The organism is Desulfosalsimonas propionicica (assembly GCF_013761005.1).
Taxonomy (GTDB): domain Bacteria; phylum Desulfobacterota; class Desulfobacteria; order Desulfobacterales; family Desulfosalsimonadaceae; genus Desulfosalsimonas; species Desulfosalsimonas propionicica.
On the sequence record NZ_JACDUS010000008.1, the window covers coordinates 1 to 57,671 of the forward strand.

At 53.0% G+C, this 57,671-nt stretch carries 50 protein-coding genes, 2 pseudogenes and 2 riboswitches (1 of these 54 running past the window's edge); of the genes and pseudogenes, 24 read left to right on the forward strand and 28 right to left on the reverse strand.

Annotation, left to right across the window (positions count from 1 at the left end):
* The first annotated feature begins 320 nt into the window (after nucleotides 1-320).
* Entirely contained in the window at nucleotides 321-1,076 is a 756-nt protein-coding gene (locus HNR65_RS12610; RefSeq protein WP_181551877.1) for a class I SAM-dependent methyltransferase, read from the forward strand.
* A 78-nt stretch (nucleotides 1,077-1,154) separates the two neighbouring features.
* Nucleotides 1,155-1,625 carry a hypothetical protein gene (locus HNR65_RS12615; protein WP_181551878.1) on the forward strand — a complete coding sequence of 157 codons (471 nt, stop codon included), beginning with the start codon at nucleotides 1,155-1,157 and terminating at the stop codon, nucleotides 1,623-1,625.
* 156 nt (nucleotides 1,626-1,781) lie between these two features.
* A riboswitch (cyclic di-GMP riboswitch) is annotated at nucleotides 1,782-1,884 on the forward strand.
* A gap of 168 nt (nucleotides 1,885-2,052) precedes the next feature.
* Here HNR65_RS12615 and HNR65_RS12620 read toward each other — a convergent pair.
* From HNR65_RS12620 to HNR65_RS12645, 6 genes are all read right to left on the reverse strand, one after another.
* Nucleotides 2,053-2,523, reverse strand: a complete 471-nt coding sequence (locus HNR65_RS12620) for a universal stress protein (protein WP_181551879.1) — start codon at nucleotides 2,521-2,523, stop codon at nucleotides 2,053-2,055.
* Between the two features lie 46 nt (nucleotides 2,524-2,569).
* Complete coding sequence (locus HNR65_RS12625) at nucleotides 2,570-3,541, reverse strand: protein kinase family protein (RefSeq protein ID WP_181551880.1); 972 nt, start codon at nucleotides 3,539-3,541, stop codon at nucleotides 2,570-2,572.
* Nucleotides 3,542-3,825: 284 nt separating this feature from the next.
* Nucleotides 3,826-3,996 carry a hypothetical protein gene (locus tag HNR65_RS12630; RefSeq protein WP_181551881.1) on the reverse strand — a complete coding sequence of 57 codons (171 nt, stop codon included), beginning with the start codon at nucleotides 3,994-3,996 and terminating at the stop codon, nucleotides 3,826-3,828.
* A gap of 288 nt (nucleotides 3,997-4,284) precedes the next feature.
* A complete protein-coding gene (locus HNR65_RS12635; RefSeq protein ID WP_181551882.1) occupies nucleotides 4,285-4,755 on the reverse strand; it encodes a universal stress protein in 471 nt (156 codons plus the stop codon).
* A 44-nt stretch (nucleotides 4,756-4,799) separates the two neighbouring features.
* Nucleotides 4,800-5,270, reverse strand: coding sequence for a universal stress protein (locus HNR65_RS12640; protein WP_181551883.1), 471 nt, complete (start codon nucleotides 5,268-5,270; stop codon nucleotides 4,800-4,802).
* A 172-nt stretch (nucleotides 5,271-5,442) separates the two neighbouring features.
* Nucleotides 5,443-8,148 (reverse strand): bifunctional acetate--CoA ligase family protein/GNAT family N-acetyltransferase, encoded by a 2,706-nt coding sequence (locus HNR65_RS12645; RefSeq protein WP_181551884.1) that lies wholly within the window; start codon nucleotides 8,146-8,148, stop codon nucleotides 5,443-5,445.
* Nucleotides 8,149-8,196: 48 nt separating this feature from the next.
* Here HNR65_RS12645 and HNR65_RS12650 point away from each other — a divergent pair, with 48 nt between their 5' ends.
* The 3 genes and pseudogenes from HNR65_RS12650 to HNR65_RS18040 form a co-directional block, all read left to right on the forward strand.
* Nucleotides 8,197-8,439 carry a hypothetical protein gene (locus HNR65_RS12650; RefSeq protein WP_181551885.1) on the forward strand — a complete coding sequence of 81 codons (243 nt, stop codon included), beginning with the start codon at nucleotides 8,197-8,199 and terminating at the stop codon, nucleotides 8,437-8,439.
* A 281-nt stretch (nucleotides 8,440-8,720) separates the two neighbouring features.
* A complete protein-coding gene (locus HNR65_RS18035) occupies nucleotides 8,721-9,302 on the forward strand; it encodes a DUF4372 domain-containing protein (RefSeq protein ID WP_232364767.1) in 582 nt (193 codons plus the stop codon).
* Nucleotides 9,303-9,314: 12 nt separating this feature from the next.
* A pseudogene (locus HNR65_RS18040) lies at nucleotides 9,315-9,908 on the forward strand (IS4 family transposase); the annotation flags it as partial.
* A 499-nt stretch (nucleotides 9,909-10,407) separates the two neighbouring features.
* Here the strand turns inward: HNR65_RS18040 and HNR65_RS12660 are convergent.
* On the reverse strand, nucleotides 10,408-11,814 hold the full coding sequence (locus HNR65_RS12660) for a cytochrome B6 (RefSeq protein WP_181551886.1): 1,407 nt from the start codon (nucleotides 11,812-11,814) through the stop codon (nucleotides 10,408-10,410).
* Between the two features lie 35 nt (nucleotides 11,815-11,849).
* On the opposite strand from HNR65_RS12660, the gene HNR65_RS12665 reads away from it, so the two are divergent.
* Nucleotides 11,850-12,266: a hypothetical protein gene (locus HNR65_RS12665; protein WP_181551887.1), complete on the forward strand. Its 417-nt coding sequence runs from the start codon at nucleotides 11,850-11,852 to the stop codon at nucleotides 12,264-12,266.
* Nucleotides 12,267-12,587: 321 nt separating this feature from the next.
* On the opposite strand, the gene HNR65_RS12670 is transcribed toward HNR65_RS12665, so the two are convergent.
* Entirely contained in the window at nucleotides 12,588-13,538 is a 951-nt protein-coding gene (locus HNR65_RS12670; protein WP_181551888.1) for a sulfite exporter TauE/SafE family protein, read from the reverse strand.
* Between the two features lie 458 nt (nucleotides 13,539-13,996).
* Between HNR65_RS12670 and HNR65_RS12675 the strand changes: the two genes are divergently transcribed.
* From HNR65_RS12675 to HNR65_RS12685, 3 genes are all read left to right on the forward strand, one after another.
* Entirely contained in the window at nucleotides 13,997-14,746 is a 750-nt protein-coding gene (locus HNR65_RS12675; RefSeq protein WP_232364769.1) for a tyrosine-type recombinase/integrase, read from the forward strand.
* Between the two features lie 498 nt (nucleotides 14,747-15,244).
* Nucleotides 15,245-16,558, forward strand: coding sequence for a hypothetical protein (locus tag HNR65_RS12680; protein ID WP_181551889.1), 1,314 nt, complete (start codon nucleotides 15,245-15,247; stop codon nucleotides 16,556-16,558).
* A gap of 352 nt (nucleotides 16,559-16,910) precedes the next feature.
* Entirely contained in the window at nucleotides 16,911-17,192 is a 282-nt protein-coding gene (locus HNR65_RS12685; RefSeq protein ID WP_181551890.1) for a hypothetical protein, read from the forward strand.
* On the opposite strand, the gene HNR65_RS12690 is transcribed toward HNR65_RS12685, so the two are convergent.
* Nucleotides 17,189-18,892 carry a diguanylate cyclase domain-containing protein gene (locus tag HNR65_RS12690; RefSeq protein WP_181551891.1) on the reverse strand — a complete coding sequence of 568 codons (1,704 nt, stop codon included), beginning with the start codon at nucleotides 18,890-18,892 and terminating at the stop codon, nucleotides 17,189-17,191. The genes HNR65_RS12685 and HNR65_RS12690 overlap by 4 nt on opposite strands.
* Before the next feature lie 513 nt (nucleotides 18,893-19,405).
* Between HNR65_RS12690 and HNR65_RS12695 the strand changes: the two genes are divergently transcribed.
* Entirely contained in the window at nucleotides 19,406-19,822 is a 417-nt protein-coding gene (locus tag HNR65_RS12695) for a nuclear transport factor 2 family protein (RefSeq protein ID WP_181551892.1), read from the forward strand.
* Nucleotides 19,823-19,826: 4 nt separating this feature from the next.
* Here HNR65_RS12695 and HNR65_RS18270 read toward each other — a convergent pair.
* A pseudogene (locus tag HNR65_RS18270) lies at nucleotides 19,827-20,677 on the reverse strand (aldehyde dehydrogenase family protein).
* Between the two features lie 71 nt (nucleotides 20,678-20,748).
* On the opposite strand from HNR65_RS18270, the gene HNR65_RS12705 reads away from it, so the two are divergent.
* The gene (locus tag HNR65_RS12705; RefSeq protein WP_220128387.1) at nucleotides 20,749-21,951 is read left to right on the forward strand and encodes a lytic transglycosylase domain-containing protein; all 1,203 of its coding nucleotides are present in this window, start codon (nucleotides 20,749-20,751) and stop codon (nucleotides 21,949-21,951) included.
* Nucleotides 21,952-21,965: 14 nt separating this feature from the next.
* Here HNR65_RS12705 and HNR65_RS12710 read toward each other — a convergent pair whose 3' ends face one another.
* The 6 genes from HNR65_RS12710 to HNR65_RS12735 all read right to left on the reverse strand — a co-directional run bounded on the left by HNR65_RS12710 (nucleotide 21,966) and on the right by HNR65_RS12735 (nucleotide 28,365).
* On the reverse strand, nucleotides 21,966-23,123 hold the full coding sequence (locus HNR65_RS12710; protein WP_181551893.1) for an acyl-CoA dehydrogenase family protein: 1,158 nt from the start codon (nucleotides 23,121-23,123) through the stop codon (nucleotides 21,966-21,968).
* A gap of 252 nt (nucleotides 23,124-23,375) precedes the next feature.
* The gene (locus tag HNR65_RS12715) at nucleotides 23,376-24,602 is read right to left on the reverse strand and encodes a DUF2066 domain-containing protein (RefSeq protein WP_181551894.1); all 1,227 of its coding nucleotides are present in this window, start codon (nucleotides 24,600-24,602) and stop codon (nucleotides 23,376-23,378) included.
* A 74-nt stretch (nucleotides 24,603-24,676) separates the two neighbouring features.
* On the reverse strand, nucleotides 24,677-25,657 hold the full coding sequence (locus tag HNR65_RS12720; protein WP_181551895.1) for a polyprenyl synthetase family protein: 981 nt from the start codon (nucleotides 25,655-25,657) through the stop codon (nucleotides 24,677-24,679).
* Nucleotides 25,654-26,976, reverse strand: coding sequence for a 30S ribosomal protein S12 methylthiotransferase RimO (gene rimO, locus HNR65_RS12725; protein WP_181551896.1), 1,323 nt, complete (start codon nucleotides 26,974-26,976; stop codon nucleotides 25,654-25,656). Before rimO ends, HNR65_RS12720 begins: the two co-directional genes overlap by 4 nt.
* 15 nt (nucleotides 26,977-26,991) lie before the next feature.
* On the reverse strand, nucleotides 26,992-27,813 hold the full coding sequence (locus HNR65_RS12730) for a crotonase/enoyl-CoA hydratase family protein (RefSeq protein ID WP_181551897.1): 822 nt from the start codon (nucleotides 27,811-27,813) through the stop codon (nucleotides 26,992-26,994).
* 42 nt (nucleotides 27,814-27,855) lie between these two features.
* The gene (locus tag HNR65_RS12735; RefSeq protein ID WP_181551898.1) at nucleotides 27,856-28,365 is read right to left on the reverse strand and encodes a metal-dependent transcriptional regulator; all 510 of its coding nucleotides are present in this window, start codon (nucleotides 28,363-28,365) and stop codon (nucleotides 27,856-27,858) included.
* Nucleotides 28,366-28,675: 310 nt separating this feature from the next.
* Here HNR65_RS12735 and HNR65_RS12740 point away from each other — a divergent pair, with 310 nt between their 5' ends.
* The gene (locus HNR65_RS12740; RefSeq protein WP_220128388.1) at nucleotides 28,676-28,825 is read left to right on the forward strand and encodes a FeoB-associated Cys-rich membrane protein; all 150 of its coding nucleotides are present in this window, start codon (nucleotides 28,676-28,678) and stop codon (nucleotides 28,823-28,825) included.
* Nucleotides 28,826-28,863: 38 nt separating this feature from the next.
* On the opposite strand, the gene HNR65_RS12745 is transcribed toward HNR65_RS12740, so the two are convergent.
* The 8 genes from HNR65_RS12745 to HNR65_RS12780 are packed head-to-tail and all read right to left on the reverse strand — an operon-like array spanning nucleotide 28,864 to nucleotide 36,301.
* Nucleotides 28,864-29,475 (reverse strand): phosphorylase family protein, encoded by a 612-nt coding sequence (locus tag HNR65_RS12745; protein WP_181551900.1) that lies wholly within the window; start codon nucleotides 29,473-29,475, stop codon nucleotides 28,864-28,866.
* Nucleotides 29,448-30,257, reverse strand: a complete 810-nt coding sequence (locus HNR65_RS12750) for a 1,4-dihydroxy-6-naphtoate synthase (RefSeq protein WP_181551901.1) — start codon at nucleotides 30,255-30,257, stop codon at nucleotides 29,448-29,450. Before HNR65_RS12750 ends, HNR65_RS12745 begins: the two co-directional genes overlap by 28 nt.
* A 19-nt stretch (nucleotides 30,258-30,276) precedes the next feature.
* Nucleotides 30,277-31,353, reverse strand: a complete 1,077-nt coding sequence (locus HNR65_RS12755; RefSeq protein ID WP_181551902.1) for a CofH family radical SAM protein — start codon at nucleotides 31,351-31,353, stop codon at nucleotides 30,277-30,279.
* Complete coding sequence (locus tag HNR65_RS12760) at nucleotides 31,316-32,209, reverse strand: menaquinone biosynthetic enzyme MqnA/MqnD family protein (protein WP_181551903.1); 894 nt, start codon at nucleotides 32,207-32,209, stop codon at nucleotides 31,316-31,318. Before HNR65_RS12760 ends, HNR65_RS12755 begins: the two co-directional genes overlap by 38 nt.
* Nucleotides 32,210-32,220: 11 nt before the next feature.
* The gene (locus tag HNR65_RS12765; protein WP_220128389.1) at nucleotides 32,221-33,336 is read right to left on the reverse strand and encodes a radical SAM protein; all 1,116 of its coding nucleotides are present in this window, start codon (nucleotides 33,334-33,336) and stop codon (nucleotides 32,221-32,223) included.
* A gap of 17 nt (nucleotides 33,337-33,353) precedes the next feature.
* A complete protein-coding gene (locus HNR65_RS12770) occupies nucleotides 33,354-34,004 on the reverse strand; it encodes a UbiX family flavin prenyltransferase (RefSeq protein ID WP_181551904.1) in 651 nt (216 codons plus the stop codon).
* A 16-nt stretch (nucleotides 34,005-34,020) separates the two neighbouring features.
* Nucleotides 34,021-34,869 (reverse strand): UbiA-like polyprenyltransferase, encoded by an 849-nt coding sequence (locus HNR65_RS12775; RefSeq protein ID WP_181551905.1) that lies wholly within the window; start codon nucleotides 34,867-34,869, stop codon nucleotides 34,021-34,023.
* Nucleotides 34,859-36,301 (reverse strand): menaquinone biosynthesis decarboxylase, encoded by a 1,443-nt coding sequence (locus HNR65_RS12780; protein ID WP_181551906.1) that lies wholly within the window; start codon nucleotides 36,299-36,301, stop codon nucleotides 34,859-34,861. Before HNR65_RS12780 ends, HNR65_RS12775 begins: the two co-directional genes overlap by 11 nt.
* Nucleotides 36,302-36,678: 377 nt before the next feature.
* Here HNR65_RS12780 and scpC point away from each other — a divergent pair, with 377 nt between their 5' ends.
* From scpC to thiC, 7 genes are all read left to right on the forward strand, one after another.
* Nucleotides 36,679-38,157: a succinyl-CoA:acetate CoA-transferase ScpC gene (scpC, locus tag HNR65_RS12785; protein WP_181551907.1), complete on the forward strand. Its 1,479-nt coding sequence runs from the start codon at nucleotides 36,679-36,681 to the stop codon at nucleotides 38,155-38,157.
* A 129-nt stretch (nucleotides 38,158-38,286) separates the two neighbouring features.
* Nucleotides 38,287-39,339 (forward strand): [FeFe] hydrogenase H-cluster radical SAM maturase HydE, encoded by a 1,053-nt coding sequence (hydE, locus tag HNR65_RS12790; protein ID WP_181551908.1) that lies wholly within the window; start codon nucleotides 38,287-38,289, stop codon nucleotides 39,337-39,339.
* Nucleotides 39,336-40,745 (forward strand): [FeFe] hydrogenase H-cluster radical SAM maturase HydG, encoded by a 1,410-nt coding sequence (gene hydG, locus HNR65_RS12795; RefSeq protein ID WP_181551909.1) that lies wholly within the window; start codon nucleotides 39,336-39,338, stop codon nucleotides 40,743-40,745. The genes hydE and hydG overlap by 4 nt, the downstream gene beginning before the upstream one ends.
* A gap of 104 nt (nucleotides 40,746-40,849) precedes the next feature.
* Nucleotides 40,850-42,097 carry a [FeFe] hydrogenase H-cluster maturation GTPase HydF gene (gene hydF / locus HNR65_RS12800; protein ID WP_181551910.1) on the forward strand — a complete coding sequence of 416 codons (1,248 nt, stop codon included), beginning with the start codon at nucleotides 40,850-40,852 and terminating at the stop codon, nucleotides 42,095-42,097.
* A 216-nt stretch (nucleotides 42,098-42,313) separates the two neighbouring features.
* Nucleotides 42,314-44,296 (forward strand): FAD-dependent oxidoreductase, encoded by a 1,983-nt coding sequence (locus tag HNR65_RS12805; RefSeq protein WP_181551911.1) that lies wholly within the window; start codon nucleotides 42,314-42,316, stop codon nucleotides 44,294-44,296.
* A gap of 10 nt (nucleotides 44,297-44,306) precedes the next feature.
* Nucleotides 44,307-46,106, forward strand: a complete 1,800-nt coding sequence (locus HNR65_RS12810; RefSeq protein ID WP_181551912.1) for a 2Fe-2S iron-sulfur cluster binding domain-containing protein — start codon at nucleotides 44,307-44,309, stop codon at nucleotides 46,104-46,106.
* 126 nt (nucleotides 46,107-46,232) lie between these two features.
* Nucleotides 46,233-46,417, forward strand: a riboswitch (cobalamin riboswitch).
* 145 nt (nucleotides 46,418-46,562) lie between these two features.
* Nucleotides 46,563-47,909 (forward strand): phosphomethylpyrimidine synthase ThiC, encoded by a 1,347-nt coding sequence (gene thiC / locus HNR65_RS12815; RefSeq protein WP_181551913.1) that lies wholly within the window; start codon nucleotides 46,563-46,565, stop codon nucleotides 47,907-47,909.
* A 44-nt stretch (nucleotides 47,910-47,953) separates the two neighbouring features.
* On the opposite strand, the gene HNR65_RS12820 is transcribed toward thiC, so the two are convergent.
* Together HNR65_RS12820 and HNR65_RS12825 are read right to left on the reverse strand one after the other, a co-directional pair.
* Nucleotides 47,954-49,339 (reverse strand): sigma-54-dependent transcriptional regulator, encoded by a 1,386-nt coding sequence (locus HNR65_RS12820; RefSeq protein ID WP_181551914.1) that lies wholly within the window; start codon nucleotides 49,337-49,339, stop codon nucleotides 47,954-47,956.
* A gap of 3 nt (nucleotides 49,340-49,342) precedes the next feature.
* Entirely contained in the window at nucleotides 49,343-51,139 is a 1,797-nt protein-coding gene (locus HNR65_RS12825; RefSeq protein ID WP_181551915.1) for an ATP-binding protein, read from the reverse strand.
* A gap of 511 nt (nucleotides 51,140-51,650) precedes the next feature.
* Here HNR65_RS12825 and HNR65_RS12830 point away from each other — a divergent pair.
* The 5 genes from HNR65_RS12830 to HNR65_RS12850 all read left to right on the forward strand — a co-directional run bounded on the left by HNR65_RS12830 (nucleotide 51,651) and on the right by HNR65_RS12850 (nucleotide 56,005).
* Nucleotides 51,651-52,061: a periplasmic heavy metal sensor gene (locus HNR65_RS12830; RefSeq protein ID WP_181551916.1), complete on the forward strand. Its 411-nt coding sequence runs from the start codon at nucleotides 51,651-51,653 to the stop codon at nucleotides 52,059-52,061.
* 321 nt (nucleotides 52,062-52,382) lie between these two features.
* Entirely contained in the window at nucleotides 52,383-53,402 is a 1,020-nt protein-coding gene (locus HNR65_RS12835; RefSeq protein WP_181551917.1) for a tRNA dihydrouridine synthase, read from the forward strand.
* 143 nt (nucleotides 53,403-53,545) lie between these two features.
* Nucleotides 53,546-54,601: a deoxyguanosinetriphosphate triphosphohydrolase gene (locus HNR65_RS12840; RefSeq protein WP_181551918.1), complete on the forward strand. Its 1,056-nt coding sequence runs from the start codon at nucleotides 53,546-53,548 to the stop codon at nucleotides 54,599-54,601.
* A 5-nt stretch (nucleotides 54,602-54,606) separates the two neighbouring features.
* Nucleotides 54,607-55,242, forward strand: coding sequence for a hypothetical protein (locus HNR65_RS12845; protein WP_232364771.1), 636 nt, complete (start codon nucleotides 54,607-54,609; stop codon nucleotides 55,240-55,242).
* Complete coding sequence (locus tag HNR65_RS12850) at nucleotides 55,229-56,005, forward strand: YkgJ family cysteine cluster protein (RefSeq protein WP_181551919.1); 777 nt, start codon at nucleotides 55,229-55,231, stop codon at nucleotides 56,003-56,005. Before HNR65_RS12845 ends, HNR65_RS12850 begins: the two co-directional genes overlap by 14 nt.
* 55 nt (nucleotides 56,006-56,060) lie before the next feature.
* Here the strand turns inward: HNR65_RS12850 and HNR65_RS12855 are convergent, their stop codons facing one another.
* Nucleotides 56,061-57,428, reverse strand: a complete 1,368-nt coding sequence (locus HNR65_RS12855) for a replication-associated recombination protein A (protein ID WP_181551920.1) — start codon at nucleotides 57,426-57,428, stop codon at nucleotides 56,061-56,063.
* A 30-nt stretch (nucleotides 57,429-57,458) separates the two neighbouring features.
* On the reverse strand, nucleotides 57,459-57,671 hold the 3' end of the coding sequence (gene der / locus HNR65_RS12860; RefSeq protein WP_181551921.1) for a ribosome biogenesis GTPase Der. Its footprint extends 1,146 nt past the window's final position; the window shows 213 of its 1,359 coding nt (coding positions 1,147-1,359); the start codon falls outside the window, past its right edge; its stop codon occupies nucleotides 57,459-57,461.

Consider the following 57,671-nt stretch of genomic DNA (forward strand, 5'->3'; position numbering starts at 1 on the left):
GTTGTCCGCTACGAATACCATGCAGAGAATTTCCTTGCTATGGTTCAACTTGCATGCGCTTTAATTTTGTTTCGGTTTTTTTGAGATGGCTTCTAGTGTTCATCTGAGCCATTCACTATCATACCAAAGAGAAAGGCCCTTGCCGTATTATCCAGAAACCAGATAATATGCCTGAAGAAAGGCGTTTTCAATATAACACCATGTATTTAAAAGATTATATCCTATTTTTGCTCGATATTATCTGGACGAAAAATCAATGTTGTGATGTTATCTGGAAACCAGATAAACTTTAGTTCGCTTCACAAAGAAAGATCATCGCTATGGATGATGATTATAAGCTCTTGATCGACCTACACAAGCAAGGCTATCGGCAGGGACCGGGCAGGGATGCCGAGACGGAACAGGCGCTCAATCTGGCCATGATCGACCGGGCTGCACCGCTTAAGGTTGCGGATATCGGGTGCGGCACGGGGGCGTCCGCCCTCCTGCTTGCTCGGCTCTTGAATGCCCAAATCACGGCGGTGGACCTCCTTCAGGACTTCCTGGACGTGCTGAATGAAAGAGCCGAAAGCGCGGGGGTTGCAGACAGGATCTCGACGCTTGCATGCTCCATGGATAACCTACCATTCGCCAACGAGGAATTGGACATCATCTGGTCCGAGGGTGCCATCTACAACATCGGATTTGAAAAGGGTGTAGCTGAGTGGCGACGCTTCCTGAAAGCGGGTGGTCTGTTGGTTGCTACCGAGATCACATGGCTCACGGACTCTCGACCAGCGGAACTCCAGAAACACTGGGATAGCGAGTATTCCGAAATCGATGTAGCTTCGGCCAAGATCAGGATTCTCGAAAAGCACGGCTATTCGCCCGTCGGGTACTTCGCGTTGCCGGAACAATGTTGGCTGGGCCAGTATTACCGACCCATGCAGGCGAGATTCGAAGACTTCCTGAAACGGAATGGACACAGTGAAGAAGCACGCGCAATCGTGGCCGCGGAGCAACAGGAAATTGACCTCTACGAGATCTACAAGGCTCATATCAGCTATGGAGTATATATCGCGAAAAGGACGGAGTAAAAGGCGAGCGAGGCCATGCAGCCGACGCTCGTACCTCGTGCGGCTGATGGCTGGCGTTGGGCGTAAAAGGGCAACATATTGAAGAAGACGATCCTATATCGGCTATTCGGGTTTGGTTCTGTTCCCAAAAAACTGCGCCCAGTGCTTGAGCAAGAAGGAGTTGTTGTTTTGGATGAAGGAATTGGAGGCTGGTTCGTAACAAAGCATGTTAACGGGCCGGATAAGCGATATCGTCACCGCACAGAGGGATTTTCTGGTTTCCTTGCGGTAACAAAGGTGCGAGTGATCTGCTACACATACGGGAAGCGTCAGATCAATATCTCTGTTGAAGACCCCAAGATAGCGAACCTGTCTGTTGATATCCCTGAAGAACAAAAGTTGTGCCTTTCGTTTGAGTCATCAAACTTTCGAGAAGGGTGGGAGGGTGTGATTGATTTCCGATTCCACACAGACAAAGCGCTTCTATTTCGTGATGCCTTAATAGAAATCGGCGCCCAACGAACGAAGATAGATGGTGTGAGCAAAGCGAATCATGATCTTATTCGGTAGTTGAACAAACCCGGTCAGGTTATATGAAAATATCTTTTTTCAGAAATTTACATTACAGGATGGGCATAGCCGTATGGTGCAATTTGCCAAAACGGAAAATTTTAAAAAAATAGCCAAGGATATTTGACAACCGCATTTTTCGGATGAATATTAGTATGATGATAAAGCCGAACCAATTGTGAAATTGGGACGGAAACTCACGGGTCTTTTCTGTAACGGTTTTTCCCTGATTGGACTCAAAGATACCCGGACTGCCATATATTATTGGCGGTTCGGCTTTTTTGTCTGTATTAGATTTTGAAACCCTGCGATGGCGGCCGGTTATGTACGGAAAGATGTCCGATGGGTGCGATTAAACCGGCACAGGACACAGTACTAATCCACTGTGAACGATTCCTGACAAGGTGATTCCGGGATACTTCCTTTCTTATTCCACAACCCAGACAGTGCAGTTTCGTGCATGCTGAACGATCTTGCTGGAAATACTGCCGAAGAGGAACTCCTCGCTTTGGGAAATGCCCTGCCTCCCTACTACGAGCGTGCTGTAGGCGGTCTCATCCCGCTCGGAGAGGATACACTCAGCCATGGAAGGACAGTAGCGCCGGGTAGAACGCATTCTCACAGCCTCCGGGGCAAACCCTTGTTCAATCAGGTGCTGCCGGGACGAATCAAGGAGGGCATCGATTTTCTTCTGGTGCTGGAGGAGCCATTTTTCCTTTTCTGCGGATGAAGGGAAGTAATCTTCTTCGGGCTCGGGGACCACATGAAGAATGGTCGCCGTGAAACCCGGCAGTCCGCCGAGGAAGTAGCCGACATACGACACCGCCCGACGGGAATTTTCAGACTCATCAATGGCTATGAGGATATTTTTGTTATAAAGTTTTCCCTCTGGATTCATGCCTGCCTCCTTTTTCGATGGATTGTCCGGACGGTCGAAACCGGTCTCACGAATCCCATCGGACTTGTTCGAGATCGCACAGAATCTGTCTGGCATGATCGTAGAAACGGTTGGACCCCCTGGAAAAATGCAGCAGGATCCGGTTCAAGGATTCCGGGATGTAGGGATAGAGTTTCCGGAGATTGACCACGCGGTTGCGAAATACGATATTCAGATCGCTTTCGTCGATGATATCAAGCCACGGATGGGCATTCCCCCGCAGATCCGGAATCAGCACATCTCCTTTCCCCGCGAGGTAAACCAGTACATTGCCGAGGCCGAACAGATCGTAGCCATAGATATTTTCCCTGTGCCGGTAATTGAAGTCAAAATCGATCCAGCGGTATGTGGCTGTCTGGCGATCGATGAGAATATGATCTCTCCTGATGTCCCCGTGCCGTTCTCCGTGTTCGTGAAGAAACCGGATCGCTTCCACACACTCGATGAAGCGATTGAAAATGTCCGGAAACTGCTGATAGAAATAGGTTTCATGATCCATCGCAATGCTACCGATGTGATGGGCCAGTGTCTTTCCGGAAATAAAATCAAGTATACGGATGATATTGTCTTTTTCGTCTTTGATGGCATGTCCATGCATGAAATTTTTGTGCCCTGCAACCAGTTCAAGTATCCGGGCTTCTTTTTTCGGACTACGAAAGCACTCAAATTCAATATCCCCGATATGGGACATGAAGCGCTCGTAAAATACCAATTTGATAATCTTCCGATGACCGTTTGAAAGGTCGACGGCGCTTTTAACCCAGAACTTAACCTCATCCTCCAAACCGAATCGTCCCTCTTTGGCATTGTGCCGGATCAGATACGGCCGCTGGCCGAGAATCACCACATCGTTATAATCCACATTGTAGAAATCGCTGGTATCGGTATGGATATGCAGCCGGTGCGCCGGCACCGGGTAACTCGGCAACCATCTCTGTACCATGCGGCGAATGGCCTCCTGGGAGGTAAGGTCGTTCATTGTAATCAGGATTCTTCCGTTCAAATGTTGCGCGCGCCCCAAGCCGTTTTTCTCAAGGAACGGCACCTATATCACATACTGTAAATAAACAACTCAACTGTCAGGGATAAAATTTAGTGTCCGAACGAACGCCAGGATTTTTGTACAGAACCAAGCCGGACAAAATTTTAACCTTATGAACACTGAATGTGTTTTGAGAATTAAAATTTGAGCTGAACACAGATATTGACGAAAAAGCCGGCTTTCGTTCAGGCACTATTTCTTTTCTGGCAAACTGAAAATCTCTACTTTTTCTCCTCCATCTTTAACGGCTCCCTTTTCTTGCACTCTTCACATAATACCCCGTATTCAGGAGTGGTGTGACTGATAATGACTTCTTTTTCCTCTGGATAATCAGGACATTCTTTACACCAATGCCACCTGTCGCTGTCTTGTCTTCTGCGAAATTCTGTCATGGCGTCCTCCTTTCATTGGGATTTTCAAAGCGTTGTCGCCTGGCCTGTCAAAGAATCTCTTTGGCTGTCCTTTTTTTTGCTTTCGTTGAACGCTGATCCGCCTATCGGATTTTTCCGGGCGCATCTCTTATAGTTATAAGCATAAGCTTAAAATAAAATGATACAAATAAAATTTCCGCCGTTAATCGGCAGTCGCCGCATTTTAACGGCATACGCCACCACAGGTCGTTGTTCAGCCAGGGGATAGGTGCTCTTGAGCATCAGTTTTCCGGGAGGTATGGGTGCAGCTTAGCTCACAACGAATACGGACGCTTTTTTTGCCCCGCCCAGAACCTTTTGGGATACGCTTCCAAGCAAAAATGCCGAAGAGGCTGAAATTCCCCTTTTGCCCATCACCACGACGTCAAATCCGGAATCGGCGGTTTTTATGATATCGCGGGCAACGCCCTTTTCAAGTGTATGAACTTCGGTCTCGATCCGGTTGAGATCAAAACCTGCATCCAGCAATTCCCGCCGCCCTTCTTTTAATGCGGCCTCCAGGAGTGCTTTTTTCTGATTTTCCAGCGCGCAGAAAGCTGATCGCTCCCGCTGGAAGGTGGGAGTCAGTCCGGGACTGTTGTATTCGCATAGGCGGCTGTAATCCGGTGCAACACTGAAAAGCAGCACCCGGGCCGTTTTGTCAAATATTTCGGCAGCCAAAGACAGCGCCCGCCTCGCACCATCAGAATCATCCATGGCGATCAAAATATTGTTGTCCATGTTGTTTTCTCCTTGTTTCAATCAGTTGAAAGATCATGTCCGGTTCAGGATACCACTATCACCGATGCAGCATGAACGCCTTGCAAAACCTTATGGGAGACACTGCCGAACAGAAATACAGATGTGGCGGATATGCCGCGTTTGCCGATGACGATCGCATCAAACCCGGTGTCGGCCTTGTTGATGATCTCCTGGGCCACATTCTTTTTGACGGGCTGGATTTCCTGATACACACGGTCTTCGGCAAATCCGGCGGCCAGCAGTTCCAGGCGGCTTTCGTTCAGCGCTTTTTCCAGCAGGCCTTTTTTTTCATTTTCCAGGGCGCACAGGGCGTCCTGCTGTCGCTGCAGAGGAGGTGTCAGGCTTTGGCTGTCAAAGGAACAGATACTTTTGTGATCCGGCAATACACTAAACAGGGTGATCTCATCGTTTTTGTCAAACATTTTGGCGGCGAACGTTACCGATCTCCGCGCATTGGCGGACTCATCCATGGCAATCAAAATTTTTTTGCTCATGATTTTTCTCCTTTGCCGGTTTCGGGAAAGTGTTATGAAGCGTCTTTAATTATGAACATAAGCTCAAAACTTTGGCCTGTCCATTCGAATCGCTGATAAAAAGCATTCAGTATTGCCCCTTGTTTGTTTTCGTGGAAAGAAATTCCAGGCGGAAAAGTCGCGTTGGGAGCTTTTATGAGGGTATTTGCAGGGGCAGGGAAACTAGTACCAGTTCAGGTGCATCCCGGTGGTGCCTTTTGGAGAACCCAAGTGCATTGCAAATTTTCAGCATACCACGATTTTCAGCAAGAACCTCCCCGTAAAGTTCGCCGATTCCCTGCTGCCTGGCGTAATCAATAATACGGCGCATCATCAGGGTCCCCAACCCCCTCCCGGTCCAATCCCCATGAATGAGCACAGCATATTCTGCACGCTCGTTGTCCGGATCCGCTGCCAGTCGAACCGTGCCGTACAGGGGAGATGCACTCGGCAAGGCCGGGTCGCAGAGCACCAGGGCCATTTCCCGGTCATAATCGATCTGGGTCAGGCGTGCTGCAAACTCATGGGGCAATGTTTTCATGGCATGCAGAAATCGCAGGCGAATTGCTTCGCGGGAAAGACTCGAGAAAAGCGCGAGCAGTGCAGGCTCGTCTTCCGGGCGGATTGGACGAAGAAAAAACTTTTGGCCGTCGGCCAGCGTTATTTCTTCCTCAAGTTCCCGGGGATAGGGCCGGATGGCAAGGCGCTGCTGGGCAGGTATAGATGATGAAATTGCCCTGATGCGGGCATCTAGAGCGATAACCCCGTTTTCATCGACAAGAAGAGGATTGATGTCCAATTCCTGGATTTCAGCGATATCACAGATCAGCTGCGACACCTTGACCAACGTCATGGCGATGCTCTGCATATTTGCGGCCGGCTTTCCGCGGTAGCCTTTGAGAAGTCGGTAAACGCGTGTGCGGCTCATGGCTTCACGGGCAAGCTGCATATTGAGCGGTGGTATAGCAATCTCCATATCCCGAATGATTTCCACTGCGGTGCCTCCCTGGCCGAACAAAATCACCGGCCCGAACTGGATATCGTTGACAACCCCGATAATCAGTTCGTTTGCATTGGGGCGGTTGACCATGGGCTGTACCGAAAACCCGTATATTTTCGCATCCGGTCGTTTCCTGCTGATTTTTTCCATCATGTTCCGTGCGGCCTCTGCAACGCCTCTGCCCGGAACCAAATGCAGGGCAACGCCGCCTATATCGGATTTGTGGGGTATATCGGGCGAAAGGATCTTTAGGGCCAGAAAACCGCTCAGTCCATCGCTTATTGCTGCAGCCTCCTCCGGACTTGTAGCTTCAAATGTTTTCACTACGGGGATTTTATAAGCGGCCAGAACGGCCTTGGCTTCAATCTCGGTAAGCCATTGCCCGCCCATGGACAGCGCCTGCCGAATGATCCGACGGGCCGTTTCGGTATCCGGCTCAAAGGCCTCCGGGATATTTGGCGGGGTTTCCATCAGCAGGTTCTGGCCACGGCGGTATCGAACCATCTGCATGAAACCCCGCACGGCTTCTCCGGGCGTTTCATAACTTGGAATCTTGTTTTTAGAAAAAATTTTGCGGGCCTCCCCGGCGGAATCAATCCCCAGCCAACTGGTAAAGATGCCTGGGGGGCTGGAGCGAACAGGGCTTTTGGCCAACGTATCCACCACTGCCAAAGCAACCTCTGTGCCCGATACCATCGCAGTGGGGCAGTTTATAATAAGAATCGCATCGATATTTTTGTCTTCCAAAAGTATGCGAAGTGCATCCGCGTAGCGTCCCGACGGGGCATCACCGATGATATCCACGGGATTGCCATGGGACCATGTAGGCGGCAGGACTCTGCTCAGACGCTTTGTTGTTTCTTGCGAAAGTTCGGCGAGACGCCCCTTTTTGTCCATTAATACATCCGTGGCCAGCACGCCCATCCCTCCCCCGTTGGTCAGAATGACAAGCCCGTCACCATGAAAGGGACGGGACATGGCAAGGGTTTCCACCGCATCGAACAGCGCCAGCATATCCGTCACTCGCAGCACGCCGGCCCTTCGAAAGGCGGCATCGTATACCGGGTCTGTTCCAGCCAATGCGCCGGTGTGAGAGGCTGCGGCATGGGCGCTTTCCCGGTGGCGCCCGGATTTGACCACGATTACAGGCTTCATCCGGGCTGCCGCCCGGGCCGCAGACATGAACTTTCGCGCATGGGTTATATTTTCAATATACAGAAGGATCGCCCCGGCACGAAAGTCACCGGCCAGGTAATCGAGCACATCTCCGAAATCAACGTCCGACATGTTTCCCATGGATATGAAATGGGAAAATCCGATTGCCTTCGATGTGGCCCAGTCCAATATGGATGTCTGTACCGCACCGGACTGGCCTGCGAAAGCGATTTTCCCGCTTAGGGGATGGATATGGCCGAAGCTGGCATTCAGGCCATCGCCGGGCACCATGATCCCCAGGCAATTGGGGCCGACGATGCGAAGCAGTCTCGGGCGGGCGGCATCAAGCATCCGGGCGCAGATACGACTACCGTTTTCGTTTCCTCTTTCCCGGAATCCGGCAGATATGACCACGGCTGCCCGGGTTCCCCGTTTGCCCAATTTTTCAATCAACCGGGGAACCGTATCCGGAGGGGTGGCGATAACGGCAAGATCCGCGGCTTTTGGCATGCTGTCCACGTCCGGATACACGCAGCGCCCTTCGATTTCTTTGTATTTGGGGTTTACAAAGAAAATATCGCCTGTAAATCCACTTTCCACCAGATTGTGGGCAATGAGCGTTCCGATGGAGCCCGGTTTCTGACTGGCGCCTATCAAGGCGACTGAACCCGGATGAAACAGAGAGTCGAGATTCCGAATGGTCACTTGATTACCCTCCGATCACTTTCACATCCATTCCCGGTGAAACAACCAATGGGCTATGCATATACCGCGATGCAGGATCTGCAAACGCACTGGCTTACAGTGAAAAAGGCTTCTGTACTGACAATAATCCCGTTGCAGGATAAAACCAGTCAAAAGCTGATTGCAGATATCGAATGCGGCACGGAGGCTTCCTCCCTCTTGCTTGCTCGGCTTTTGAGTTCTTCCAAATCAGGGCTGTTGATTTCATTCAGGAATTTCTGGACGTGCTCAAAAAGAGAGATGAAAGAATAGGGGTGGCCGACCGGATCTCGACGCTTGCGTACACCATGGACAACTGCTTTTTGCTGACGAGGAATTGGATGTCATTTGGTCCGAGGGCGCAATCGTAGCGGCGGAGCAACGGGAAGTCGAACTTTTTGAAACATACAAGGATCCACTCTTGTCCAAAAACGGAATTTTGTAGAATGTAAAATTTGACCTAATTTTTGAAGGCTTGAAAAAAAATCCTCCTTGTGGGCAATGTTGAATTGTCAAGAAACAACAAACCCCAAAAAAACCAAGGAGGATGTCCAATGATAAAACATGCGAGCATGTTTAGTCAACTGATTGCTATGATCGACCGTAAAAATTTCCATGAGCTTGTATACCGCCATAAGTCTGAACGGTTCGCTAAAAAATTCAATTCATGGGAACATTTCGTATCCATGCTTTTCTGTCAACTCGCACAGGCTAAAATCCTCAGAGAGATCTGTGGCGGCATTGCCTGCTGCATGGGCAAAATGAAACATCCGGGAATGAAAGCTGCGCCGAACAAATCAACTCTGTCTTATGCCGACTCCCATAGGTCGTGGGAGTTATTCCGGGATTTGTTTTACCAGACCCTTGATACATGCAGAGCGGCAGCGCCCGGGAAGCATAAATTCCGGTTTAAAAACAAGCTGCTTTCCCTCGACAGCAGCACAATATCATTGTGTCTGTCCATGTTCCCCTGGGCAAAATTCAGGCAAACCAAGGGCGCTGTAAAATTGCACCTCTTGTTGGACCATGACGGGTACATGCCTTCTTACGCCTACATTTCCAATGGGAAGATGGCTGATATCCATGTTGCCAGACAAATTTCATTATCACCGGGCTCGATCATTACCATGGACTGAGGATATAACGATTATAAATTGTTTGCGTTCTGGACCGAAAGCGGCATTTATTTTGTCACCCGGTTGAAGGACAACGCCGATTATGAGGTGGTTGAAAAGTTCAAAATCCCTCAAAACAGGAATGTTTTATCAGATCAACGGATCCGTTTCACTGGTTACAAATCCCGTAAAGAATGCCCCCACCTGATGCGAAAAGTTGTGGTCTGGGATGTTATCAATAACCGGGAAATCGTATTATTGACCAATCATCGCGATTTCGGGGCCACTACCATCTCTTCGATATACAAGGACAGATGGCAGATTGAACTTTTTTTCAAGGCGCTCAAGCAGAACCTGAAAGTGAAAATCTTTGTGGGCACTTCCGAAAACGCCCTTTATATCCAGATTTGGACAGCACTGATTGCCATTCTCATGGTAAAGTTTCTGCAGTTCAAATCCAAATTTGGCTGGTCGCTGTCGAACCTCGTTACTTTGTTGCGCCTGAACCTTTTTACATACAGGAATTTATGGGAATGGATCGACAGCCCATATGAAGTTTTACCCTTGGAACCAAAACCTGTCCAATATTCGCTGCCACTACGAGGTCCTGGACAGCATCTGTACTAAAAAATGAAACCTTGGACCGGAAAAACTGATTTTTCCGCTTGAAACAGTTGATTTTATGGAGCTAGTACGTGAATTTTTAAATTGTTTTGGACAGCAGTGTTTAAAGACCATAAATGGCTGTGAATCTCTCAAAATTTACAAAACAACGCTAATCAGTAATGCCGAATGGCTAAAGCATGGCGCAGCAGCAACATAACCGTTCGCTTGGGGGACCGGGAAAAGCCATTGGTTTTTCACAAAGCATTGATTTATGAGGGTTTATAGATTTCAAAAACCGGACAGGTTTGCTACAACATTGCACATTGCCTCGACATTGGGATTCCAGGACTATGTTTGGGGGTCCGCAGCGGCGTGAGTGCCCGCATAACTGAAGTTTCATGGCTGCCGCATATGACTCGCCATTAATTCGGGCAGACTCAGGAAACACCTAAGCGCCATTTATTTTCAATACCTGAGTCTGCCCTTTTTACTGTGTCGAATTCTTATGCTTCATCAGATTTTATAGACATAGCATAAAAGCTATCAAGTCTTTCTTTTCTTGCTGAGTGAGATCCAGCCCCAAGGCCAGATTAAAAAATTCAACAGTATCCGCGAGGGTTAAAAGCCTGCCATCGTGATGATATGGCGGAGAATCCTTAATGCCCCGGAGGGTGAATGACTTTATTGGGCCGTCTGGGATGCTGTAATGATCATTGATCATCTCAGGGGTGTAAAATTTTTCCAGGTGTAAATCCTGCATTTCATGATTTGTATAAGCAGGCGCTGGATGGCATTCCGCACAGCGTCCCTTGCCAAAGAAAATTTCTTCTCCGCGAAGTTCCTTCTCGGTTGCTTTATCCTCGATAAGACGTCCAGCAGGGTCAAGTTTAGGTGCCGGCGGGAAATCGAACATATTCTGCATTTGAGCCATCATTGCAACCTGGCTGGCGCGATCAGGCAGATTGACACCTTTTTTGGCCGCAGTAACATGATCGCCATCAAAGTAAGCGGTTCGCTGTTCAAACTCGGTAAAGTCTTCCACCGACCGGAGAGACCGCTTTGACCCATGAATCTGCTGATTGTACATGCCCCTGAGACTAACCGTATCCAGCCGAAAACGGGCCGCCTGCGGCCGGGTGTCAGGATTCAAGTGGAATGCCGCATTTGTATGCCCGTTCACGTGGCAATCAAGGCAAGTCACGCCCAAACTCGGTTCCTTGACCTTTCGATCCTCCGTCTGGTTAAACTGCTGCTGCGGGAAAGGGGTGAGCAGCAGCCGCATTCCTTCCATTTGAACCGGAGTGAGAATTCCTTTAAACATTTCGTAATAGTTCTTGATTGAAAGCACCTTGCCCTGGGATACATCCCCCAGGTCGGGACGAGAGGTTAAATAGATCGGCGGCGGGAACTCAGGCGTGAAGTGTGCAGGGATATCAAACTCGATATCAAACCGCTCGAGATTTCTGTTTTCAAGTTTCTGCATCTCATCAATCTGGTTTTGCGGGAATACCTGCCCCCCCGTGCTGTGCTTCGAATGTGGCAGCGGCCGGAAACCCATTGGGAAAAGATCCTTTTCCTTGATCTCTGCCGGCGTCATATCAGACAATTCTTCCCACGTGACACCTCCGTGAAGTTTGACCCGCACGCCTTGTTGAACCGGTTTGCGGCCGGCCGACATCATTGTGTCGGAAGGCATATCACTTAAATCATAGCGTTTTTCCAAAAGCTTCTGCTGGCGTTGGTCATACTTCGATTTTGCTTCGGCGTCCATTTCCATGGTCTCTTGGAAGCTCTTCTCAATAACCACCGGCATGTAGGTGCCTCCCTCCAAGGGTGTCATTTTCTCGGCCATAACAAGTCCACTAAGCCCGGTCACGACACCAGCCAAACCCAGACAAACGGCCGCCGCAAGAATTTTTTTTCGCATTTTTCTCTTCCTTTCCCGAATCAATAGATTCGGTTTTGGGTTTAAAGCCTGGTTCAATCATTAAAACCAAGCAAGTTGACGCATATAATGTTCAAAAACCCAGAAGAAGTGTTATTCTTGTCCAGCCTGTCCCTATCGGATCCATACCGGCCGAAATATCGGCACAGTATCAGCAGGAGTTCTTTTTTTACATATTTCAGACCTTCTATTTTGATTTGGCTCCCGGCATGGGCATGGCCTTTGATGATGCGGTCGATGGGTGCAAGAGGGGGGCGATCAGAGCAAGATTGAAGATCTCGATGACCTTAGCGGAGTTGTCAACATTCAAAGGTATTTCGGCCAAGGATTGCACCATCAATTATAAAAATAATAATTTTAATTCATCAACTGTCAAACGAATTTCTCGCTCCGAATCTATGTTGCCGGGATGTTTATTACGTAAATTATCATAAGAGGTTGGCGATGCTCAGCTTTTATCTTATTTACTGATGCAAAGGCTCTAATGGACAGGAAGATTTAAAATTTTCCGGAAAAGTTAAAGAAGGGGTGTTAAAGACTACTTGGCAGTGCGATATTCTATGCCTTCCTGAATTTCCACCTTGAATCCGCCATTCTTTTGTTCCGCCGAATCCAAAATATTGATTGGCCATAGCCGCAGTGCTCGGGTTACCCGGGCCTATCCATGATCAAAAGTTCGGACCGAGCGCCCACATTATATTGTGCATTGCCTGAATCTGGGGATTTCAAGACTATGTTTGATAATACCGAATGGGTTAATAACCGAAAAAGTCAGCAATATATTTGAGAGCGGTAAAGGTGATAATGCCTGTCAGCATCCACTTGATCTTTGCAGCTGGAACATATTTCTGGCACCGGGCACCCAGGTACATGCCTGCCATTCCACCCAATCCGAACAAAAGACCCAGCGCCCAGTCCGGTGCCACGGTCACGGCTGGATAAAACGGGGCAATGGTTTGGTAGAAAAGAACTCCAGCCACAGAAGTGACAAAGGTGCCCATAAGCGCCGCTCCGGCCACGGTATAGACCGGCAGGCCGAAAAAGGTTACGAAGAAAGGGGCGATGATGGAGCCGCCGCCGATGCCGTAGATGCCTCCCACAATGCCCACCACAAAGCTGAGGCTGAAAAGACCCCAAAAGGAGATATCAAAGGATTCGTCATAAAAAGTATACCCCAGTCGTTTCAGGTTAAAATAGTCCACTCTGACCGGTTTCAAGGTCATTTCCATTCGGTCAGCCTTTGATTGGTGGCGACGAATCATCTCGTGAAATCGTCTTTCGCTTTCAGCTTTGCTGCTTTGGCTATAATTCTTACCCACAAGCTCCCGTCCCATTTTTGCACCGATATACAATAGCACGCATGCAGCAAAAAGTTTGAAGTGCTGCGGATCCGGTAGCCAGGCTACGCGTACGATGGCGCCGATCAGGACTCCAGGCAGCGTGCCTATGATTACGATCCACGTCAGTGGCCAGACCATCCGGCCTTCTCTGAAGTAACGATAAACACCGCTGGGAATGGCTACAACGTTGAAAAGTTGATTTGTGGCACTCACAGAAGGGTTGGTGTAACCCAGGAATGTCATCTGGAATGGTAAAAGGAGAAATGCTCCTGAAACGCCGCCCATAGAAGTAAAAAATGAAATTATAAAGGCAACAACAAAGGGAATGGCCGGATTTACCTCTACTCCTGAGATTGGAAACTGCATGCTGGGCTCCTTTCTTAAAGACCCGTTTTTTCAAATTGTAGAAGTAAGCAATTATGGTGCCAGCTTTAAAAATTTTCTATGTGAAATGTAAACGATTGAAATAAAGGTTCAATTTGCATAATCCGGCTTGTTGTTCAACAAGAAATAGCTTAATCCTGCATGCCCAATAAATTTGCGAAACGGAAAATAAGCTGACACAAAATATATTGGTTGAGATCAAGGGATTCAAACGAGATCAAAGCACTTCCTTGCCAGCGATAGCAGCATTCTTGGGATTACAAGAATTTGCAAATTGAATCCGCCATGTTATTTTTATTGTAACTGGCCGGATAGAGGCGAAAACCCAAGCTTTAAACAAAAAAAGGTCACCATGCTGCTTTCACAAGCGATAACCAATTTCATGGAGTACCAGAAAATGAACGCGGGAAAAAAATACGGTCAAGAATTACAGTCTGTTTTTGGCCCGGCTTGATACCCATTTTAAAGGCCGGGATGTTAACTTCATCACGTCCGACCAAATCCTGAAATTTCTGACCCAGGATACCGAGGGCCAGAAACAAACCACCAAGCGTTTCAAGTACACCCTTCTTAAAACCCTTTTCAATTTTATCAAAGACAACGAGGGCCCGGCTCTGGTTAATCCCTGCGATTCACCGGTACTGAAAAAGACGTTTCGCCTGGCCAAAGGCCGCCAGTGGAGCATTCTGGAAAAGGATGCCGTTGATGAGATCATATTCCGCACTGAGAATCTCCGGAATCGGCTAATGCTGGAACTAATGGCCAGAGGTGGAATGCGAATTGGAGAAGTCCTGAAGCTCAGGATGAAGGATGTTGAGGATTGTAAACTGTTTCTGGTCAGCCCGAAAAGCGGGCGGCAAAACGGGGTTGTTTTCATTCCCAAGAAAGTTGCTGCCAGACTCAGGGATTATATCCGGTCAAAGAATATGGAGCCCGGGGAGAGGATTTTCCCGATCGGCTACACCGGCGCCAGGCAAATTGTCAAAAAGGCCGGAAGAAAGATCGGAATCGAAATCAGCCCACATGATCTCCGACGACATGCGGCAACCTATGCAAGCAGGGCCGGTGCTCCCATTGAGATTGTCAGCAAGGTTATTCTCCGACATGCAAATCTTTCGACCACGCAACGGTATCTGGGCAAGGTGAGTGACACCGAAGCCAGCCGGTGGGTGGAAAATATTTTCAGCTAAAAGTGAAAACCGGGGTGTCATATTTGAATGCCCCGGTTTTTCCAGCATGAAATCGAGATTGCTCACTGGCCTCATCTCAGCACTTGTGCCATGCAATAGCCGAATGTGCAATGCCTTTGGTGGTCTGCGGAAAAGCTGAGCTTTCTCCATATTTTAGTTGGGGCAAATGGAAAGCTTGCATCAGATCATTGGCATATTATAATAGGTTCAACGGATTGTTGGAATCAGATATAAATCACGCACACAATGCCTGGTTATAAGAAACGGGGTCGCAATGTATTGCCTGTGAGGTCCATGGAGATTCATTAATGTGGCCTCAGCAACTATTGCGGTTATAAAGCCCAGAACATAAGTGATCTCCAATAGGGCCATCAATCTGATTCCAGATAAGCACGCAGCTATAAAAGAGGTTTTTCGCGTATTGACACCCGCCGTATAGCTCGGGCGACTGCTGAGCCGGATTTTTACTTTCAGGACGATATATGGTATGAGGGGCCTATGAAAGAGCAGCAATACTATCGGAAAGTTATCGATCAACTGAAAAATTGCTTCCAGTTCAGCCACCACTTTATCGCAACTGGCGAAGCGCTCGCAGCGGAAACCCGTGATCCGATATTCCCCTCTGTTGCAGCCGGTTTGGAGCAGTTGGAAGAATTCACCGTGACGCGTAGTCTTGAGGTTCACCTACCAGTGGTGGGGGAAATGTCGCAGGCTGTGCTGATGCCCTTGGATATCGAAATTTTTCTGGGAGCCGACCAGCACCGGCTCTACACACACAAAGAAGAACAGAAACAACTGTTTCAGCAGGTGCTTCCCTTGATGGATTTTGTGCAAGACATCTTCCGCTCCAGGGGAATGCCGTATCTCTTGGATTACACGCCGTCCGGGGGGCATTTCCTGTTCCAAAACGTCCTGGGGTACCGGGCTACGGAAGAGGTGCGGGCAATCGGCTTTGTGGAAGACGATATAGTCCGGGCGTGCAATTACATCGACCCTGGGGATATCCGGCGCTGGCACGGGGTTTCTATAGATGCGGCCCGGGTCTTCAGCGGACTGGGGAGGCTTGCGGAATATATGGCCCTGCTGGCCATGAAAGCCTTCCGGGATAATGAAGAGCGGGGGTTTTTGCCTGTGACCATCTCAGACAGTGTCGAGCACTGCGTCAATTTCGATAATACCTGGAGTGAAGGACCACCCTATCTGCGTGCCATCAGGAGTCCTTTCAGTCTTCACAAGAAAAACCGGGAAAAATACGACAACCGGCACCAGCCGCCCCTAACAGATGTCATCGGAGCATGCTTTAACGGACATCAGGCAACCGAAACCGCGGATATCGATTTGATCCTTGACTGCATGTGGGACCTGGAAAAGGCGGCAGCACACGCACAGAATTTTTCCGGCTTCATCCCCTGCTCAAATGCAACCATGATTGACTTTGTCAGGGAATACAAGGCATCAGATTTGTATTTGTTCCACCAGGATTTCGATGGCCAGCAAGACGTTGCCCGGGGCCGCGCCCTGGAATCTGCGAAAAAAGAGCCCCACATTCCCGACTGGACACGTAAAATTTTGGATTCCCCCAACCCGTCGGCGCTTCAGCCGGCCAAGCTCATCGGGTTTGTCCACGATTTCCTTATTCATGCCGGGTGGCAACCCAAACACATAGCAAACATCCTTCGAGACCTGTATCAAAACCCGAATTTCAACTGGACGCAAGATTTTTTCAAGCATCCTGCAGAAGAAAAGGCGAATTTCTGGGCGCGTACCTATAGCGCGGTTGCCCTCTGGAAGACAGGCAGGCTTCACATATAGACCATGTATGCACATTATATGATTTTAGCCTCGGATTTGCTACACTGAAAGCACAGCTTGCCAGCGGATGTAGGATTCCCGGGCGTGCTGAATTTTCCACCTTGATTCTGGCATTCCGCAGGGGCTTAAAATTCGCACTCCTGCCATCCCATAGCCGGAATGTGCACTGACGCCCTCCCTATAAAGAAGTAGTTTCCACGTCAGACATTACCATTGCAACCCGGAATCGGTTCGTTTATGAATGTTATAACAATCTCCAGCAAAAAAAGGTTTGTAGAGCGCCCTGTCAGAGACCCATTCAGGCCATATCTTCCCGATCGATTTGCTGGCCAAACATCTCCTGGAGTTCGTTATGACGGATGAAAAGATAAACCATCCCCGCTCGCGATATAATTCGATCTCATTTCTTGACCCCGCACAAATTCCCGAACAAGCAGAACAAGAGGCTAACGCAATAGCCCTTCCAGACGTCGAAGCCCTGACGCGTGAAGAAATTCAACAACGGTTTTATGCATTTCAGGTGAGGCAGATTGAAGAGAGGTTACAAAACGAGCAGTTGCGGAGCCAGCTTGATCATGGCGGCGTTGATCGAATCGTATCTTTACGCTGCCGCAATATTTTTGCACCTCATTAGTAATCAAAATCGCCTTTGGGAAAAAATGTTCCGGAGTAAGATTGTTTGTCTTGGTACATGTTGTCATCTGCCCTCTTGAATAAGGCATTGGTATCCACGGAATGCTCGCTGCTGAGGGCATATCCGATAGCAATGGAAAAGGCGGGGTCGAGCTTTTGCGCTCTATCGGCCTCTATTACGGCCCTGATTCTTTGCACGCAATTTTCTATTACCTCCTCATCGGCCTCAGGGACCAGAACAGCAAATTCATCTCCTCCAATGCGGGCAATGATATCACTGGCGCGTAAAGAACGCTTCAAAATCTCGGCCGCTTTTTGAATCAACTCATCTCCTTTCTTATGGCCCAGCGTATCGTTGGTTCGTTTTAACTTGTTTATGTCGCAAACAATTATGCCCAGTGGAAGATGCCTGCCCTTTGCAAACCGCTTCATCTCCTCTTCAAAATAACCCCGATTGTATACGCCGGTCAGCGAATCGTGGAAGCTCAAATATATGAGTCTTTCCTCTGTCTGTTTCCATTTAGATAAATTTCGGATAATGCTTAAACTGCCAATTTTCTGTTGTTTTTCGCCATGCAACAGGCTGATGGAAACGGCACAGGGCATTGAAGTGCCATCTTTATGGGTGAAATGAACCTCGTAGTTCTGAACATATCCCTGCCTTCTGAGCAGATCTAACATTTCCTCCATCGCCTTGGGGTTGGTGTACAGATCAAATGCTTTTTTCTCTCTTAGCTCATCGAAACTGTACCCAAACATCCTGGCGGCATTGTTATTCCACCGGGTAAATCTGCCATGTTCGTCCACGATGACGAACGCATCCGCAGAATTGTCGAAAATTTTGTCCAGAAAATCTCTTTCACGTCTGTAGCGCTCTTTTTCCTTTACCAGATTTCGCTCTGCCTGTTTTTGCAGGGTGACATCCATTAACATCACCACCAGGGTGTATTGCTGAGCTTTCTGGTAAAAGGAAATGATTTTGACAGAAAGCAGCTTGTTGTTGAGCGTCAGGGTTTCATCGAAAAGGGGCTCCTGGTTAACCTTGGGAACTTCAGATATCCTTTGCCGAATTCTATCTTGATCGGGATTGTTAAAAAGCTCGATAAAATCAGTCGCCAGCAAGTTTTCCTGAGATTCGTCGAGAATTGAAAGCGCTGCTGGATTCGCATAGGTAATTTCTGCGTCTTGAGTCAGTTCCATCAGGCCTTCAGTCATGAAGTATAATGTCATTTCATAGTGTTTCTTGGAACTCAGCAGATCTTTGGTGATCTGGCGGGCGAACAGATTCTTACCACCTATAGCTTCGCCCCGTAGCCGGTCCGTACGTCCGGCTTCCACATGTTTGATTATATAATCAATATGCCATGCAAGGCTGTCAAAAGGGCCTTTGGCGAGGACGACATCGATCAGCCCGTTCGCTAAAGAGAAATTCGAACTTTCTTCCACTGTAACGGCTGAAAGCACGACGATAAAGGCGTGTTTTAGATCTTTTCGGCTACGGATTACCTGACACAGTGTATTTCCGTCAATATTGGGCATGACGAGATCAACAAAAATTATATCCGGTATGTAGGATTTCATTAGTTGCAAAGCAGACAAGCCATCCTCTGCAGTTACGATATTGTAACCTCTCTTTGCGAGGAGATCAGACATGAATTGGCGAACCACAGGATGATTGTCCACCACCAATATTTGTTGCATCGCTAAATCCTCCGGCATGGGGATTAAGTATTAAAAAAGAAGCATAGGCTATCCCTCTATCACAAGGGAGCCGCAAAGGGCAAATGAATAGCCGTATTCTCCACTTTGACCCGAAGGTTATTATATCTCCTTTCCTGCGTATAATGAATGCAATCAGCATCAGCGATGTTGATATACGGGTAGCCTTTGAAGGTCCAGCCACCTCGACGATATGATCGATTTTGCTGAAAAAGTCATGGCCTACACCGACGGCCTCGACCAAGCAGGTTTCGAGGCGAGCGGAATGACATATGACGCCACTTTACGCAACCTGTGGAGTTAATCGGAGACGAGCAGCAACCACCACATTCCTGACACGGCCGCCTCGGCCCGTTATCAGCTCATAGACAACATTTCCGAAAGAAAAGCTACTGCCAAGAAGATGTTGCTTGCCTGAAAAGAAGGCTTTATTGTAAACAGAAATATCAGGCAGCATTTGAAACCTTAATCTCCTTTACCCGGAAAGAAAAGCTTATGACGTTTTCAAGACAGGCCCTTGTGGAAGCAATGGAAAAATGGAATTCCGCCTGGAACGCCCATGACCTTGAGGGCGTTATGGAGCTTTTCCATGATGACATTTTTTTTGAAAACTGGACAGGCGGAAAGGTCTCGGACAAAAGCGCTCTTAGAAAAGCCTGGCAGTCCTGGTTTGAAAATCACGGGGGCTTCAGGTTCCTGTCCGAGGACCTGTTCGTGGATGAGCAGGACCAGAAAGTGCTCTATAGATGGACATTGGAATGGCCTTCGCCTGAGAAAGGCTACGAGGGGAAACCGGAGAAACGGCGCGGTGTGGATGTCATCCATTTTAAAGACGGCAAAATTATCGAGAAGCTGACCTATTGCAAGACCCGGATCGAAATCAACGGCCAGAGACACAGTCTGACTGCCTAAACAATCAAAATAGCGAATGGCCGTGGGCATTTGCCACCGGACCGAAAGTCTCTTCCCGGTAGATCAGCATATCGGAGGTAACACCACTCAGGATGGTGGGAGCGTAAAAAAATCCCTTGTCCAGCCCGTCCTCTGTGAGCCGCTGGCCGCCGGTGAGAAGCTGCCCTCCCTTGTTTACCGCATCCCGGACCTGGAGGTCCACCTTTTCAACCGCTTTTGAACTTATCAGCGGGCCGATGCTTACATCGGCGTTTAACCCGCTGCCGGCCTTCATCCTGTCCACCCGGTTTTTCAATTCGCTGAGAAAGGGCTCCAATTTATCCCGGTGCACGTAAATCCGGTTAGGGCTTATGCACGCCTGTCCGGTGTTTAAGAACTTGACCAGGGAAAGCCCCTTTGCTGCATATACCGGATCGGCATCCGGGCACACGATGAACGGGGCGTGCCCGCCAAGTTCAAGGGAGATCCGCTTCATCTGTCGGCCGCCCTGCGCGCTATCATTTTCCCCACCTCGGTGGAACCGGTGAAAGTCAGTTTCCGCACTCTTTTGTCCGTTAGGAAAACCTCGGCCACGGGTGCGGGGTCAGTGGCTGTCACCAGGTTTACCATCCCGGGCGGCAGCCCGGCCTGTTCAAAGATCCTGAAGGTTTCAACCGCGCAAAGCGGGGTTGCTTCTGCGGGTTTTAATACGAAAGGGCAGCCCGCGGCAAGAGCAGGGGCTGCTTTCCTGGTAATCATGGAAACAGGATAATTCCATGGCGTGATGGCTGCCACCACGCCCACTGGATGGTGATGGACCATGAACCTTTGATTTGCCCATTGAATGAAAAACTGGCCATCGGCTGAAAAAACCATTTGACGTGCAGCGGGTCTTTGTTCATACAGAAAATATGAAAAAGTCAAACCAGTCGTGAGATTGGAAGCCAATGTCACGGGTGCTTTGCATTCCGGCTGCTGCCAAACCGGTTCAAAGACGGCCGGACTGCCATCGTATCAAGGGCGGTTCGGTTTTTTTTATTTTAAAGGAGCACGTGATGGGAAAATGGATTTTATTGATTCTTTTTTGCCCTTTTTGTGTTTTGGCATCCAGTGCCGCGGCCATGGCGTCTTCGGACATTCCGTCCTTGTTTCATGCCGCGCGCATTGACAGGGATTTAACCTTTTGCGGTGAAAAAGCGGAGCTGAACCAAAACGATACAAGACAGCGCATGGAAAAGCAAATGCTGCTGACCCTGTGGAACCGGCCCCAGGTGGTGCTGTGGATCAAGCGGGCAAACCGGTATTTCCCTGTCATAGAGCAGAAATTGAGGGAAAATGAAATGCCTGAAGACTTAAAATATATTGCACTGGTCGAAAGTGCCCTGCGGCCCCATGCCGGTTCAGCCAAAGGCGCTGTTGGATTCTGGCAGTTTACCCGGTCAACGGGTGAGAAATACGGCTTGCAGATGGATTCGCAAAAAGATGAACGCAGAAATATCGTTCAGTCCACGGATGCGGCCATATCCTATTTAAAGGCACTTTACGGGATTTTCGACTCCTGGACCCTTGCTGCGGCCGCCTATAATATGGGTGAGCACGGGCTGCAGGCGGAAATCATGGTCCAGGAGAACAGTGATTTTTATGATCTGTATCTGCCCCTGGAAACCCAGCAGTATGTGTTCCGGATTCTTGCAGCCAAACGGATCATGACCGAGCCGGAGCAGTACGGGTTTGACTTTTTGCCGGGAGACCTTTATCCACCCCTGGCATACGAAGAAGTTTCGGTCCAATGTTCAGGCCTGACGCCCATTGCCATTGTTGCACAGGCCGCTGACACGAGTTTTAAAGTGATCAAGGATTTCAATCCCCATTTAAGAGGCCATTATCTGGACGCCGGCCGCCACCGCATCCATGTTCCCGAAGGCTCGGCCAAAGGCTTTGACAAACGGTTTCAATCATTGATGAAAACCTGGGACAAAGATCAAGAAAACCGGGTTTATGTCGTCAAGCAGGGCGATAACCTCTCTGCGATCGCCGAGCGGTTCAATGTTCCCCTCCCGGCTTTGATCATATGGAACAACCTGGATTACAGGGGAAACATCCATCCGGGCGACCGCCTGGTGATTCGTTCCCGGCAGGGGGATTTTTAAACGCAAAACAGCGCCTATTTTTTGGGCCGCTTTTTTTTGTCCCCGAGCACTTCGTTGGCAATGACGATTTTCTGGATCTGGGAGGTGCCTTCATAGATGGTCAGCACCCGGGCGTCCCGGTAAAAGCGTTCCACGGGAAATTCCCTGGTGTAACCGTAGCCGCCGTGGATCTGCAGGGCCTGGCCCGTGACCCGGTTGGCCATTTCCGAGGCGTGCAGCTTGGCCATGGAGGCCTCTTTGCTGCATTTTTCCTTTTTGTCCTTTTTGGCGGCTGCATTGAGCACCAGCAGCCGTGCGGCTTCAACATCTGTGGCCATGTCGGCGACCATCCAGCGCAAGCCCTGGTTGTCGGCAATGGGACGGCCGAACTGCACCCGCTGCTTGCTGTAATTTACCGCCTCATCCAGGGCGGCCTGGCCCAGGCCCAGGGACAGGGCGGCAATGCCGATACGGCCGTCATCCAGGCCGGACATGGCAACGATAAAGCCTTCGCCCTCTTTGCCCAGCATGCGGTCAGCCGGCACCCGGCAGTCCGAGAAAAGCAGGTCCGTGGTGTCCGAGGCGCACTGACCCATTTTGTCTTCAAGGCGGCCGGTGGAAAATCCCTGCAGATCCCGGGTGATCAGAAAGGCCGAAATTCCCTTGTGATCGGCATCCGGATCGGTTTTGGCCAGCACGATAAACAGCTCCGAGGTGGCTCCGCCGGTGATCCATCGCTTGGTGCCGTTTAACACGTAAAAATCCCCGTCTTTTTCCGCCGTGGTGCTCATTGACGCCGGATCCGATCCGGCTTCTGGCTCGGACAAGGCAAAGGAGGCGATAAATTCGCCCCTGGCCATGGGCACCAGGTATTGCTGTTTCTGTTCTTCTGAGCCAAAGCGCAGCAGGCTGCCGCAGCAGATGGAATTGTGCACGGACATGATCACGGCCGTGGATGCGCACGCATAGGCCACCTCGCTCATGGCTAGGGCATAGGATACCGTGTCCATGTCCTCGCCGCCATATTCTTCGGGTACCAGCATTCCGAGCAGACCGAGTTCCCCCATCTTTTTTAGGCTTTCTGCCGGATACTCGTGTTTCTGATCCCTTTCCGCGGCCTGGGGGGCGAGATCCTTTCTGGCAAACTCCCTGGCCATTTTCTGAATCATCAATTGTTCCCGGGTTAGTTCCATTGGCAATTTGTCTCCTGTGTTGTTCGAAAACGGTTCAGCCGGCTTTAGCGCCGGAAATTGTCTTTAGTTCTTGTTATCGTTAACTGGAAGTTTTGGATAAAACCGCTTATGAATTTTCTAAAATTGATAATATTGTTTTAAACAAAAAACAAGTATAAATTTATAAATGCCAATTCATTTAAATGAATGTCGTTCATTTTGCATTAAGATCCTGATTTTCATCCTGACTTTCGGGCCGGAAGCCGGCTTTTCCTACCCGGGGATCAGTTCGATGTGCATAGTTTTGGGAGAGATTTTCATGATATTGATGCCAAAACCGTCAAAAGACTGCATCAGCAAGTGGTTGGCCAGTTGCTGGGCCGACCGGGAGTAGTGCATTTCCAGCACAGCGTTGGCCGAAGTCATTTCCGTGGTCTGTAGATCCGAGACTCCGGGATGCTGGCGGATGGCTGCGCGCACGCGTTCCAGGTAAGGCAGAATCCGTTGCCCCCGGATGCGGATTTGAAAGGTTTGCTTGCGTTTTTCAATATTGCGCCACAGGGAAACGGTTTGTTCAGACAACTGGGAGCCAGCCGCGTCGGCCGCATCAGCAAGGGCCTTTTTGCTGCCTTTGTCCGGATCCTCGCTGACATTTAACGCCTTTTCGGTCACAGTGGCCAGTTTTTCGCCGGTTTCCGCATCAATGACATTTAACTGGACATCGGCCCTGAAGGTGCGAGCCCCCTGGCCCATCCGGTTTTCCAGGGCTTTGACCCGGGCCCGGCCCAAAACCACCAGATCCGCCCCCATGCGCTCGGCCACAAGGGCGGCCTGGTAGTCGGCCGGCTCTGCGCCCATGCCCGATGCCAGCAATTCATCATCAAGGGCGCCGCTGTCCGGGTCCGGGGAAATCACGGCAAATCCGTTCCCGGAAAAGGCCTGGCGAATCACGGGTTCGGCAACAGCCCCGGAAAAATCCGCATACCCTTGCTTCCACCAGTAGTCAAATCCGATGTCATCAATATTTTTTTCCGCCACCATGAGCAATACCGACGGCAGGTCCTTTGGGGTGAGATCAAAGCCGGCATCAGCAAGGGCTTTTTCTATTTTCTGACCGGAGACCGTGGCCTCCACCAGCACATGGTAGGCTTTGTCTGTTTGAAATTCCTTTAAAATCCGGTAATCCCGGATAAACGCGTCCCGGTGCTTGTCGAGCACCGTGGCGATGAGCTCAAAATGGCCGGTGAGATCATCTTTGGCAATCATCTTTAAAGCCGCGCTTTGCACGGTCTTGAGAAGCGCCCGGGACACCGCCGCTTTTTTGGCTGCTGTTGTGTCTTTGTAAATTCTGCTGTGGCCGAAGCAGACAATGACTTCGCGATCTTCGGCCGCATCTGCAAAAAAGGCCAGCGGGGAGGATAAAAACAGCAGAATCAACAGGCAGAGCCCGGTTTGCAACAAATGTATGAATCGGGTTTGATTTGTGGCAAAACGTTTCATGGCAATGGGTTCCCTTTTTTCTCATGCCCGGACCGGAACATTTGCTCCAAAACAGGCGTTGTCCTCAATTTTTTTTATGATGAGCGTTTGAGGGCATAATCGGCCATCATTTCCAGAATTTCCCGGGTGGCCGAAGGTGCAAACCCCTCAAGGTGAACTTTGGCCTTGTGCACATGATCCAGGGCCTTTTGCCGGGCATCGGCCACTCCCTGGTATTTTTCAAGCAGGCCAAGCAGTTCAGCAAAATCGCTTTGGGTAAACTCCGGATTGCTGATAATGGCTTTCATGCGCCCATGATCGGTTTCACCGGCCCGGGACAGGGCATAGATCACAGGCAGGGTGAGTTTTCCTTCCCTTAGGTCCGCGCCCACGTTTTTACCCAGTTCCCCGGCATCCGCAGTGTAGTCCAGGATGTCGTCTGCGATCTGGAAAACCAGGCCCAGGTGTTTGCCGTATGCAGTCAGGGCGTTTTCCTGCTTTTGGGTGGCACCGGCCAGAATTGCGCCGCTTTTGCATGCGCTTTCAATGAGCACGCCGGTTTTGCGCCGGATGATATCCATGTATTCAGCTTCCGTGAGATCCGTCTGTCCCTTTTTGATGAGTTGGTAGATTTCCCCTTCAGACATCTGCTCGGTCAGTGAGGCCACCACCCGGATGATTCTGGGATTTTCGGTCTCAGCGGCAATGCATATGGCCCGTGCCAGTAAAAAATCGCCCACCAAAACGGTGACCGCCGCGCCGTAAAGATGATGGGCGGCTTGTTTTCCCCGCCGCATGTTTGCACCGTCGATCACATCATCGTGCATGAGCGTGGCCGTATGCAGAAATTCAAATGTGGTGGCAAATTTGGTGACAAACGGACTTTCATGACCGCAGATCCTGGCACACAGCACAATGAGAAGCGGGCGCAGGCGTTTTCCGCCCGAAAAAATCAAATGTCCGGCGGTCTGTTTGACCAGGTCAAGGTGAGGGTCGAGGTTTTCCACCAAAGCCATCTCGATTGCGCTCAGGTCGGGATTGATTTTTTCCAGCACCTGCTGCTTCATCCCGCTCATATGGCAACTCCTGTCAGGTCGTATTCCTCTGCATCCGTGATGCGGATTTTTATGATTCGGCCCGGAACAGCCGATTTGCCAGGGTTGTCGATAAAGGTGACCCCGTCGACCTCCGGCGCCTGGAACCGGGTCCTGCCAAAGAGCCGGCCGTCTTCTGCGCGGCCTTCAACCAGGACGTCTGTGCATTGGCCGATTTTTTTCCGGTTTTTGGCAAGGGAGATGTCTGCCTGGCGCATCATGACCACGTCATGGCGGTCCTGGGCAATCTGGGCGCACACGTGGCCGTCCAGGCGATGGGATGGCAGGTCTTCGGCGTCAGAGTAGACAAATGCGCCAAGGTGATCAAACGCCACCTTTTCCATGAATTCGAGCAGTTGGGCAAAATCATCATCTGTTTCCCCCGGAAAGCCCACCAGAACCGTGGTTCGCAATGCAGCATCCGGCATGGCCGAGCGAATGCGGTCAACCATTGTCGCCAGCGCCTTGCTGTCATGGCCCCGGCCCATGCGTTTTAAGATCCGGCCGCTGGCATGCTGGATGGGAACATCGAGATACCGGCATATGTTTGGATACGCGGCCATGGTATCCAGGAGCCGGTCATGGATCTGGTCGGGATGGCCGTATAAAAACCGGACCCAGCAGTCGGGCACGGCTTGTGCCACCTGCGCCAGCAAATCGGCAAACCGGCCCGGCGGGTTCTGATCCAGCCCCCATGAGGTGGTGTCCTGGCCCACCAGCACGATTTCGGCCGCCCCCTGGCCGGCCAGGCACCGGGCCTCTCCGGCAATATCGGCGGCCGGGCGGCTGCGCAAGGGCCCGCGAAGGGCCGGGATAATGCAATAGGTGCAGTGCCTGCCGCAGCCTTCCATAATCTTGACATAGGCAACCGGCCCCGGGGTCCGGGTTCTGGGGGTATCCGGGCCGGCCAGGGTGGTTTGTTCGGGCGGGGGGATGATGCATTTTCCTGCCACCTTGGTGTCTTCAACCGCATCTGCAATCCGGTCATAGGCCCCGGTTCCCAAAAATAAATCCACTTCCGGAAGGGCTTCTGTGGTCTGCTCTCCGTAGCGTTGGGGCAGGCATCCGGCAACGATGAGTTTTTGGCACGCACCAAGGCGCTTGTATTCGGCCAACTCCAGGATCTGCTCAATGGCCTCGTCTGCGGCAGACTCGATAAAGGCGCAAGTGTTGACGATGATGACCTCGGCATTTTCTGCCAGCCCGGCCATCTCGTGGCCCGCGGCAGAAAGCCGGCCGCTCATGACCTCGCTGTCCACCTGGTTTCGGGCGCAGCCAAGGGTTGAAAGATAGATGCGCATATGACAGCCGCGCCCTTATTCTCCGGTAAATACCGGTTTGCGTTTTTCCGAAAAAGCGGCAATGGCTTCCATCAGGTCTTTTGAAGGAATGATGTTGGCGCTCACCGAGGCCACGTATTTCAACCCATCCTCCACTGATTTCTCGGCTCCGTGGTTGAGCACGTCCTTTGAGGCCTGCACGGCCAGGGGCGGGTTGTCGGCAATCTGTGCGGCCAGTTTTTCCGCGCCTTCCATGACGGCTGCGGCATCCGGATAGATTTCGTTTACCAGCAGCATTTGGGCAGCCTTTTGTGCGTCAATGGTTTTTGCCGTATAGGCCAGTTCCCGGGCAAAGCCCTGGCCCACGATCCTCGGGATCCTCTGGAGCACGCCCACGTCGGCCACAAATCCCACTGCCGCTTCTTTTAAGCAGAACACGGCATCAGCTGCGCAGATCCGGATATCACAGGCGGTTGCCATGTCCAATCCCGCACCGATGCAGTGGCCGTGAATGGCAGCAATAACGGGCTTTCGGCACCATTCGATGCAGCTGATAGCGTCCTGCATGGCGGAAATCTTTTTCAAAAGAGACCATTTGACCCCGCCTTTCTGGTCCGAATCCATTAATTCGGGCATTTCTCCGGCCATACCCATCAGGTCGATGCCTGCGGAAAAGCAGGGGCCCCGGCCGGCAATCACGGCCACCCGGATGTCGGGGTCCTTGTCAATGTCTTCAAAGATGGGGATGCTTTCTTTCCAGGCCGGCGGGTTCATGGCGTTTTTCTTGTCCGGCCGGTTCAAATAGACCCATGCCACCGGCGGTTTTTTGATCACTTCGTAGAATTCATACTGGCTCATCTGGCCTCCCGGAAATATTTGTCCTTATTTTTTATGAAACCATCATTTTTTTTTCTGTGCATGTTTTTCAGCGCTTCGGGTCATGCATTCTTTGCAGTCGGGCCTGCTGTCGTCTTTTCCCTGCCGGTGTCTGGCAAAGCCCTGGATCCAGCTGGCATCGGTTCTGGGACAGGTTTCCATGTAATCGATAAAGGCCACCATCCGGTCCACGGCCGCCCGGTCCATGGCATGTTCCATGCGGCAGGCGTTGTCTTCGGCAATCTGCGGGTCGAGCTGGAGCACATGGGTGAGAAAGTTTTTGATCACCCGATGCCGTCGGTTGATTTCTCCGGCAACAGCCGTGCCTTTGCGGGTCAGGGTAATAAAGCTGTAGGGCTCGTAATTGATCAGGCCCTTTTCAGCCAGGCTTTTTAACGCACCTGTCACTGAGCCGCGCAATACGCCGCGCATTTCCGCAATATCTTTTACCCGGGCCACCTTCTGGGTCTTTTCCAGCTCCAGGATGGTTTCCAGGTAATCCTCCAGATTTTCAGATAAATCGATTCCTGTCATGGCCCCTCCTTGGTGAGTGAATCCTTTATCTCTATAACCGATTTTTTTACTGCAGGCAAACAAAAGGAAAAAAAATTAAATTATGTTTTGACAATGAATAAAGTTTGGTTTAGCAAACAAATAAAAACGATTTGATATTTAACGTTAATGGGCCTGTAAAAAGTCTTTTTTACAGGCAGTGTTAAGTTTTAAGTGATTAGGTGTTAAGTAAAATCAAAATCTTATTTCTTTATTGCTTGGCGATTATATCAATTTTAGAACTTTTACGATTCCATCAATGTTTGGTTTGGATAAAAAAAAGGAGTTTGAAATGATACAGGAAATCATTGTATTTGCCATTGTCGCCGCAGCCCTGGGATTTACCGGTCGCAGCATGTACAAAAAGTTCAGGACAAAAGGCCAGAGCGGGTGCGGCTGCACGGGCTGCGACCAGGACTGCGGCTGCGGCGGCAAGTGCTGAAACGCCCCTGTGCACCGGAGCCGGGCAATAAAGGCGGGTTATTGCAGAAAGGTTTGGGTGAAAAAATCAAAATTCAAGTCCCGGTACTGGCGGATGTTTGCGACGATCCGGCTGCCCTGGGTATCTTCCGGGGTGTCGCTGATGAATTTGAACAAAAAGCACGGGATTTCAAATCTGTTCGCAATCTGGACCACGGCGGCGCCTTCCATGTCCGAAAGCTCGGCTATGGCTGCGGTCTGCCGCCGCTGGTCCGGATCAATGACCGCCTCTTCCCGGGTGGCCAGGCGCAGGGTTGAAAACCCCTCCATAACAGAGGGCTTATGGCAGAAGGGTTCGTTGGTTTTGAAATGCCTGCGGTCTGTTTCCAGGGCCTCGCTGATGTGATGGATCCCGCCCGGGGGCAGGCCCTGTTGGTTTGCCCCGGCAGCGCCGGTGTTGACAATGGATTGAACAGATTCGCGCACACAGAGCCATGCACACGCAGCCGCCGCATTTGCCTTGCCCATGCCCGAGACCACAAGGATCACCCGGTTTCCGTAATAAACCGGAAACGGTTTTTTTTCAGAGCCCAGCCAGTTGATTTTTTCCACAAACGGCTTGGCTTCGATATAGGTGGCCATGATCAGGCCGATTCGATGATGTTTTGACATCGGGCGATTTGCTCCAGTTTTTCAATGGCCTGCCAGCCGGCTTTGCCGGGCGACAGGGTGTAGTCGTTGACATAGAGCCGGATGTGCTGTTCCGTGACCCGGTCGTCTATCTCCTGGGCGTGCTGCCGGATAAAATTCCGGCAGGATTCAGGGTGTTTGCGGGCATGGGAGATTGATGAACGGATCATTGCCTCAAGATGCGCCTTGCGGGCCAAAATTTCCGGGTCTTTGCGAACGGCGATGCATCCCAGGGGAATCGGCAGCCGGGTTTTTTCCTCCCACCATCGGCCCAGGTCGATGATTTGGGCACATCCGTACCGGGGGTACACGAACCGGCCTTCGTGGATGATCACGCCGGCATTCCATCTGCCGTCGCAAACGCCGGGAAGGATTTTTTCATATGGGGTGATCTCCACATTGGCAGCCTCGCCGCACCAGAGCCGGAACAGCAGGTGGGCGGTGGTGTATTTGCCCGGAACCGCCACCCGGGCCCCGGAAAGATTGGCCAAAGGGTCTTTTGCCACCACCAGGGGGCCGCAGCCGTGGCCCATTGCCGCGCCTGCCGCAAGCATTTCATACTTGTGCTGCAGCAGCAAAAAGGCGAAAAAAGACAGCTTGGTTACGGCAAACTCACCGGAAAAGGCCTTGCTGTTGAGGGTCTCCACATCCATCAGGTGAGGGGTGAAGCAAAACGGGGCCGTGTCCACCAAGCCTTTGATCATGGCATGGAATATAAAAGTGTCATTGGGACACGGGGAAAAGGCGATATCTGTGTTTTGCATGTTTTTTCTTTTGTACGGTTTAAAACCGTTTGATGATCCGGTATTGCGAATCACGCTGGACCGCCGCCCTGCCGGTGTTTCTGATCAGATCGATGAACTGCTCCATGTGTGCGGTTCGCCTGACCCCGGTGGCTTTGACCACGGTTTCCTCCATGAGCACCCCGCCCATGTCGTCAGCACCCATGGCCAGAGCGATCTGGGCCGGCTTTAGCCCTTCGGTGAGCCAGCCGGCCTGGATGTGTTCGACATTGTCCAGGTAAATGCGCGAGATTGCGACGGTTTTGAGGTAATCTATCCCGTCTGCGGCAGAAATGTCAGGCATCCGCGTTTGGGCCGGGGAAAAAGACCAGGGAATAAAGGCCTGGATGATGCCTGTCCGGTCCTGGACCCGGCGGACCGTGTCAAGATGCTCCATGCGTTCGGCAATGGTTTCTCCCATGCCGTAGGTCATGGTGGCAGACGATTTCATGCCGTGGGCGTGCAGGCCTTCCATGACATCGCACCATTGGGCCGCAGACAGTTTCCTGGGGCTGACCTTGTCCCTGATTCGGTCCACCAGCAGATCCGAGGCCCCGGGCACCGAATCCAGGCCTGCGTCTTTCAGGGCCATGATGACCGCATCAATGGATTTCCCGCTCTGCTCGGCCATGTGAACGATTTCCGCCGGGGAAAAAGAGTGGAGCCAGATGTCTGGAAACCGGGTTTTTACGGCTTTGACCATTTCCAGGTAATCATTTAGGCCGTATTCCGGATCAAGGCCGCCCTGCAGCATCACCTGGGTGCCGCCGGCTTCTGCCAGCTCCTGGACCCGTGCGCAGATGTCATCTGTGCTCAGGCGGTATGCGGCAACCCGGCCGGCCCTGGCGTGATAGGCGCAAAACGCGCATTCCGCCCGGCAGACGTTGGTGAAATTGATGATCCGGTCCAGGATAAAACCCACATGCTGCTCCGGGACAACGGCCCGGCGCCTGAAATCTGCCGCCCTGCCCAAAGCTGTCAGGCGCCAGTCAAACAGGGACGCGGCTTCGCTGTTGTTGATGCGTTGGCAGCCGTAGATTTTATCTTCCAGGGATGCGGACTGTGCGCGGCTTGTCATCTGTGCCTTCCTTGTCATGTCCCAGTCGGTATTCATTGATTTCAAGATTGCGGTCAAGAAAGCCAAGCGCGCCAACCGGCTCTATGAGCCCGTGGTCTGCGGCTGCATGGAAATAATAGCCCAGGGCCGCTTTTAACTCCGGGTTGAAATCAAACTGCAGCAGATCGTAATAGGCGCTGATATCATAATCAATATCCGGGTATTTTTCGCTCGCGGCTTTGATGACCGTCTGTTTTTCATCCGCCATGAGGCCGAGGGATTTGGAAAATGAATCAATCACCTCCAAAATCATGCGACCCTGTTTTTCCACCGCCTTTTTCTGCACCGCAAAAACCGCAAATACCACCGGCCGGCCGGTTTTCTGCAGCCACAGATCGCCGATGTCGTAGATGTAGGAAACCGGCCGGCCCAGGTTGACCATGGCGTCGTTTCCAATGATCAGGGCCGCTTCTGTATCGTCGAGTGCGGGCCTGGGCGGGGTTCTACAGTATTGCGGCAAAAGGCCGTAATGTTTTTCAAGCAGGATTTTGAGCAGGATTTCCGATGTTTTCGAAGCCCTTGAAATGCCCACCCGTTTTCCGTGGAGCTGCTCGATGGGTACCTTGCTGGCAAGAATCACCGAGCCCACATAACCCACCGAGCTAAGACAGAACCACGGCAAAAGCACGATCTGTTTCCGGAGGGGGGGATAGGCAGCCGCAGAAATCGGGCTCAAATCGATAACCCCTTGTTTTACCAGCCGGTTTAGGTCCTCCGGGAGGCCGGGTTTGACGTGCACGCCCTTGAGGGGCTTTTGGGCAAGCATGTGGTGGTAAAATGGGTAGCAGTTGAGATAATCAATGCAGCCGATTGTCATTTGCCTTCCGGTCATGTTGTTTCCCCGTAAAGCGCTGTTGTTCGTACCGGCCGGCCCCCGGCGTTTTCGATGATCTTTCGCAGCCGGGCCTCGGAGCTGAAATCCGGGGTTTGGGCCCCGGCCGAGTGGACCACCTTTTCATCGTAATAGGTGCCGCCCAGCTCGTCCACACCAAAGCTGAGCAGAACCTGTGCGGTTTTCTCCCCGAGATACATCCAAAGGGCCTTGATGTGGGCCACATTGTGCAGAAATATCCGGGCGGCCGCATAAATTCGGATATCGTCGTAGCCCGTGGATTGGGCCCTGGCCTGTTGGATGCCCGTGTTTGCGCCGTGGAAGGCAAGCGGGACAAAGGTTTTAAACCCGCCTGTTTTATCCTGCAGCTCTCTTATGGCTGCCAGATGGTCCACCATGTCCGCGATGGTTTCCCGGTGGTTGTAGAGCATGGTGGCATTGGTTTTCAGCCCTTGTTCGTGGGCGGTTTCCATGATTCGGAGCCATTGCCGGCCTGAAATTTTTTTGGGCGCGATGATTTTGCGAACGTCCGGAGAAAAGATTTCCGCGCCGCCGCCGGGCAGGGCGTCAACCCCGGCTGCGGCCAGGCGGCCGATCACATCGGAGACCGGCATTGCGCTTTGCCGGGCGAAATAGTCGTATTCCACGGCGGTAAAGGCCACGATCACCAGATCCTTTTTCACGCCCCGCACGCGGCGGATCATTTCCTCAAAGTAGTCAAGGTCCAGCTCCGGGTTGAGCCCGCCCACAATATGGACCTCGTCCACACCCCGGTCCACGGCCCGGCATACCCGGTTTTCGATTTCATCCAAAGACAGCACAAACGCGGTTTCATCACCCGGGTCGCACGAAAATGCGCATAAGGGACAGCGCAGTTCGCAGATGTTGGTGTAGTTGAGATTCATGTTGACCCCGTAGAAAACGCGGTTTCCGTAGAGCTGTCGGCGCTGGAAATCAGCCACCGCGCCTATCTCCAGGATGTCGTCTGTTGCCAGCATTTCTCCAAGCGCCCGGGTGTCCACGGGCTCGTTTCTGCACACCGTCTCTGCAATCCGCCGGATGCGGGGATTGGAAATGCCGGCGACAAATTGCTCCGGATCCTGCATGCTCATTTGTCTTCCCTGTTTTATCAATCGGTTGCGGGTTTTTTGTCCGGGGCCTGCAGCAAAGCTTCCCAGGAGTCAAACAGTCGGTGGGGTTTTGCCAGCAGATTTAAAATTTTGCCCACGATAAAGTCAACAGCGTCGTCCATTGTCCGGCCTTTTGTATAAAATGCCGGTATGGGCGGCACGATTTGGGCCCCGGCATCCATTGCCCTGCCCATGTTTTCCACGTGAATGCGGTTTAGCGGGGTTTCGCGGGGTACCAGAATGCATCCTCGCCTCTCTTTCAACGCCACGTCCGCGGCGCGGGCCGTCAGGGTTCCTGCATAGCCGTGGGCCACGGCTGAAAGGGTTTTCATGGAACAGGGCATGATCACCACCGCTGAAAACCGGGTGGTGCCGCTGGCTTCGGGCGCGTCGGTTTCGGAATCAGCCGATTCCCGGAAAAGGGATAAGTCCCTGACTTTTCCCCGCTGTGCTAAAATCCGGCAAAGACTTTGACCCGGGCTGAAATCTCCGGTCATTTCATGGCCGATGACTTTCCACGCCCCCTGGGATACGATCCCGGTTACCGCAGTGTTGCCGTTGATCAGTTCTTCGATCAGGCGGATGCCAAGAATCGAACCGCTGGCGCCGGTGAGTGCCACCACGATTCTCTGGTCTGTTTTGTTCTGCATCAGGCTCTTGCCTTTTTTAGAATGATGCGCGCAGCACGTCAGCCGCGGCCCCCAGAAACAGAATCGGGGCCACCCACATGTTTAGCCAAAAAACTGTCCGGATTGCCGGCCCAACAGGTTTTTTTCGGGCAAGCACCTGCTGCCGGGCAAAAATCACGCCAATTGCACAGACGGCTGCAAGATATAAAAACCCCATGTGGGTCAGCATCCCGGTTAAAACCATGGCTGCAAGGCAGATTGCATAACATGCGGTTGAAAGCAGAAGCGCGTTTTTATCCCCGAGCTTTGCCGGAATGGAATAAAGACCGCAATCACGATCAAATTTTGCGTCCTGGATGGCGTATACAATATCGAGTCCGGCAATCCAGGTCAAAATAACCGCTCCGGGCAGCAGGGCAAGGACCTCGAATCTGCCGGTCACGGCCAGATATCCTCCCACCGGGGCCGCGGCCTCCACTGCACCCAGAAAAAAGTGGGAACCGGCCCAGAACCGTTTGCAATAGGAATATGCAAACAGCATCAGTGCGGCCGGAAACGACAGGTAAAAGCAAAGCGGGTTGAGCATCCGGGCGGCAAAAACCAATACCAGCACGCAGGCCCCGGCAAGGGCCCACACCGCAGCCGGATGTATATCGCCCCGGGCGACCGGCCGGTTTTTCGTGCGCGGGTTTTGGGCGTCAATGCCCGCATCAATCACCTGGTTAAAAGCCATGCCCGCAGTCCGTGCAGCCGCCAGGGCTGCGGTGACCCAGAGCCAGGTTTCAGGGCGGGCGCCGCCGGCAAAAAGGATTCCCAGCCAGGCAAACGGCAGCGCAAAAAGGGTTTGCCGGACCAGGATGAGTTCGGAAAACCGTCTAAAATCCATACTCTTTCCAGCGTTGTGTGACTTTTTCCATGGTGGCCGCATCCATGGTGATCTCCTCTGGCCAGTCCCGGCCCATGCCTTCCTGCCGGGTTTTCCGGGTGGCGTCAATGCCCATCTTGCCGCCGTAGTCCGGGTACGGGGCAGAATGGTCCAGGGCATCAAGGGGCCCTTCGGACATGAGCACATCCCGTCTGGGATCCACGTTGTTTAGCAGCTTCCAGATCACGGTGGGCGAATCGCGCAGGTCCACGTCCTTGTCAAAGACTGCGATGAACTTGGTGGAGGCCATCTGGCCCAGCCCCCAGAGCGCGTTGATGGTTTTTTTGGCCTGGCCGGAATAGGTCTTGTCTATGGAAATCAGGGCGCAGTTGTGAAAGACCCCCTCCATGGGCAGTTCCATGTCCACAATTTCGGGCACCAGCATTTGCAGCATGGGCAGAAAGATCCGCTCCGTGGCCTTGGCCATGTAGCAGTCCTCCATGGGCGGTTTTCCCACCACCGTGGCCGGGTATACCGGGTTGTCCCGCCATGTGATGCAGGTGACACGGAATACCGGATAGATATCAGCCGGGGAATAAAAGCCCGTGTGATCGCCGAAAGGTCCCTCGATGCGGCTTTCTTTGGGGTCCACGTATCCTTCCAGGACAAAGTCCGATTCCGCGGGAACCAAGAGATCAACGGTTTTGGCCTTTACCACTGAAACCGGCCGGGAGGTGGCAAACCCGGCAAACATCAGCTCGTCGATCTCCGGGGGCAGGGGGGCGGTGGCGGCATAGGTCACTGCCGGTGATCCGCCCAGGGCCACTGCCACGGGCATTTTTTCCTTGCGCTCTTTGTATTTTCTGAAATGCCGGGCCCCGTCCTTGTTGTACTGCCAGTGCATGCCTGTGGAGGTGTTGTCGTATTTGTGCATCCGGTACATGCCCAGGTTCTGGATCCCGGTTTCCGGGTCCTTTGTTGCCACCAGGGGCAGGGTGATAAAGGGACCGCCGTCTTCCGGCCAGCAGGTGAGCACCGGCAGGCTGTCGAGCAGGGGGCCCGAGGTGGCCATGTTTTGCTGGCAGGGCGCGCGCTTTGTTTTTTTTGGCAGAATGTCGGCCATTTCCTTTAAGGAAAAAAGCATCCGGATTTTTTCTTTAAAATCGCCCGGCGGCCGTAGATGGAGCTGCTTTTCAACCCGGGCGGCGATCTGTGCCGGGCTTTGATCTCCAAGGGCGAGTTCCATGCGCCGGTAGCTGCCAAAGGAGTTGATCAGCACGGGATAGTCCGAGCCGCGCACGTTTTCAAACAACAGGGCAGGGCCGCCGGCCTTGCTCACCCGGTCCACGATTTCAGTGATCTCCAGGCGGGGATCAACCTCGGCACTGACCCTGTGAAGCTGTTTTTCATCATCCAAAACCCGGATGAATTGTTGCAGATTTTCAGGTGTCATTTGGATAATCTATTGTTTTCACGTTTTTTTATAATTTCATGGAGCATACGATCCTTCTTTTAGCAGGAATTAAAAGCGGTTGAAAACAGTTTTTCTGTTTCTTTTCACGGGGGCCGTGACACAGGTGTCAAAAGGGGCGAATCGTGTAATCAAAAAAGTTGGCGTTGCCGGCTCGGGCGCTTCTGTATAACGGCACATCTGTTTACAGGTTGTAAATAAAACTGTTTACCCCTGGAGCACAACAGGGTGGTTGAATCTGTTTGTTTCCTTTTTCCATGGGTCCTGGCTGTCCTTGTCTCGCGACTTTCCTGTGGCCCATTTTTTGCAAGATAAATTTTTTTACATTCAGATTCAGTGAAGAAAGGAGGATATGGTTCATGAGTTTTCCAAAGCTTTCACCTGAAGAAGCCGTTGCGGACATTTGCCATGGAGATACAATTTCATTCAGCGGTTTTTCCCCGGCCGGCGGGGCAAAGGCGGTGCCTCTGGCGCTGGCCGCCCGCGCCCGAAAGAAGCATGAGCAGGAAAAACCCTTCAAGGTCCGGGTTTTGACCGGGGCTTCGAGCGGGCGGTGCATTGATGAAGATTTGGCCCGGGCAGAGGCCGTTTCATGGCGGGCGCCCTATCAGTCCGGCGACACCCTGCGCCGACAGATCAACCGCCAGGAAGTTGAGTATGTGGATCATCATCTCTCCCATGTCCCCCAGATGGTGACCGAAGGTTTTTTCGGCGGCATCCGCATGGCTGTGGTGGAGGCTACGGAAATTACCTCAGACGGACGGATCTACCTGACCACCTCCATAGGCGCCTCCCCGACTTATCTGCGCCATGCCGACCAAGTGGTCATTGAGATCAATCAGGGCCAATCCCAGCGATTGCGGGAATTTGCCGACATCTATACGATGCCGCTGCCTCCGCACCGAACGCCAATCCCGATCTATGAACCCTTAAACCGGATCGGTGTGCCCTATGCCACGGTGGATCCAAGAAAAGTCATCGGCATTGTGGAAACCAACGAGCCTGACGCCGTGCCGGATTTTTCCGGATCTGATGAAATCAGCCGCGGCATTGCCGAAAACGTTGTTGAATTTTTGTTCAATGAAATGCGTGCCGGCCGTATACCCCCGACCCTGCTGCCGCTGCAGGCCGGTACGGGCAACGTGGCCAACAGTGTAATGGCAGCCCTGGGCGCCAATCCGGATATTCCAGGGTTCTGTATGTATTCGGAAGTCTGCCAGAATGCCATGATTGATCTTATGATCCAGAACAAAATCCGGGGAATCAGCGCATGCAGTCTGACGGTCACTGCCGCCAAACTCCGGGAAATTGTGGACAACATGGACTTTTTCGCTTCCCGGATCGTGCTTAGGCCCCAGGAAATTTCAAACCACCCCGGCGTGATCCGGCGCCTGGGGGTTATTGCCCTGAACACGGCCCTTGAACTGGATATCTATGGCAATGTCAACTCCTCTCATATTTGCGGAACCCATATTGTCAACGGTATCGGCGGCAGCGGGGAATTTACCAGGAACAGTTATCTGTCCATATTTATGACGCCCTCAACTGCCAAAGGGGGCAAGGTTTCGGCCGTAGTGCCCATGTGTCCGCATATAGACAACAATGAGCACTCGGTACAGATCGTGGTCACCGAACAGGGGCTTGCCGACCTGCGAGGCCTGGGACCATTGCGCCGTGCGAAAACCATCATTGACAACTGCGCTCATCCCCGGTACCGGAACTATTTGCATCAGTATATCCGTGAAGCCCCGGTGGGTCACATTCCCCATGATCTCACGCGCTGCTTTGAAATGCACCGCAATTTTATGCAATACGGAGATATGCTGCCGGAAGGGTGAGGCGGATTTCAGCGCCGCTGGCACCCGTATGCGGGGTCATCAGAAGCGGAGGAAAAGCAACGGTCCGCACCATGATCATCCTTGTGGCCATGCGTCGAGGGATAATGGACAGGAAAGTCATAGATTGTCATGGAACTTGATAAGAACCCTATTTCTGCATGGCTGCAGGAAGATGATACAGATCGCCTGGAAACGCTCTGGCATGCGGCGGATCGGGTACGACGTGAGAATGTAGGTGATGCTGTTCATCTGCGCGGCCTGATCGAGTTCTCAAACCATTGTCAACGAAACTGTTTTTACTGCGGACTTCGATCGGCCAATAAAAAAATCCGCCGATATCGTATGGATCTTGACGAGATCGTTCACTGCGCCTGTCAGGCCAAAGATCTGGGCTATGGAACGGTTGTTCTCCAGAGCGGTGAGGACCCGGGGTGTTCGGACCACTGGGTGGCATCGCTGGTGCGGACGATCAAGGAACAAACCGGCCTGGCGGTGACGCTGAGCCTGGGCGAACGCGGCCGGGATGCCTTTTTGCTCTGGCGGGATGCCGGCGCGGATCGATACCTGATGCGCTTTGAAACCAGCAATGCCGGGCTGTATGCCAGGCTCCACCCCGGAGCGCCGGGGCTGGAAGAACGTTTTCGCCAGTTGCTGTGGCTGCGGGAACTCGGCTATGAAGTCGGAAGCGGGGTCCTGGTCGGACTCCCCGGCTCAACCCATATGGACCTGGCAAATGATATTTTGATGTTTGCTGAACTCGATCTGGATATGATCGGCATCGGTCCATGGATCAAACATGAATCAACCCCCCTCGGCAGAGGGGAATTACAGGATAACACCGACCATAAACGGGTGGCGGCGAGCGAGACAATGACCTACAAGATGATGGCCCTTGCCCGCCTTGCCTGCCCGCGAAGCAACATTCCCAGCACCACTGCCCTTGCCACCATCAACGCAGAAAACGGCTGCGAACATGGCCTTCGGCGCGGAGCGAACGTGCTTATGCCCAACATGACGCCGGCGGTCCATCGTGCCGATTATGAGATCTATCCGGCAAAGGCATGCTTTTTGGAATCTTCGGAACAGCGCTTCCGGATAGAAAATATCGGCCGATATGTCGGCACCGGCCGCGGCGATTCGCCCAACCGGGATGCCAGAATTGCAACAGGAGAAACATTATGAACATCAACGCAAGGCCGGGTATTGATTTTATCGATGAGGGCCTTTTTGAAGCCTTACTGAAAAAACCGGCCCCAGAGTCTTCCCGGATCCGGGAAATACTGGCCAAGAGCCTTGACAGGCAATGGCTTGACCTGGATGAAACAGCCATATTGCTCGCTGTCCGCGATCCTGATCTCAAACAGGAGATCTATGACACCGCCCGTGAGCTCAAAGATCGGGTTTACGGCAAACGCATCGTTTTGTTCGCGCCGCTTTATATCGGCAATGAATGTATAAACGACTGCTCCTACTGCGGCTTTAGATCCAGCAACAAGGAAGCCGTGCGGCGGACCCTCGATGACAGCGAAATTGGCAAACAGGTCAAAGCCCTGGAATCCGTCGGCCATAAACGACTGATCCTCGTATATGGAGAACATCCCCGCTACGATGCCGACTTTATCGCGCGCACGGTCCGGACAGTCTATGAAACACGGGGCGGTCACGACGAAATCCGGAGAGTCAACATCAATGCCGCTCCGCTCGATGAAGAAGGATACAGGATCGTACATGAAGCCGGCATAGGAACTTACCAGATTTTTCAGGAAACCTATCATCACGAGACCTATGGGCGGGTTCATCCCCGGGGGACGCGCAAAAGCGATTATCTCTGGCGCCTGGGCGGCCTGGACCGGGCAATGGCTGCCGGCTGCGACGATGTGGGGATCGGGGCGCTCTTCGGACTTTATGACTGGCGCTTTGAGGCGCTTGGACTGGTGGCGCATGCGCTCCACCTCCAGGCTGCTTTCGGAGTCGGCCCTCATACCATAAGCTTTCCCCGCCTCCAGCCGGCCAGCAACATGGATTTCCAGCAGGCCCATCTTGTGAGCGATGACGATTTTTACCATCTTGTTGCCGTGCTCCGCCTGGCTGTTCCCTACACGGGATTGATCTGCACAGCCCGGGAACGTGCCGAAGTCCGCCGCAATGTTCTCGGGTTCGGGGTAAGTCAGATCGATGCCGGCAGCCGGATTGAAATCGGCGGCTACACCGAGTCCAACGAGGTGCAGGAAATGGATCGCGAACAGTTTGCCCTCGGCGACATCCGGCCCCTTGATATCGTAATGCGCGAACTTTTGGAGGATGGATACCTCCCGAGTTTCTGCACAGCGTGCTATCGCCTGGGGCGGACGGGCGAACATTTTATGGAATTTTCCATACCCGGTTTCATAAAACGATTCTGCACGCCCAATGCCCTGACCACGCTTACTGAGTATTTGACCGATTACGCGTCAGAAAGGACACATGCTGTGGGCAAAAAGCTTGTCGATGACGAAATTGCACGGCTCGATGACAATGCAACACGCCGCAAACTGATCCAAAGGATTGAACAAATTCAAACCAGCGATGCACGGGATTTCTATTTCTGATCCGTTTGAACCCGGATCATCATGGTATGCCCAAGCCCGTTTGCATCCTGCTCCATGAACGCGGGCTTTGCTTATATAGCAATAAACTGAAAAGGATGACCTTCATGGCCAAAACGCCCAAAGGTTTTCGTCTGCATATCGGCCTTTACGGCCGGCGCAATGTCGGCAAAAGTTCCATTCTCAACGCCCTGACCAGTCAGCAGGTCAGCATTGTGAGCGATATTGCCGGAACAACGACTGACCCGGTTGAAAAACCCATGGAATTTCTTCCCATTGGTCCGGTTCTTTTTATCGATACTGCGGGCATTGATGATTCCGGAGCCCTTGGCCGGAAACGCGTCAGCCGGACAAGGGCGATACTGGATCGCACGGATGTGGCAATACTCGTTGTCCCGGCCGGAGAATGGACCAGCTTTGAGGATCAGATCCTGAAGGAACTTCAGCATCGGGAGATCCCGGTAATCCTGGTCTTTAATAAATCCGACCTGTCATCAGCCGGAGAGCAGTGCTGCCGACAGCTTTTCGATCAGGGGATTGCCCTGGTCCATGCAGTGGCGACCCGGGGCGAAGGGATGATCGATCTCCGGCAGGCCCTGATCCAGGTGACCCCTGACAGTTTTCTACAGGCTCCGCCCATAGTGGCTGATCTTGTCCCGCCCGGCAATCTTGCGATCCTGGTCACTCCCATTGACATTGAAGCGCCAAAGGGACGCCTGATCCTTCCCCAGGTCCAGTCGATCAGGGATCTTCTTGACGGAAATGCGCTTTCCATGATTGTCAAAGAAAGTGAGCTGTCAACCGCCCTGGATCTTTTGAAAACCCCGCCTGTTCTGGTGGTGACCGATTCCCAGGCATTTCTCAAAGTCGCGGCAGACACGCCGGATTTTATTGTCATGACCAGTTTTTCCATCCTCTTTGCCCGCGCCAAGGGGGATCTTGAGGCATTTGTGGAAGGGGCAATGGCAATCGAAACCCTCAGGCCCGGCGATCATGTTCTTATTGCCGAGGCATGCACACACCACCCGGTTGACGAAGACATCGGACGGGTAAAGATTCCGAACTGGCTGACTGAATATGTCGGCGGGAAACTAGAATTTTCCTTTGTTCGGGGGCACGATTTTCCCGGTGATCTCAGGCCGTATCAGCTTGTCATTCACTGCGGGGCCTGCATGTGGAACCGCCGGGAGATGCTTTCCAGGCAGCTTTTTGCACGGAAATCCGGCGTTCCCATGGCCAATTACGGCCTGACCATCGCCTATACGCTCGGGATTTTTGACCGCGCGCTCAGCCCGTTTCCGGCGGCCCGCCAGATCTATCTCGACCGGGCGAATCAGAAAAACCGCAATTCCTGAATCCGGGTCAATTTTAAAATAAATACTGTATGAACTTTATTATCTATTGCCCGAATGAAAACCAGGATTTTTCATCAAGGTCAAGGACGGCGGAAATTTTAACCGCAGGAATACTCGGCGTATTTTGAGGATTCAAATTTGGGCCGGACGCAGAGATTGGCGGAAAAGACAGTTTTCGTTCAGGCACTATCTAACCAAATTAACACGGAGGCACACATGGCAAAGGTCATTTTCGGGGCCTGGGACGGCAACGTCATAGACAACCGAAACCGGAAGATATACGAAATTGAAGAAGATCCTGCTTTCCGGGATTTTGACGAGTTCAATCCGGGCAATCCAATCAAGGCGTTTTTCGGCGGCCACGGGTTTTTCATCTTTGAAAAGGATGTGGACCTGCTGGATGCAGCGCTCCAGCACATGGAACGGGTGGCCAGGGAATCCTGCGGCAAGTGCACACCCTGCCGGGTGGGCACCCAGATCATTAAATCGAAACTGGAGGCCATGGCCGCAGGCCAGGTCGCTGCACCGGCACTCGATGAGATCGAGACAATAGCCGAGCACATCCAATCGACTTCCATGTGCGGTCTGGGCCAGACAGCCACTGTAGCCCTTCTGGAAATGATTCGATATTTCAGGGAGGAACTCCTCCACCAGATGGAGAACCGCAACGGCGCAGCCAGGCAGCCGGGGGCCACTTATCTTTCGGCCCCCTGCATTGAGGCATGCCCTTCCCGGGTGGATGTTCCGCGATACATAGACTATATCAAGGACGGAAAGTTCACCCACTCCCTGGGCGTCATCCTCCAGAAATACCCCATGGCGGCCACCTGCGGCAGGGTCTGCGTCCGCTTCTGTGAAATGGCCTGCCGCCGGACCCAGGTGGATGAGGCCGTTGGCATCAAGGTACTTAAGCGCTTTGTTGCTGATCACGAAAAATACACCACAAACGACTGGTTCTCCGCCTACTCGGTCCCTGAAAAGAAACCCGACGACCTGAAAGTGGCTGTCATCGGCGCCGGACCTGCAGGCATTTCAGCGGCATATCACCTCTTGCTCAAGGGATATCCGGTGGACGTCTTCGAGGCCAGGGCCGTGCCGGGAGGGATGGCGGCTACGGGAATCCCCGAATACCGATTGCCCAAGGAAGTTCTGCGCAAGGAAACCGGTATCATCGAGACCCTTGGCGGAAAGATTTTCTACGGCCGGAAAATGGGCCGGGATTTTACGCTGAAAAGCCTTTACGCAGACGGCTATCAGGCGATTTTTTTAGGGGTGGGCACCCACAAGGGCAAGGCCATGGGAGCCATCGGAGAAGACCCCAAGCTGAAAGGATACGCCTTTGGCGTCGACCTCCTCCTTAAAATCAACCATGACTACATTGACAGGGGCATCCCCATGGAACTCGGGGAGAAAATGGTGGTTGTGGGCGGCGGCAACGTGGCCATGGACTGTGTTCGGTCGGCCCTGCGAATGGGGGTCAGGGAGGTTCACCTGGTGTATCGCCGGAGCCGCAACGAAATGCCCGCAGACCAGGAGGAAGTGGAGGGCGCGGAAAAAGAAGGTGTTATTTTTCATTTTCTTACCCATCCCACCAGGATCATCTCGGAAAACGGCCGGGTAAAGGGCCTGGAGCTGATCAAAATGGAACTGGGAGAACCCGACAAGAGCGGACGGCGATCGGTGACCCCAATGCAGGGATCGGAATTCACCCTTGAAACCGATGCAGTTGTGCCGGCCATCGGCCAGCAGGTCGAGCATGGGTTCCTTTTGCCTGAAGATGATGTTGATTTCAACAAATGGGGCATGATCGATGTGAAAGAAGATGCCCTCATGACCACCCGCAAAGGAGTCTTTGCCGGCGGCGACTGCGTCACCGGACCGGCCACCCTTATCCAGGCTATGGCCCAGGGCGAACGGGGTGCCGAAGGTATCGACAATTATCTTACCCACGGTCGGATCCGTTTCAATCCGGATCTGCGGATGTCCCGGCTGGTGCATGCCATACAGCCCATGATCAAAAAAGGCGTCTCCATACCCATCAAGCACGAATACCGGGTCAAGGTCAGGGAACTGGACCCCGAAATCCGCAAAAGGATCTTCGAGGAGGTGGAAGAACCCATCTCCGTTGACGAGGCCTATCACGAGGCAAGCCGGTGCATGCGCTGCTACCGGGTCTATTCCGTCATTACCGAACAATAAGGAGTTTTTCATGATTGGATATATCAACGGCAAAAAGGTGGAATTCAATGCCGACGATACCGTGCTGAATGTGGCCAAAAAGACCGGCCACTTTATCCCCACCCTCTGCGAGATGGCCGACATCCGACACGTTCCGGGCGCCTGCCGGGTCTGCCTGGTCGACATCAAGAGGAAAAACGATTCTCACCACCAGATTGTTACATCCTGTACCACACCCATGGAAGAAGGAATGTCGGTGCTCACCCGGACTTCGGCGGTCAGGGCCAAACAGCGGCTTCAGGTGGAAATGCTTTTGGCCGACCATAACCAGGACTGCGCCACCTGCATCCGCCACGGAAACTGCGAACTCCAGGATGTGGCACAGTTCGTGGGGCTCCAGAAGACCCGGTACCACTACCCGCACTTCTACCTTGAGCGAACACAGGACAGCTCCTCCACCGCCATAGAACGGGACATGTCCAAATGCATCCGCTGCTTCCGGTGTGTCACTGTCTGCAGGGAAATTCAGGGGGCGGACGTGCTTGTTATTAAGGAAAAGGGACTGGCCACGGAGATAAGTGTCAGAGATCAGCTGCCCCTGGGCGACTCGGATTGCGTCAGTTGCGGGCAATGCATCCTGGTCTGTCCGGTAGGGGCCCTTGCGGAAAAAGATGACACCGAAAAAGTCATCGATTACCTCTATGACCCCGAGGTGGTGACGGTATTCCAGTTCGCTCCGGCCCTCAGGGTGGCCCTGGGCGAGGAGTTCCATATGCCCCCGGGAGCCAACGTGGAAGGGCAGATCATCACAGGCCTTAAAAACCTTGGGGCGGACGTGGTGTTGGACACCAATTTTACGGCCGATCTGGTGATCATGGAGGAAGGGACCGAACTGCTCAGCAGGCTCAGGGAAAACGGCTGTCTGCCCATGTTCACCTCCTGCTGTCCGGGGTGGGTCAATTACGCCGAGAAAAATTACCCGGAGCTGCGTCCTCACATCTCCACCACCCGATCTCCTCAGCAGTGCTTCGGGGTTATCGCCAAGACCTATCTGGCGGAAAAAATGAACGTGGACCAAAAGCGGATGCGGGTGATCTCCATCATGCCCTGTACGGCAAAAAAGGAAGAGGCACAACGGCCGGAGTTCATACAGGACGGCATTCCCGATGTGGACGTGGTGCTCACCACTCGAGAGTTCGCCCGGCTGCTGAAACGGGAAGGGACAAAGCTTCCGGAGCTTGAACCCTCGGCCTTTGACAACATCTACATGGGTGAATACACCGGGGCCGCGGCCATTTTCGGCACAACCGGCGGTGTAATGGAGGCTGCCCTGCGAACGGTCCACAAGAAGATAACCGGCCTTGAGCTGGGACCCATCGAGATGGAGGCGGTCCGGGGACTTGAACACGTTCGCGAGGCCACCATTGATATGGGCGAAGGCAATCCTACGGTGCGGGTTGCCGTGGCCCACAGCCTCAAGGGGGCCAGGCAGGTGGTGGAGGCTGTTCAAAACGGAGAGGCAGACTACCATTTCGTGGAGGTCATGGCCTGTCCGGGCGGCTGTATGGGCGGCGGGGGACAACCCCGGAGCAAACACGCATACCAGAGTTCCTGGCAGGCACGCCAGGCAGCACTCTATAATATAGATCGTGAAGCACCAGTACGTCAGTCCCACAACAACCCGCTTATCATTAAACTATATGACGATTTTTTGGGCAAACCGTATTCCCACAAGTCACATGACCTGCTCCACACCAGTTACCGCGACCGGAAACGCATAGTTCAACACACCATGAAAAAGATCTGGGAGGAAATCGAAGAGCGGGAATAGTTTGAAATAAAACCTCTCTGGCTTTTGATAGCCGGGGAGGTTTTTTACACATCCTTATTCTGTCTCTTTTTACCCGGCTTGACACCGGCGGCAAAAAGGGATAAAGGTGTTTCAAAAATCAGAAGCAGCAAATGTTGCGGTTCAGGCAAACGGAACGCGGTGCAAATCCGCGGCGCACCCGGCGCTGTAACCGGAAATACCGTCTTTTCGCATCAATGATGCGGCCACTGCAGGCTTAAATCCCCTGCGGGAAGGCAGAGGGCGGGTGAAATCCGGCAAGCCAGAAGACGTGCCTGCAACAGGCGATATCGGAATCCGATGGCAAAGGGTTTCGACGGGAGGAAAATCTCCGGTCGGAGCCCTTTTTTTATTTGGCCGGGGTTTTTGTTTGAATCGGAAAATCGGCAGAACCGACTTTCTCCGAACTCATCAAAATGGATTAAAAAGGAGGCAAACATGGAAACCCAGCTTGAACTCGCCCGGCAAAACCGGGTCACTCCGCTGATGCAGCGGGTGGCCGAAGACGAAAACATGGCCGTGGAGCAGATTGTTCGTCAGGTGGCAGCCGGCCGGATCGTGATTCCCAACAACCCCGGCCGGTCCGGCCAGAAGGTGGTGGGTATCGGCACCGGCCTTCGCACCAAGGTCAATGCTTCCATCGGCACATCCTCGGATATCTGCGATATCGCCCTGGAGGTGGAAAAAACCCGGGTGGCCGAAGCAGAAGGCGCAGACACCCTCATGGAACTGTCTGCCGCAGGCGATCTTGACGCCGTGCGCCGGGCGGTCATCCACAGCACGAGCCTGCCGGTGGGAAACGTGCCCCTGTATCAGGCGTTTCACGACACCATCCGGAAAACCGGTGATCCCACCCGTATGGATCCCGAGTATCTGTTTGATCTTATTGAAAAACAGCTTGCAGACGGCCTGAGTTTCATGGCCATCCACTGCGGGGTCAACCGTTACACCATCGAGCGGCTGCGCCGGCAGAAATTCCGTTACGGCGGCCTGGCCTCCAAGGGGGGCACGTTTATGGTGGCCTGGATGGAGAAAACCGGCAGGGAAAATCCCTTATACGAGCAGTTTGACCGGGTATGCGGGATCATGAAAAAATATGACGCCGTGCTCTCCCTTGGAAATGGCATCCGGGCCGGGGCCATCCATGACAGCCACGACCGGGCCCAGGTGGCCGAGATGGTTATCAACTGCGAGCTTGCCGAAATTGGCCGCGACGCGGGCTGCCAGATGATGGTGGAAGGGCCGGGTCATGTGCCCATGGATGAAATCCAGGGCAACATCATGCTTGAAAAGCGAATGTCAGGCAATGCCCCGTATTACGTGCTCGGCCCGATTCCGGCCGATACCGGTGCGGGCTTAGACCACATCACCGCCGCCGTCGGTGCGGCCAGTTCTGCACGCTACGGGGCGGATCTGATCTGCTACATCACCCCGGCCGAGCACCTGGCCCTGCCCAATGCCGAAGATGTCCGCCAGGGGGTGCGTGCCACGCGCCTGGCCGCCCGCATCGGCGATATCTCCAAATATCCGGAGCGGCGGGAGACCGAGAAAATGGCGGCTTTGGCCAGGCGCGACATGCAGTGGCAGGACCTGGAAAGTCTTTTGATGTTTCCGGAGGAGGCAAGGCGGATCAGGGACTCCCGGGCCCCGGAAAAGGCAGAGACCTGCACTATGTGCGGTGATTTTTGCGCCATGAAAAAGGGCATGGCCTTGTTTGCACAAGACATTGGCGGAGACAAGCAGGCGCCGGGGCGCAGTACCGCCGCACAGGGCGGCGGCGCATAACAGGGCCGGGCGCCGGCTCAAAGCAAAGGGCCCGGCTGCCGGCTTTACCCGAGGCCGTATTTTTCCAGCTTGTTGTAAAGGGTTCTCCGGGTGATGCCCAGCAGCCGGGCCGCCTCGCTTTTGTTGCCCCCGGCCCGTTCCAGGGCGCTGACAATGGCGGATTGTTCCATTTTGTCAAGGGAGCCGCCTTCATCAGCCCCGGCAGCCCCGGCTTGCGTGGCAGCTTGCGGTTGCGCCCGGCCGTTGTTTTGCGAAATGTTTAAGGGCAGGTCTTTTTCCGTGATGTATTCGCCGGGCGACAGGATGACCGCGCGTTCCACCGCGTTTTCCAGTTCCCGTACGTTTCCGGGCCACGGGTATTTGAGCAGATCATCCATGGCCCTGGGCGTAAAGCCCTTGATGGGCTTGCGGTTCCGCCCTGCATACTGGTTTATGAAATGCTGTGCCAGTGCGGCGATGTCGTCAGTGCGTTGGGCCAGGGGCGGAATGTGGAGGTTGACCACGTTTAACCGGTAAAACAGATCCTCCCGGAATTGGCCGTCTGCCACCATCTGCCCCAGGTCCTTGTTTGTGGCCGCAAGAATCCGGACGTCCACGGCAACCGGGTTTTCTCCGCCCACGCGCTGGATTTCACCCTCCTGGAGCACCCGCAGCAGCTTGGCCTGCATGGCCATTGACATTTCTCCGACCTCGTCGAGAAACAGGCTGCCCTGGTGCGCCCGGACAAACCGTCCCTCTCTGCGCTTGTCAGCCCCGGTGAATGCGCCTTTTTCGTGACCGAAAAGCTCGGATTCCAGAAGCGACTCTGTCAGGGCCGCGCAGTTGACCGAAACCATGGGCCCGCTGCTGCGGCTGCTGTTGGCGTGAACCGCCCGGGCAATGAGTTCCTTGCCGGTGCCGCTTGCCCCGGTGATCAAAACCGTGGCCTCAGAGGGCGCGATGGTGACCACCATATCCAGCAGGGATTTCATCTGCGTGCTGACGGAAACAATCTGCCGGCTTTCTGCAAGGTTTTTAAGCCGCGCCTTCAGGTCCTGGTTTTCGTGCTTGAGCCGCGTGTGTTCAAGGGCCCTTTGAATGGTTAACTGCAGTTCGTCAAAGTCCAGGGGCTTGGTCAGGTAATCATAAGCCCCGGCCTTCATGGCCTCCACCGCGGATTGAACCGATGAATAGGCCGTCATGATGACAATGGGGATGGCGGGATTGTAGGCCTTGATCTCCTTTAGGGCATCAATGCCGCCCATCTTCGCCATGCGGACATCCATCAGAATCAGCTCAAATGGGCGCTGCCTGACCCGGTCCACCGCGGCCCGGCCGCCATCTGCTTCGCTGATGTTGTAGCCCCAGGTTTTCAATAAGGTCCTTAAGGTGGTGCGATGGCCCGGGTCATCATCAACCACCAGAATTTCCGAAAGATTTTTGTTTTCCATTTGTCATGCCTCTTTTGTTGCCGCATTGGCTGAAGCCGGCAGGGTGATGGTAAAAACCGTGCCTTCCTCAGGAGAGCTTTTAACAGTGATGCGCCCGTTGTGACTTTCCACTATTTTATGAACAATGGCCAGCCCGAGTCCGGTGCCCGAGGCCTTGGTGGTGAAATACGGATCAAATATCTTTGCCAGATCAGCCCGGTCAATGCCCGGGCCGTTGTCTTGGACCTGGATGACAATGTTTTCATCTGTGCCGGGGCTGCTTGTCACCTTAAGGATGCCGCTGCTTTCCATGGATTGAATCGCGTTTAAATACAGGTTGAGAAGGCACTGGATAAACCGGTCTGAATCAATATCTGCATGGGGCAGGTTCTGGCCTTTGGAAATCCGGATATCAATGTTTTTCTCTGCAGCCTCCTGGCGAACCAGGTGAAGGGAGTGGTCCAGAACCGGGTTGATATCTGCGGGCCGGGCGTTGATTTCCGAAGGGCGGGCAAATTCCAGCAGCTCTGAAATCACCCGGTTCAGTCTGTCGGTTTCCTGGACCATGACGGCTGCGGCATCCCGTGCTTCCGGGTCCTGTGCGTACCTGGCTTTGAAATAAGTGGCCATGCCCTTGACCGAACTCAGCGGATTTCTGATTTCATGGGCGATGCCCGCGGCGAGTTCCCCGACTGCGGCCAGTTTTTCCTTGCGCTGGACAGTCTGCTGCAGATCCTTGATTTCTGTGAGATCCCGTAAAATCACCATGCTGCCGATAAAGGCCCCGTCTTCGTTGATGATGCCAGTAGAGCTCACACTCAGCGGAACCCGCTTTTGCCCCGGCAAAAATATACATTCAAGTTCATGCTCCATGATTTGTTTGTCTGCCTGCTGCCGGCAAATCAGCTGCGCCAGGTTGTCCGGCAGCATCTCGTCTGCAAATTGTCCGCGCACGGATTTGGCATCCAGGCCGGTAATGGATTCGGCCGCCGGGTTATGCAAAACGATTCTGCCTTCGGCGTCGGTTACCATAAGGCCCACCGGAAGGCTTGCGACCACCTGATCGGCCATGGCGCTGGTATCCTGTAGCCGCTGCCGGGTAGTTCTGTAGTTGCGCGCAATGAGCATGATGGCCATGCCTGTAAAGCCCAGGATGAAGAGCACCAAGGAAATAATGGCGGTAATCTTAATGTCCTGCTGCCGGGCCTCGATAAACGGGGTGCGGTCAAATCCGATAAATATGATCTGTTTGTTTTCTTCAGAATTATCCGGGATGCGCCAGGACCGGCCTTGTTGAGCCCGGCCGGGCCGGGGTGCGAACTGGCGCAGGTGTCCCATTTGCCGGCGGTTTGCGTTCCGGCCGGAAAAAGGGTTGAAAAAGCTGTAAACCTCAAATGCCGGTTTTCCGCTTTGTGTTTTAGTCAGTTGCCATTTGGCCGATTCTCCCGGGTTCAGGGCCTCCTGATCGCCGGATTTCACGAAAAACCGGGCATTGATTTGTTCGGGATCACTGTGGGCAAGGATCCGGCCGTTTATGTCGGTAATGGCGATGTAGAGGACATCGGCCTGATCCGCTAGTTCCTGGAGCAGGTACTGAACCTGGTTTTCATTCCAGCCCATGGCCCGCATGCCGGTTCTGGTGCCGGCTTCAAAGGATTTGATCAGCGCAGCGCCTTTTTCCAGCAGAATTTGGGACATGTATTGTTTTTCGCGGTTGTGGTTGCTCACGGCCAGAGACACAACGATGACCAGCAGGATGGCTGCGGCGCTGATAATCATCCAGGGAAACGAGTATATGCTTATGTGCTTTTTGTTGATCATAGTTTATGGGCCTGTAAAAAGTCTTTTTTACAGGTAGAGTTAAGTTTTAAGTGATTAAGTGTTAAGTAAAATCAAGATTTTGTCTTTTATTATTTATTGGTTGTAAAAACATGGGGCGGAAAAACCGACCCCGGCCGCAGGGCTTTCTTCCTGTAAAAATGCCAAGCAGCATAAAAAGCTTTTTACAGGGCAATCATATTGATCCATGCAAATTTAATGCCCTGTGCCGCACATACAAAAATATTTTAAAATACCGGTTAGTTAAATCTTTGCAAGAAGCCTGTTTGCCCCCTGGTGAGTATATTTTTTACAGGCTTGTATAAAATATATACAAAAACTTGTGAAAAATCCATGACCATATGTTTTTTGAGTTGGCGCTTATTGTTTTTTCTATAAAAAATCAATGTGTTATAATTTTATTCAAAGGCTGGCACACCTGTTGCTTTTAAGTTGTCAAACAGATCATTTGTGAAAAAACTGTAAAATCAATAACCCAAAGGAGGAAGGAAAAATGATGAAAAAGACAGTTACCATACTTACAGTGCTGGCAGTGGCCGGTCTGATCGCGGGCGTGGCATTTGCCGGGCCCCGGGGCGGCCCCGGGGGCGGTTACAATCAGGGCTACGGACCCGGAGCCCATGCCGGGACCTGTTATTACGGCGAAAACTTCGGACCGCAGCATCAGGCTTTTCTTGATGAAACCGCGGATCTTCGAAATGAATTGGCAGGCAAGCGCGGTGAGTATCATGCGCTGATGGCCAATGGCAATCCCGACCCGAAGCAGGCCGCGCGGCTACAGCAGGAAATGAACAGCATTCGGGAGCAGATTCGGGCAAAGGCCCGGGACCGCGGCATTAATGCACCTGTTGGAACCCGCGGCTACGGCGGACGGGGTTACCACAGAGGAGGCCGGTGCTGGTAGGCCGACTGCAACCACTGCCCGGGGCCAAGCCTGTCGGTTGAGCTCCGGGCATTTTTTTATCTGCTTTCCATCCCGCCATTCTATCATTTATTGTCCCCTTATGTTTTCAGCTCGGTCGTGGTATACTGCTTCAAAAAACCGGGACTAATCATGATGCACTCGTAAAAAGTCACGATCTGACGGCTTTGTAAAAGTTCAAGATCAAGGCTTGCGCGATTCCGAAGAATGCAGCGTACCTAACGTACGTGAAATTCTGAGGGATCGCGCGTAACGCAGATATTGGACTTTTACGAAGCCGTCAATCTTGAAAACAGGAAACCAATGACACAATTGACAGCAGATCTGAACCGATCCATCGACATCGGCGGCCGGCAGGCGGATTCGCGCCTGCTAATGGCGCCCATGGCCGGTCTGACCCACGTGGCCTTCCGGCACCTGGCGGCCGGGTATGGCGGATACGGACTCATGTTTACCGAGATGTGCAGTGCAAAAGCACTTCCCCAGGAAAATCCCAGGGTATCACCCGTATTTCAGTGGCGGCCATCTGAACTGCCAAACCTGGTCTGCCAGATTTTCGGGTCAGACCCGGATACAATGGTCCGGGCGGCCCGGCGGATCGAATCCGAGGGGTTTTTCGGGGTGGATGTCAACATGGGGTGCTGCGTGGCCGCCATTTGCAAGCAGGGCGCGGGCGCGGCCCTGCTGCGGCAGCCGGACAGGGCAGCTGATATTGTGGCTGCTCTGCGCGGGGCGGTCGATATCCCGGTTACGGTAAAATTCCGTACGGGCTGGCAGGATGATCCGGACCTTGCTGTGAACATGGCCCGTCGTCTGGCCGATGCAGGCGCAGACGCGCTGACTTTTCATCCCCGGGTGGCCCCGGATCTGCGCGCCAGACCGCCGAAATGGGATTATATCCGGGCGGTCAAAGAGGCGGTGGACATCCCGGTATTTGGCAACGGAGAGGTGTTTTCGGAAAAAGACTGCCGGGCCATGCTTGATAAAACCGGCTGCCACGGGGTGGCGCTGGGCCGCATGGCCCTGGCGCGGCCCTGGATTTTTGCACAATGGACCGGGGGCTTTGTGCCTGACGAAGAGACTTATCCCAAATGCGCCCACCGGATGCTGGATCTGCTGGCGCACTATTATGAGTCGGTCAACGCCCTTCGGCGCTTTCGGAAATGGATTGTTTATTTTGCCGCCAATTTTGTCTACGGCCACCAGTTTTCCTCAAAGGTGCGCCGGGCCAAAGATATGGATGCGGCCCGCAGGGAAATCGACGCTTTTTTTGCATCTGATGCCGCACGGGGCAGTGTCCCCAACCGCAACCTGTTCCAGTGAACCAGGGCTGGTTTCTTTATCGACTCTTTACAAATGGCTCTGAATGTGCAATAAATTATGGCTATTTTTGTTTTTGAATCAAAAAACCATAAAACATTGGTTGTCTACAGGGTGCGCTTGTGATGCTTTGGGACCCGGGCAATATGACCATACGTGAAGATTTTGAAAAACGGGAGGACGCCTTTATCTCGCCCTACGGGGTCAAGGCTTCCGCATCTGCCGGGCGCAGGGAGCCAGAGCCGGCGTGCCCGGTGAGAACCGTGTTCCAGCAGGACCGGGACCGGATCGTGTTCTGCAATGCATTCAGGCGTCTGAAGCACAAGACACAGGTATTTTTGTCCCCCCTGGGCGATCACTACCGCACCCGGCTCACCCATACCCTTGAAGTGGCAGAGGTGGCCCGCACCATCTGCCGGGCCATGCGCTTAAACGAGGACCTGGCAGAAGCCGTGGCCCTGGGCCATGATCTGGGCCATACCCCTTTCGGACACTCCGGGGAAACCGCGTTAAAGGAAATTTTCAGCGCGGAATTCAATCACAGCGAACAGAGCCTGCGGGTGGTGGACGTGCTGGAGCGAAACGGCCGGGGCCTGAATCTGACCCGTGAGGTCAGAGACGGTATTGTCAAGCACTCCAAGGGGTTTGGCGACATCATCCCGGCCGACCCCGGCAAGATGGCCGCCACGGTTGAGGGCAGGATTGTGCGGTTTGCCGATATCATCGCCTACCTCAACCATGATCTCGATGATGCCGTGCGAAGCGGGGTGGTTCGACAAAGCCATATTCCGGAAATCTGTGTCAAAACCCTGGGAGGCACCCACGCCCAGCGGGCCACCACCATGATCCGGGATTTGATCTTTTCCAGCCGTGTGATGGACGATCATCTGGAACTGGCTTTTTCAGACGAGATGTTTTCCGCCATGAGCGAGCTGCGCCAGTTTCTCTATGAAAATGTTTATCGTTCCGCGCCGGTGCATGCCGAGTTTATCAAGGCCAAAAAACTCATATCCGAGCTCTACGCTTATTTCCTCAATCATCCGGATCAGCTTAGGGAAAAAATGACCGGTCTGGAAATGGAGGAGGGCTATTTTGAATCCACGCAGGTGGAAAGAATCATCTGCGATTATATCGCCAGCATGACCGACCGGTATGTGCTGCGGCTGTATAATGAAATTTTTATCCCCACGCCCCTGGTGTAATGCATATGGAGCCGCAACGTCCGGTAGCAGACCTGGCTGCAGATCCGCGCATTGAGCCTGTTGTCAAAGAGCTTGAATCATTGTATGCGGAAATGGACCGGCAGTATGATCATGCCGCGGCCGGCTACGGGTTTTCCTGCACCGGATGTGCGGATAATTGCTGCCTGACCCGTTTTTATCATCATACCTTTCTGGAATATATTTTTCTGCGAAAGGGTTTTGAGCAGCTTTCCGGGCGCATGCGCGCAGAGATCAAAAAAAGTGCCGTCCAATATGCAGACGCGCTCAGGCGTGCCCAAAGAAACGGCGCAGATGCCCCTTTTCGCATGATGTGCCCGCTAAACCGGGAGGGCTGGTGCGTGCTTTACGGATTTCGGCCCATGATTTGCCGGCTCCACGGCATTCCCCACGAACTGGAGCCGCCCGGGGGGCAGAGGATGGTTTTTTATCACGGATGCGCCGCCTTTGACAGCCAGTGCGGGCATCTGCCCTATCAAAGCTTTGATCGCACCCCCTTTTACATCCGCATGTCCGGGCTGGAACAGGAGCTGAAACAAAAACTCGGCATTGCGGAAAAATCAAAAAAAACCGTGGCGGATATGCTGATCCACGATAAGGTGCCCATCCATGCAATATCTTGAGCAAGATCCCGATCAAATTCCCGGCCGCCGGTTGTCTGAAAACGAAACATTTACTCTTGACTGTCATCCCGGGGTGCCGTGCTTTAATCAGTGCTGCAGAAACCTCAACCTGTATCTGTATCCCTATGACGTGATCCGGCTGAAAAACAGCCTGGGCATATCCTCTGATGAGTTCATTGACACCCATACCCATGTGGTGCTGCGCGAGGGCAGCCATTTCCCGCACGTGCTGCTGGCCATGGCGGAAAACGCGGAAAAAACCTGCCCGTTTCTCACGGATGCCGGATGCCGGGTGTATGCGGATCGCCCCCAGACCTGCCGGGCCTTTCCCGTGGAGCAGGCCCTTTATTTCAGCGAAGGTGTGCCAAAGCTGATCCATTATCTTCGTCCGCCGGATTTCTGCTGCGGCATCAAGGAAGGCCGCACGCATACCCCAAAATCCTGGGAGGCGGACCAGAACGCGGCATTTTACAACCAAATGACCATTGAATGGGCCCAGGTGATGCGGCTTTTTTCCCAGGATCCCTGGGGAGGGGAGGGCCCGGACGGGCAAAAGGGCAAAATGGCGTTTATGGCGGCCTACAATGTGGATATGTTTCGCAGGTTTGTGCTGGAAAGCAGTTTTTTCAAACGCTTTCACGTCAAGCAGGACCTGCGGCTAAAGATCAGGTCCGATGACGTGGCCCTTTTGCGTCTGGGCATGGCCTGGATCCAGTTGGCCGTATTCGGCATCCAGACCCCGAGGCTGCGGTTGAAAAAATAACCGGCCCGGGCGCTGATATTCGGTCTGCAGCATCCAAAGTCGCCCGGGCGGGCTGTCAGGTTTTTTTTTGCTGTTTTTTTATCTCCCGCCATTTGTCGAGCCGCTGTTTGATCAGCTTTTCATCGCCCCGGTCCGTGGGATGGTATACCAGGGCGTCTTTGAGCTGGTCGGGCAGATGGTCCTGCGGGGCAAAAGCGTCCTTGTAGTTGTGGGCATAGCGGTATCCCCGGCCGTAGCCCATGTCCTTCATCAGCCTTGTGGGGGCGTTTCGGATATGGTGAGGCACGGGCAGGGACCCGGTTTTTTCCACCATTTGTCTGGCTTCGCCCCATGCGGTGTAGATGCTGTTGCTTTTGGGGGCGGTGGCCAGATACACGGCAGCCTGGGCCAGGCTCAAATCGCCTTCCGGCGAGCCCAGAAAACGGTAGGCCTCCATGGCATCCATGCTCACGGCCAGGGCCCGGGGATCTGCGTTGCCGATGTCTTCTGAGGCAAACCGCACCATGCGCCGGGCAATGTAGAAGGGGTCCTCTCCTGCGGCCATCATCCGGGCCAGCCAGTAAAGCCCGGCATCCGGATCACTTCCCCGCAGGCTTTTGTGAAACGCGGAAATCAGGTTATAGTGTTCTTCCCCGGCCTTGTCATAGGACAGGGATTTTCTTTGCAAAGCCTTTTCCACGTGATCCAGGCGGATCTGCGCAGGGTTTTCCTGCCCGTTTTCGCCCACCATGTCCATGGCCGCAATCTCGGCCGCATTTAACGCAGCCCGGCCGTCTCCGTCCGAAATGGCGGCTATATGGCCTGCAGCCTCATCCGTGATTGTCAGGCCCATGTCGCCAAGCCCGCGCTTGGTATCGGAGAGGGCCCGCATGACAAGGGTTTTGATTTCTTCATCCGATAGCCGCTCCAGGGCAATGACCCGGCAGCGCGACAGCAGCGCGGAGATGACCTCAAAGGAGGGGTTTTCCGTGGTGGCCCCGATCAGGGTGATCAGTCCGCTTTCCACATGGTGTAAAAACGCGTCTTGCTGGGATTTGTTAAATCGATGGATTTCGTCGACAAACAGCAGGGTGCGGCGGTTGTGGTATTTTTTCTGGTTCCGGGCCGTGTCAATGACGTCCCGGATATCTTTGACCCCGGTTAACACGGCGGAAAACTGGATGAAATGGCATTGGGTCCGGGCTGCCATGATCCGGGCCAGGGTGGTTTTGCCGGTGCCCGGCGGGCCCCACAGGATCATGGAAAAGATCCGGTCGTTTTCAATGGCGTTTCGGATCAGCGAGCCCGGTCCCACGGCATGCTGCTGGCCGATGAACGCATCGAGATCCAGGGGCCGCATCCGGTCGGCCAGGGGGCGGTGGGCCGCGTTTGACTTTTCTGACTGGTAATCAAACAGGTCCAATTCAGACACCTTACCGGACATATGCGGGCATACGCCCGGATTTTTGGTTGTTTATCTTGTCCTGACGGATTTTTTCTTTTTCGGGGCCTTGCGCGGCCGCTGCTCGCCGCGTTTTCGCAGCCACAGCCGGATGGGCACCATGTCAAGGCCGGCCGCTTCCCGGATCTGGTTGATCAGGTAGCGCTGGTAGGAAAAATGCACGCCTTCCGGGTAATTCACAAAACAGACAAAGGTAGGCGGCCGGGTGCCGGTCTGGGCGGCGTA

Coding starts and splice junctions, on each gene's coding strand:
- HNR65_RS12610 (WP_181551877.1), top strand. CDS start 321: ATGGATGATGATTATAAGCTCTTGATCGACCTACACAAGCAAGGCTAT.
- HNR65_RS12620 (WP_181551879.1), bottom strand. CDS start 2,523: ATGAATCCAGAGGGAAAACTTTATAACAAAAATATCCTCATAGCCATT.
- HNR65_RS12625 (WP_181551880.1), bottom strand. CDS start 3,541: ATGAACGACCTTACCTCCCAGGAGGCCATTCGCCGCATGGTACAGAGA.
- HNR65_RS12630 (WP_181551881.1), bottom strand. CDS start 3,996: ATGACAGAATTTCGCAGAAGACAAGACAGCGACAGGTGGCATTGGTGT.
- HNR65_RS12635 (WP_181551882.1), bottom strand. CDS start 4,755: ATGGACAACAATATTTTGATCGCCATGGATGATTCTGATGGTGCGAGG.
- HNR65_RS12640 (WP_181551883.1), bottom strand. CDS start 5,270: ATGAGCAAAAAAATTTTGATTGCCATGGATGAGTCCGCCAATGCGCGG.
- HNR65_RS12650 (WP_181551885.1), top strand. CDS start 8,197: ATGGGCTATGCATATACCGCGATGCAGGATCTGCAAACGCACTGGCTT.
- HNR65_RS18035 (WP_232364767.1), top strand. CDS start 8,721: ATGATAAAACATGCGAGCATGTTTAGTCAACTGATTGCTATGATCGAC.
- HNR65_RS12660 (WP_181551886.1), bottom strand. CDS start 11,814: ATGCGAAAAAAAATTCTTGCGGCGGCCGTTTGTCTGGGTTTGGCTGGT.
- HNR65_RS12670 (WP_181551888.1), bottom strand. CDS start 13,538: ATGCAGTTTCCAATCTCAGGAGTAGAGGTAAATCCGGCCATTCCCTTT.
- HNR65_RS12680 (WP_181551889.1), top strand. CDS start 15,245: ATGAAAGAGCAGCAATACTATCGGAAAGTTATCGATCAACTGAAAAAT.
- HNR65_RS12685 (WP_181551890.1), top strand. CDS start 16,911: ATGACGGATGAAAAGATAAACCATCCCCGCTCGCGATATAATTCGATC.
- HNR65_RS12690 (WP_181551891.1), bottom strand. CDS start 18,892: ATGCAACAAATATTGGTGGTGGACAATCATCCTGTGGTTCGCCAATTC.
- HNR65_RS12695 (WP_181551892.1), top strand. CDS start 19,406: ATGACGTTTTCAAGACAGGCCCTTGTGGAAGCAATGGAAAAATGGAAT.
- HNR65_RS12705 (WP_220128387.1), top strand. CDS start 20,749: ATGTCACGGGTGCTTTGCATTCCGGCTGCTGCCAAACCGGTTCAAAGA.
- HNR65_RS12710 (WP_181551893.1), bottom strand. CDS start 23,123: ATGGAACTAACCCGGGAACAATTGATGATTCAGAAAATGGCCAGGGAG.
- HNR65_RS12715 (WP_181551894.1), bottom strand. CDS start 24,602: ATGAAACGTTTTGCCACAAATCAAACCCGATTCATACATTTGTTGCAA.
- HNR65_RS12720 (WP_181551895.1), bottom strand. CDS start 25,657: ATGAGCGGGATGAAGCAGCAGGTGCTGGAAAAAATCAATCCCGACCTG.
- rimO (WP_181551896.1), bottom strand. CDS start 26,976: ATGCGCATCTATCTTTCAACCCTTGGCTGCGCCCGAAACCAGGTGGAC.
- HNR65_RS12730 (WP_181551897.1), bottom strand. CDS start 27,813: ATGAGCCAGTATGAATTCTACGAAGTGATCAAAAAACCGCCGGTGGCA.
- HNR65_RS12735 (WP_181551898.1), bottom strand. CDS start 28,365: ATGACAGGAATCGATTTATCTGAAAATCTGGAGGATTACCTGGAAACC.
- HNR65_RS12740 (WP_220128388.1), top strand. CDS start 28,676: ATGATACAGGAAATCATTGTATTTGCCATTGTCGCCGCAGCCCTGGGA.
- HNR65_RS12745 (WP_181551900.1), bottom strand. CDS start 29,475: ATGTCAAAACATCATCGAATCGGCCTGATCATGGCCACCTATATCGAA.
- HNR65_RS12750 (WP_181551901.1), bottom strand. CDS start 30,257: ATGCAAAACACAGATATCGCCTTTTCCCCGTGTCCCAATGACACTTTT.
- HNR65_RS12755 (WP_181551902.1), bottom strand. CDS start 31,353: ATGACAAGCCGCGCACAGTCCGCATCCCTGGAAGATAAAATCTACGGC.
- HNR65_RS12760 (WP_181551903.1), bottom strand. CDS start 32,209: ATGACAATCGGCTGCATTGATTATCTCAACTGCTACCCATTTTACCAC.
- HNR65_RS12765 (WP_220128389.1), bottom strand. CDS start 33,336: ATGAGCATGCAGGATCCGGAGCAATTTGTCGCCGGCATTTCCAATCCC.
- HNR65_RS12770 (WP_181551904.1), bottom strand. CDS start 34,004: ATGCAGAACAAAACAGACCAGAGAATCGTGGTGGCACTCACCGGCGCC.
- HNR65_RS12775 (WP_181551905.1), bottom strand. CDS start 34,869: ATGGATTTTAGACGGTTTTCCGAACTCATCCTGGTCCGGCAAACCCTT.
- HNR65_RS12780 (WP_181551906.1), bottom strand. CDS start 36,301: ATGACACCTGAAAATCTGCAACAATTCATCCGGGTTTTGGATGATGAA.
- scpC (WP_181551907.1), top strand. CDS start 36,679: ATGAGTTTTCCAAAGCTTTCACCTGAAGAAGCCGTTGCGGACATTTGC.
- hydE (WP_181551908.1), top strand. CDS start 38,287: ATGGAACTTGATAAGAACCCTATTTCTGCATGGCTGCAGGAAGATGAT.
- hydG (WP_181551909.1), top strand. CDS start 39,336: ATGAACATCAACGCAAGGCCGGGTATTGATTTTATCGATGAGGGCCTT.
- hydF (WP_181551910.1), top strand. CDS start 40,850: ATGGCCAAAACGCCCAAAGGTTTTCGTCTGCATATCGGCCTTTACGGC.
- HNR65_RS12805 (WP_181551911.1), top strand. CDS start 42,314: ATGGCAAAGGTCATTTTCGGGGCCTGGGACGGCAACGTCATAGACAAC.
- HNR65_RS12810 (WP_181551912.1), top strand. CDS start 44,307: ATGATTGGATATATCAACGGCAAAAAGGTGGAATTCAATGCCGACGAT.
- thiC (WP_181551913.1), top strand. CDS start 46,563: ATGGAAACCCAGCTTGAACTCGCCCGGCAAAACCGGGTCACTCCGCTG.
- HNR65_RS12820 (WP_181551914.1), bottom strand. CDS start 49,339: ATGGAAAACAAAAATCTTTCGGAAATTCTGGTGGTTGATGATGACCCG.
- HNR65_RS12825 (WP_181551915.1), bottom strand. CDS start 51,139: ATGATCAACAAAAAGCACATAAGCATATACTCGTTTCCCTGGATGATT.
- HNR65_RS12830 (WP_181551916.1), top strand. CDS start 51,651: ATGATGAAAAAGACAGTTACCATACTTACAGTGCTGGCAGTGGCCGGT.
- HNR65_RS12835 (WP_181551917.1), top strand. CDS start 52,383: ATGACACAATTGACAGCAGATCTGAACCGATCCATCGACATCGGCGGC.
- HNR65_RS12840 (WP_181551918.1), top strand. CDS start 53,546: ATGACCATACGTGAAGATTTTGAAAAACGGGAGGACGCCTTTATCTCG.
- HNR65_RS12845 (WP_232364771.1), top strand. CDS start 54,607: ATGGAGCCGCAACGTCCGGTAGCAGACCTGGCTGCAGATCCGCGCATT.
- HNR65_RS12850 (WP_181551919.1), top strand. CDS start 55,229: ATGCAATATCTTGAGCAAGATCCCGATCAAATTCCCGGCCGCCGGTTG.
- HNR65_RS12855 (WP_181551920.1), bottom strand. CDS start 57,428: ATGTCCGGTAAGGTGTCTGAATTGGACCTGTTTGATTACCAGTCAGAA.